This is a genomic window from Paenibacillus sp. JNUCC32, assembly GCF_014863545.1.
Lineage (GTDB): Bacteria > Bacillota > Bacilli > Paenibacillales > Paenibacillaceae > Paenibacillus_AQ > Paenibacillus_AQ lautus_A.
In genome coordinates this window covers 2,248,506-2,306,176 of sequence record NZ_CP062260.1, presented here as the reverse complement: position 1 = coordinate 2,306,176, position 57,671 = coordinate 2,248,506, and the positions used below count along the sequence as shown (strand labels likewise).

General features: G+C 42.4%; 47 protein-coding genes. 11 read left to right on the top strand and 36 right to left on the bottom strand.

The genetic code is table 11. The features are described 5' to 3' along the window. Window positions 1-74 precede the first annotated feature (74 nt). The 5 genes from JNUCC32_RS10355 (at window position 75) to JNUCC32_RS10335 (ending at window position 7,222) form a co-directional block, all read left to right on the top strand. The gene (locus JNUCC32_RS10355) at window positions 75-1,676 is read left to right on the top strand and encodes a CehA/McbA family metallohydrolase domain-containing protein (RefSeq protein ID WP_192571932.1); all 1,602 of its coding nucleotides are present in this window, start codon (window positions 75-77) and stop codon (window positions 1,674-1,676) included. A gap of 296 nt (window positions 1,677-1,972) precedes the next feature. Further along, a complete protein-coding gene (locus tag JNUCC32_RS10350; protein WP_192571931.1) occupies window positions 1,973-3,646 on the top strand; it encodes a ribonuclease J in 1,674 nt (557 codons plus the stop codon). 274 nt (window positions 3,647-3,920) lie between these two features. Further along, the gene (locus tag JNUCC32_RS10345) at window positions 3,921-4,871 is read left to right on the top strand and encodes a carbohydrate ABC transporter permease (RefSeq protein ID WP_192571930.1); all 951 of its coding nucleotides are present in this window, start codon (window positions 3,921-3,923) and stop codon (window positions 4,869-4,871) included. Window positions 4,872-4,931: 60 nt separating this feature from the next. Next, the gene (locus JNUCC32_RS10340) at window positions 4,932-5,801 is read left to right on the top strand and encodes a carbohydrate ABC transporter permease (RefSeq protein WP_036663034.1); all 870 of its coding nucleotides are present in this window, start codon (window positions 4,932-4,934) and stop codon (window positions 5,799-5,801) included. 41 nt (window positions 5,802-5,842) lie between these two features. Continuing rightward, window positions 5,843-7,222, top strand: a complete 1,380-nt coding sequence (locus tag JNUCC32_RS10335) for an extracellular solute-binding protein (RefSeq protein ID WP_192572647.1) — start codon at window positions 5,843-5,845, stop codon at window positions 7,220-7,222. A gap of 1,125 nt (window positions 7,223-8,347) precedes the next feature. Here the strand turns inward: JNUCC32_RS10335 and JNUCC32_RS10330 are convergent. The 8 genes from JNUCC32_RS10330 to JNUCC32_RS10295 form a co-directional block, all read right to left on the bottom strand. Further along, entirely contained in the window at window positions 8,348-10,399 is a 2,052-nt protein-coding gene (locus JNUCC32_RS10330; RefSeq protein ID WP_192571929.1) for a peptidoglycan D,D-transpeptidase FtsI family protein, read from the bottom strand. A gap of 501 nt (window positions 10,400-10,900) precedes the next feature. Continuing rightward, on the bottom strand, window positions 10,901-11,932 hold the full coding sequence (locus tag JNUCC32_RS10325; protein ID WP_192571928.1) for a phosphotransferase enzyme family protein: 1,032 nt from the start codon (window positions 11,930-11,932) through the stop codon (window positions 10,901-10,903). A gap of 48 nt (window positions 11,933-11,980) precedes the next feature. Next, window positions 11,981-12,433, bottom strand: a complete 453-nt coding sequence (locus JNUCC32_RS10320; RefSeq protein ID WP_192571927.1) for a chromosome partitioning protein ParB — start codon at window positions 12,431-12,433, stop codon at window positions 11,981-11,983. A 192-nt stretch (window positions 12,434-12,625) separates the two neighbouring features. Then, on the bottom strand, window positions 12,626-13,432 hold the full coding sequence (locus tag JNUCC32_RS10315) for an aminoglycoside adenylyltransferase domain-containing protein (RefSeq protein ID WP_192571926.1): 807 nt from the start codon (window positions 13,430-13,432) through the stop codon (window positions 12,626-12,628). A gap of 117 nt (window positions 13,433-13,549) precedes the next feature. After that, window positions 13,550-14,488, bottom strand: a complete 939-nt coding sequence (locus tag JNUCC32_RS10310) for a GNAT family N-acetyltransferase (RefSeq protein ID WP_192571925.1) — start codon at window positions 14,486-14,488, stop codon at window positions 13,550-13,552. Window positions 14,489-14,927: 439 nt separating this feature from the next. After that, window positions 14,928-15,125 (bottom strand): DUF6366 family protein, encoded by a 198-nt coding sequence (locus JNUCC32_RS10305; RefSeq protein ID WP_192571924.1) that lies wholly within the window; start codon window positions 15,123-15,125, stop codon window positions 14,928-14,930. 164 nt (window positions 15,126-15,289) lie between these two features. After that, on the bottom strand, window positions 15,290-15,961 hold the full coding sequence (locus tag JNUCC32_RS10300; protein ID WP_192571923.1) for a cysteine hydrolase family protein: 672 nt from the start codon (window positions 15,959-15,961) through the stop codon (window positions 15,290-15,292). A 168-nt stretch (window positions 15,962-16,129) separates the two neighbouring features. Beyond that, window positions 16,130-16,450: a ribonuclease FAU-1 family protein gene (locus tag JNUCC32_RS10295; RefSeq protein WP_267132969.1), complete on the bottom strand. Its 321-nt coding sequence runs from the start codon at window positions 16,448-16,450 to the stop codon at window positions 16,130-16,132. 105 nt (window positions 16,451-16,555) lie between these two features. Between JNUCC32_RS10295 and JNUCC32_RS10290 the strand changes: the two genes are divergently transcribed. Then, window positions 16,556-16,750 (top strand): hypothetical protein, encoded by a 195-nt coding sequence (locus JNUCC32_RS10290; protein WP_192571921.1) that lies wholly within the window; start codon window positions 16,556-16,558, stop codon window positions 16,748-16,750. Between the two features lie 418 nt (window positions 16,751-17,168). On the opposite strand, the gene JNUCC32_RS10285 is transcribed toward JNUCC32_RS10290, so the two are convergent. The 3 genes from JNUCC32_RS10285 to JNUCC32_RS10275 all read right to left on the bottom strand — a co-directional run bounded on the left by JNUCC32_RS10285 (window position 17,169) and on the right by JNUCC32_RS10275 (window position 21,701). Then, window positions 17,169-17,999, bottom strand: a complete 831-nt coding sequence (locus JNUCC32_RS10285; protein WP_192571920.1) for an NmrA family NAD(P)-binding protein — start codon at window positions 17,997-17,999, stop codon at window positions 17,169-17,171. After that, complete coding sequence (locus tag JNUCC32_RS10280) at window positions 17,996-18,388, bottom strand: MerR family transcriptional regulator (protein WP_228468927.1); 393 nt, start codon at window positions 18,386-18,388, stop codon at window positions 17,996-17,998. Before JNUCC32_RS10280 ends, JNUCC32_RS10285 begins: the two co-directional genes overlap by 4 nt. Window positions 18,389-18,806: 418 nt before the next feature. Continuing rightward, the gene (locus JNUCC32_RS10275; protein ID WP_192571918.1) at window positions 18,807-21,701 is read right to left on the bottom strand and encodes an immunoglobulin-like domain-containing protein; all 2,895 of its coding nucleotides are present in this window, start codon (window positions 21,699-21,701) and stop codon (window positions 18,807-18,809) included. A gap of 172 nt (window positions 21,702-21,873) precedes the next feature. On the opposite strand from JNUCC32_RS10275, the gene JNUCC32_RS10270 reads away from it, so the two are divergent. Beyond that, entirely contained in the window at window positions 21,874-22,245 is a 372-nt protein-coding gene (locus JNUCC32_RS10270) for a hypothetical protein (protein WP_192571917.1), read from the top strand. A gap of 779 nt (window positions 22,246-23,024) precedes the next feature. On the opposite strand, the gene JNUCC32_RS10265 is transcribed toward JNUCC32_RS10270, so the two are convergent. Next, window positions 23,025-23,891, bottom strand: coding sequence for an SDR family oxidoreductase (locus JNUCC32_RS10265; protein ID WP_192571916.1), 867 nt, complete (start codon window positions 23,889-23,891; stop codon window positions 23,025-23,027). A gap of 180 nt (window positions 23,892-24,071) precedes the next feature. Here JNUCC32_RS10265 and JNUCC32_RS10260 point away from each other — a divergent pair, with 180 nt between their 5' ends. Further along, window positions 24,072-24,686: a TetR/AcrR family transcriptional regulator gene (locus JNUCC32_RS10260; protein WP_192571915.1), complete on the top strand. Its 615-nt coding sequence runs from the start codon at window positions 24,072-24,074 to the stop codon at window positions 24,684-24,686. A 478-nt stretch (window positions 24,687-25,164) separates the two neighbouring features. Here the strand turns inward: JNUCC32_RS10260 and JNUCC32_RS10255 are convergent, their stop codons facing one another. From JNUCC32_RS10255 to JNUCC32_RS10185, 15 genes are all read right to left on the bottom strand, one after another. Next, window positions 25,165-25,737, bottom strand: a complete 573-nt coding sequence (locus JNUCC32_RS10255; RefSeq protein WP_192572646.1) for a YdcF family protein — start codon at window positions 25,735-25,737, stop codon at window positions 25,165-25,167. A 355-nt stretch (window positions 25,738-26,092) separates the two neighbouring features. Further along, on the bottom strand, window positions 26,093-26,608 hold the full coding sequence (locus tag JNUCC32_RS10250; protein WP_192571914.1) for a GrpB family protein: 516 nt from the start codon (window positions 26,606-26,608) through the stop codon (window positions 26,093-26,095). A 154-nt stretch (window positions 26,609-26,762) separates the two neighbouring features. Then, window positions 26,763-27,656, bottom strand: a complete 894-nt coding sequence (locus JNUCC32_RS10245) for a phosphotransferase (RefSeq protein ID WP_192571913.1) — start codon at window positions 27,654-27,656, stop codon at window positions 26,763-26,765. Between the two features lie 189 nt (window positions 27,657-27,845). Beyond that, a complete protein-coding gene (locus JNUCC32_RS10240) occupies window positions 27,846-28,748 on the bottom strand; it encodes a DUF3885 domain-containing protein (RefSeq protein WP_192571912.1) in 903 nt (300 codons plus the stop codon). Between the two features lie 101 nt (window positions 28,749-28,849). After that, the gene (locus tag JNUCC32_RS10235) at window positions 28,850-29,842 is read right to left on the bottom strand and encodes a phosphotransferase enzyme family protein (RefSeq protein WP_192571911.1); all 993 of its coding nucleotides are present in this window, start codon (window positions 29,840-29,842) and stop codon (window positions 28,850-28,852) included. Between the two features lie 495 nt (window positions 29,843-30,337). Continuing rightward, complete coding sequence (locus JNUCC32_RS10230; RefSeq protein ID WP_192571910.1) at window positions 30,338-30,676, bottom strand: NIPSNAP family protein; 339 nt, start codon at window positions 30,674-30,676, stop codon at window positions 30,338-30,340. A gap of 51 nt (window positions 30,677-30,727) precedes the next feature. Continuing rightward, a complete protein-coding gene (locus tag JNUCC32_RS10225; RefSeq protein WP_192572645.1) occupies window positions 30,728-31,501 on the bottom strand; it encodes a DeoR/GlpR family DNA-binding transcription regulator in 774 nt (257 codons plus the stop codon). Window positions 31,502-32,013: 512 nt separating this feature from the next. After that, a complete protein-coding gene (locus tag JNUCC32_RS10220) occupies window positions 32,014-32,649 on the bottom strand; it encodes an HAD family hydrolase (protein ID WP_192571909.1) in 636 nt (211 codons plus the stop codon). 303 nt (window positions 32,650-32,952) lie between these two features. Beyond that, complete coding sequence (locus JNUCC32_RS10215; RefSeq protein WP_192571908.1) at window positions 32,953-33,486, bottom strand: GNAT family N-acetyltransferase; 534 nt, start codon at window positions 33,484-33,486, stop codon at window positions 32,953-32,955. A 310-nt stretch (window positions 33,487-33,796) separates the two neighbouring features. Then, a complete protein-coding gene (locus JNUCC32_RS10210; protein ID WP_192571907.1) occupies window positions 33,797-34,159 on the bottom strand; it encodes a VOC family protein in 363 nt (120 codons plus the stop codon). Window positions 34,160-34,664: 505 nt separating this feature from the next. Next, window positions 34,665-35,258 carry a TetR/AcrR family transcriptional regulator gene (locus JNUCC32_RS10205; protein WP_192571906.1) on the bottom strand — a complete coding sequence of 198 codons (594 nt, stop codon included), beginning with the start codon at window positions 35,256-35,258 and terminating at the stop codon, window positions 34,665-34,667. Window positions 35,259-35,286: 28 nt separating this feature from the next. Next, complete coding sequence (locus tag JNUCC32_RS10200) at window positions 35,287-36,315, bottom strand: glycoside hydrolase family 113 protein (RefSeq protein WP_192571905.1); 1,029 nt, start codon at window positions 36,313-36,315, stop codon at window positions 35,287-35,289. 300 nt (window positions 36,316-36,615) lie between these two features. Next, window positions 36,616-37,884, bottom strand: a complete 1,269-nt coding sequence (locus JNUCC32_RS10195) for an MFS transporter (RefSeq protein WP_192571904.1) — start codon at window positions 37,882-37,884, stop codon at window positions 36,616-36,618. Window positions 37,885-37,967: 83 nt separating this feature from the next. Next, the gene (locus JNUCC32_RS10190) at window positions 37,968-40,052 is read right to left on the bottom strand and encodes a HelD family protein (protein ID WP_192571903.1); all 2,085 of its coding nucleotides are present in this window, start codon (window positions 40,050-40,052) and stop codon (window positions 37,968-37,970) included. Window positions 40,053-40,116: 64 nt separating this feature from the next. Further along, window positions 40,117-40,860: a MerR family transcriptional regulator gene (locus tag JNUCC32_RS10185; RefSeq protein ID WP_192571902.1), complete on the bottom strand. Its 744-nt coding sequence runs from the start codon at window positions 40,858-40,860 to the stop codon at window positions 40,117-40,119. A 1,574-nt stretch (window positions 40,861-42,434) separates the two neighbouring features. Here JNUCC32_RS10185 and JNUCC32_RS10180 point away from each other — a divergent pair. After that, a complete protein-coding gene (locus JNUCC32_RS10180) occupies window positions 42,435-43,307 on the top strand; it encodes an AraC family transcriptional regulator (protein ID WP_192571901.1) in 873 nt (290 codons plus the stop codon). 97 nt (window positions 43,308-43,404) lie between these two features. Here the strand turns inward: JNUCC32_RS10180 and JNUCC32_RS10175 are convergent, their stop codons facing one another. Together JNUCC32_RS10175 and JNUCC32_RS10170 are read right to left on the bottom strand one after the other, a co-directional pair. Next, window positions 43,405-44,376, bottom strand: a complete 972-nt coding sequence (locus tag JNUCC32_RS10175) for an alpha-L-fucosidase (RefSeq protein ID WP_192571900.1) — start codon at window positions 44,374-44,376, stop codon at window positions 43,405-43,407. A gap of 371 nt (window positions 44,377-44,747) precedes the next feature. Beyond that, the gene (locus tag JNUCC32_RS10170; protein WP_192571899.1) at window positions 44,748-45,635 is read right to left on the bottom strand and encodes a LysR family transcriptional regulator; all 888 of its coding nucleotides are present in this window, start codon (window positions 45,633-45,635) and stop codon (window positions 44,748-44,750) included. Window positions 45,636-45,750: 115 nt separating this feature from the next. On the opposite strand from JNUCC32_RS10170, the gene JNUCC32_RS10165 reads away from it, so the two are divergent. After that, the gene (locus JNUCC32_RS10165; RefSeq protein ID WP_192571898.1) at window positions 45,751-47,145 is read left to right on the top strand and encodes an MFS transporter; all 1,395 of its coding nucleotides are present in this window, start codon (window positions 45,751-45,753) and stop codon (window positions 47,143-47,145) included. Window positions 47,146-47,549: 404 nt separating this feature from the next. Here the strand turns inward: JNUCC32_RS10165 and JNUCC32_RS10160 are convergent, their stop codons facing one another. Together JNUCC32_RS10160 and JNUCC32_RS10155 are read right to left on the bottom strand one after the other, a co-directional pair. Further along, window positions 47,550-47,981, bottom strand: a complete 432-nt coding sequence (locus tag JNUCC32_RS10160; RefSeq protein WP_192571897.1) for an NUDIX hydrolase — start codon at window positions 47,979-47,981, stop codon at window positions 47,550-47,552. Between the two features lie 655 nt (window positions 47,982-48,636). Continuing rightward, window positions 48,637-49,323 (bottom strand): TetR/AcrR family transcriptional regulator, encoded by a 687-nt coding sequence (locus JNUCC32_RS10155; RefSeq protein ID WP_009589507.1) that lies wholly within the window; start codon window positions 49,321-49,323, stop codon window positions 48,637-48,639. 137 nt (window positions 49,324-49,460) lie between these two features. Between JNUCC32_RS10155 and JNUCC32_RS10150 the strand changes: the two genes are divergently transcribed. Further along, complete coding sequence (locus tag JNUCC32_RS10150) at window positions 49,461-50,813, top strand: MATE family efflux transporter (protein ID WP_192571896.1); 1,353 nt, start codon at window positions 49,461-49,463, stop codon at window positions 50,811-50,813. 312 nt (window positions 50,814-51,125) lie between these two features. Here the strand turns inward: JNUCC32_RS10150 and JNUCC32_RS10145 are convergent, their stop codons facing one another. The 5 genes from JNUCC32_RS10145 to JNUCC32_RS10125 all read right to left on the bottom strand — a co-directional run bounded on the left by JNUCC32_RS10145 (window position 51,126) and on the right by JNUCC32_RS10125 (window position 57,637). Beyond that, window positions 51,126-51,827, bottom strand: coding sequence for a hypothetical protein (locus JNUCC32_RS10145; RefSeq protein WP_228468926.1), 702 nt, complete (start codon window positions 51,825-51,827; stop codon window positions 51,126-51,128). A gap of 125 nt (window positions 51,828-51,952) precedes the next feature. Next, window positions 51,953-53,305: a sensor histidine kinase gene (locus tag JNUCC32_RS10140; RefSeq protein WP_228468925.1), complete on the bottom strand. Its 1,353-nt coding sequence runs from the start codon at window positions 53,303-53,305 to the stop codon at window positions 51,953-51,955. Between the two features lie 71 nt (window positions 53,306-53,376). Beyond that, window positions 53,377-54,084 carry a response regulator transcription factor gene (locus JNUCC32_RS10135; protein ID WP_192571894.1) on the bottom strand — a complete coding sequence of 236 codons (708 nt, stop codon included), beginning with the start codon at window positions 54,082-54,084 and terminating at the stop codon, window positions 53,377-53,379. 698 nt (window positions 54,085-54,782) lie between these two features. After that, window positions 54,783-56,552, bottom strand: coding sequence for a S41 family peptidase (locus JNUCC32_RS10130; protein ID WP_192571893.1), 1,770 nt, complete (start codon window positions 56,550-56,552; stop codon window positions 54,783-54,785). Window positions 56,553-57,100: 548 nt separating this feature from the next. Further along, window positions 57,101-57,637 (bottom strand): dihydrofolate reductase family protein, encoded by a 537-nt coding sequence (locus JNUCC32_RS10125; RefSeq protein ID WP_192571892.1) that lies wholly within the window; start codon window positions 57,635-57,637, stop codon window positions 57,101-57,103. Window positions 57,638-57,671: the final 34 nt, after the last annotated feature.

Genomic DNA, 57,671 nt, shown 5'->3' with positions numbered 1-57,671 from the left:
TAACATTCTCTTAATCAAGAAGGCTTACACTTAAGTAGTTTTTACGATTGATATCAACTCGGAGGTGCCATGAAATGCAGCTAAAGAAGAAAACCATCATGGTTTTGGCGCTCAGCTTGTCCATCCTTTCGCAAGGCATGGTTGTTCATGCGAACGCGGATGGGTCTAAGTTTAAGCCGGAAAGCAACGGCAAATGGATGACTGGGGAGTATCACGCGCATACGTATCAGTCCGATGATGCCAGTCAATCCTTGCAGGAATTGCTGGACAACGGGTTCGAAAAGTACGGTTTGGATTGGATCGCCGTTTCGGACCACCTTAGAGTTTCTAAACGGGATGATGAGGGGAATCCTCTTGCCGGCGGACCTGTTCCGTTCTCCCAAGGAATGGCGCTGTATCAGATCCCTAAGATCCAGCAGCTCCAGGCAGCAGGGAAATACAAGAATAACATTATCTATTCGGGTTTTGAATGGGACATGCCTACATACGAACATGTGGGAGTCGGCATTATAGCAGGCTCATTCGGTTCAGAGGCGAGCCTTAGGGCAGCCCGTCAGTTCGAGTATCTATTTACGGATCGAGATGAAGCGATGTTTGATCCCAAAGAAGTCGCCGATTGGAAAAAAACAGACAGCCGGGCCTACACGACGTCCGAAGATGCCCGAACGGCACTGGCCTGGCTCCAAAAAAACTACGCCAACAGCAGTTATGCATTGCTCAATCATCCTTCCAGAAAAACCGTATATACGATCGCTGACATACGGGATTTCAACAACATCGCGCCGAATGTCGTATTCGGGATGGAGGGAATGCCCGGGAATCAGATGGAACCGGATCGTGGCGGACTTAATTTAACTACGCCGGAAAACAGAACCTACGGCGGCGCTGATTACATGATTGCCAAAGTTGGCGGCGTATGGGATGCGCTGCTCGGCGAAGGACGCGAATTCTGGAACTTTGCGAACTCGGATTCTCATTTTGAGATTAGTGACAACCGTTTATACTCCAGCGGTTATTGGCCGGGACAATACGCCAAAAATTACACATGGGTGAACGGAAAGGATATGCAAAGCGTGCTGAACGGCATGCGTTCAGGCCAATCGTTCTCCGTGCACGGCGATTTAATCAACGCCTTGGATTTCCGCGTTCGCCATGGAAATAAGCAGGCCGAGATGGGGAGTAAACTTCAACTGAAACAAGGGAACCCTATCGAAATTACGATCCGATTCAAAAGTCCGAAACAAAATAACAACGGCGACTCCGTAGCCGTGGATCATGTCGATTTGATCTCGGGTGATGTCACCGGTAAAGCACAACCAGGTACGGCGGCATACAGCAAGAGCACCAACGATTCGACTAAAGTGGTGAAACGGTTTACGAGCAAGGATTGGACAACCGATCGGGATGGATACAACGTGATTACTTATCGGACGAAAGCAACGAAGGACCAATATTTCCGGCTAAGAGGGACGAACCTTGGCGTGAATGTTGACGGAGAAACCCGCCATGGCGATCCGCTCATGGATCCGAAAACGGACATCGAAGACAACGAGCAGCGCTTTGCGGAAATTAATAAACGGAATTACAGCGACCTGTGGTTTTATTCTAATCCGATCTTTGTCAGCGTTAACGATAAGCCGGTTAAAGCTCCTAAACAACAGGGGAAGCATTCGTAAGACGCGACTTGCGCTATATTCAGAAGACTGCCGATTATCCGGCAGTCTTTTTCATTTTTCAACTTTTAAAGAAGCCTGAGGTCTGAATTCCTATCTGGCTGCAACTGAAATCGCTAAAGACAAATGGCATACCGTTTGAGATCGGCGGGTTTTCTGTCGTTACCCTGCATCACGACTGGCGAAACCATTGTTACTCGCGGTGCATAAGTTTTGCGAGAACTTCAATAATATAGAAGGAACATCATGCCTTGAAAGATATGGATCTAGGCGAGTAGAGACAAGGAGGCAACCTAGCCATGAATATAGCTGAACAAAAATTGCTGGTCGCCGCGCTTGGCGGTGTGAATGAAATTGGAAAAAACATGTACTTCATACAGTACGATCAAGATATTGTGGTGATTGATTGCGGCTCGAAATTCCCTGACGAAAACCTGCCCGGCATCGACTTGATTGTTCCCGACTTCACCTATTTGCTGGACAACGCGGATAAGGTCAGAGCCCTTGTCGTCACTCATGGACATGAAGACCATATTGGTGGAATTCCCTATTTACTGAAGCAGCTGCCGATCCCTGTGTATGGGACGAAGCTTACGATTGAGCTGATTAAAATCAAGCTGAAAGAACATCGTATTCTGCGTAATTCCGAGCTTCACACGATCGACGCGAATTCCACTATTAAAGCGGGTTCCATCAATGCCTCTTTTTTTTCGACCAGTCACAGCATTCCGGATTGCGTGGGCATCGTTTTTCAAACTCCGGAAGGCAATGTCGTCCACACGGGAGATTTTAAATTCGACATGTCTCCCGTGAAGGGACCTTATCCTGACCTACACCGAATGGCAGAAATCGGCAAGCAGGGCGTGAAGGTGCTGCTATCGGAAAGCACAAACGCCGAAAGACCCGGGTTTACCCCTTCGGAACGCTTGGTTGGCGGTCATATCCTGGAGGCTTTCGCCCAGGCCAAACAGCAGGTATTCATCTCCACATTCGCTTCGAACGTCAACCGTGTCCAGCAGATCATCGATGCCGCGGTAGAGACGGAACGGAAATTGATTCTGCTCGGCCGGAGCATGGTTAATGTCGTTGCGGTGGCCAAGGAGCACGGGTATCTCAACATGCCCGATGATTTGCTGATCGATGCTGGAGACAGCGAGCGTTATCCGCCGGACCAAATCGCCGTGTTATGCACGGGAAGTCAAGGAGAGCCTATGGCAGCCTTATCACGGCTAGCCAACTCCAAGCATCCCCATATCGAGATTCTGCCAGGCGATACCGTCATTATTGCTGCAGGGGCGATACCGGGTAATGAGCGGAATCTGGCTCATGTCATCGATAATTTATATGTGCTGGGAGCCCAGGTCATCTATGGATCGGGTGGGACTTCAGGGATGCATGTATCCGGACATGGCAGCCAAGAAGAATTGAAATTGATGCTCACTTTGATGAAACCGGACTATTTGATCCCCGTTCACGGTGAATTCCGAATGCTCTATCAGCATCGTCAGCTGGCCGAGTCCGTGGGAATCCCGAATGAGAACGTGTTTATCGTTCAGAATGGCGACACAATACAAATCCAGCAGGGCATGGCATCGTTAGGTCCCAAAATCCCTTCAGGCAACAGCCTGGTGGACGGATTGATGATCGGCAACGTAGGCAATATCGTCTTGCGGGACCGCAGGCAGCTGTCCTCCGACGGGATGCTCATTATCGTCACCACGCTCAGCAAAACGGAAAAGCAGATGGTGGCCAAGCCCGAGCTTATATCCAGGGGGTTTATCTTCGTAAAAGATTCGGAGGAATTCATGGGTCAGATCCACGATATCGTCTCGTCTTCAATGAAGGATTTGACTGAAACCGGATCCACCCAATGGAATCTGATCAAGCAAACCTTGAAGGACCATGTCGGCAAATTCATATACAGTGAGACCAAGAGAAGGCCGATGATTCTGCCCATCATTATCGAAGTTTAAGTACTTTGAATAAAAAAAGCACAGCCTATTGGAGGCTGTGCTTTTTTTATGCGTATCGATATGGGGTTCAACCTAGGCATACACCCGGAAGCGGGCAGCTGCATACACTGCCGATAAAGAATCGCTTTAAGGTGTTGATCTTTCATTCACGTCTGTGAAAAAAAGAATAACACATATTCCGGATTCATCCACATAACCATGTACAGAATGGACATGAACGTCTTGTCCGATTGCCGGAATGGATCCGGTTACTAACGAAAGGAGGAGGATCGGTTTGTCATCCACCCCAGAAGGGAAATGGACTGCGGAACATGGAAATTGGGCAAAACGAAAGTTCAGATTTACGCGCAATGACTGGATGGGCTATCTATTCAGCGCCCCTCTGATTATCGGCGTCATCGTATTTGCCATTTATCCCATGTTTGCCGCACTGTTTATGAGTTTTCATCAGACTTCCGGGCTCAATTTATCCGGAAACTGGGTGGGCCTGAGCAACTATCGTTACGCGTTAGAGGATTCCTTATTTTGGCAAGCGCTTACAAATACGTTCGTCATGGGGATATGGTCCGTATTGCTAGGGATCGCGCTTTCGTTTGTTCTGGCAAGCCTGATTAATAATCTGAAATGGCATCTGGGACGCAACTTTTTCAAAGCGGTCTATTTTCTGCCTAACGTCGTATCCGGCGTTGCTACAAGCTTGTTGTTCTCTTTCTTGTTTTTTCCGTCCAAGGAAGGGCTGATCAACTTCGTGATTGGTTTGTTCGGCATCGATCCGGTCGGCTGGTTCACGAACCCGGAAGTCGCGCGTTACAGTATCGTGATGATGAGCTTGTGGGGTGCACTAGGATATAACACCATTATTTTTCTGGCCGGTTTGCAAAGCGTCCCGCGGGATCTCTATGAGGCTGCCGAGGTCGACGGTGCAGGCACGTACCGGAAATGGTGGTATATAACGATTCCATACTTGCGTCCGATCTTTGTGTTCATGCTCATCATGGGAACCATCGGCGGAATGAAGCGGTTTACGGATGTATGGTTAATCGGCGGAACCGCAGGTAATCCTGGGGGAAGCTTGATGACCGTGGTGCTGTATATTTACCGAAATGCATTCCTCTCTTCGCAGATGGGGCTGGCTACGGCCGTATCCTATCTGTTATTCGTCATCATACTCATCTTAACCGTGTTCCTCATGCTGCTCAACCGACGTAAAGACAGCTTGGATTAATCCCATTATCCATTTTCGGATCCGTAGGGGAACCTTATTCCAGAAGACAGGAGGGTAACTATGAGCAGTTCAGCCTTGCCCAAGGAGCCGGTGCGCCGTAAACGAATCACGCTTCCACAGCTGATGCTAACGCTGGTCCTATTGGTAGGTTCATTCATTATGATTGTGCCATTCTTATGGATGCTGGTAACGAGCTTCGATTGGGCCGCACGGTTAAATATTTCATTCCCGCCGAAAATATGGCCGGAGGAGCCTTCAATCCGAACCTATGAAGCCGCTTTCACCAACATCAATATGTTCCGATATATCGGCAATTCCACGCTTGTCAGCGCAGGGGTCATTATCATCAGCTCGTTGTCCGCATTATTATCCGGTTATGCCTTATCCAAGCTTCGCTTCAAAGGAGCTAATTTCGTACTGCTGCTGGCGCTAAGCACGATGATGATTCCGTTCGAAATGACCATGATTCCGCAGTATCTTTTGTTCAGTAAACTCGGGTTGGTCGACAATTATCTGGCATTTTATTTGCCGGCCATGAACTATGCGTTCGGTACTTTTTTAGCCAAAGCGTTCTTTGATCAATTACCCAGCAGTTTAAGGGAAGCGGCCGTACTGGATGGAGCCAAGGAAATTACGGTATTCAGCCGGGTTTATCTGCCGCTGTGTACGCCGATTATCGCCACCATGGTCATTCTGCTGTTCTTGGGCGTATGGAATGATATGCTGTGGCCGCTGCTGATCTTGAAATCGGCTGCCAAGTACACGATCCAGATCGGTTTAGCCATGTTTACGTACAACAACGGTATTAACCAACAGCCATCCATTATTATGGCGGCCACAACCACGAGCCTCATTCCGGTTATCGTCGTCTATATGTTCCTGCAGCGCTATATTATCGAAAGCATTGCGCTGTCCGGTATCAAGCAGTAATTCAGAAAGTAAAGCTAAAATTATGCGGGGGTGTTGACGTGATGAAAAAAGCTGTGCTGCTGATCCTGTCATTCGTGCTGGTGTTTACATTGGCCGCTTGTTCAGGCAGTTCAGGTAAAGATGTGACAGGCGGCGTTACAATTGAAAAAGTATCGGATATGGAAGGAACGGTTCGCGTTGCGCTGGCAGGCTGGCAGCTGGATAACGGGATCGATGCGCTGACAGGCAATCCGACGATCGGGCTCAACGAATATTTGGATAAAACGTTCAAAAAAATGTATCCGAACATCAAGCTGGAGGTTTATCAAATCCCTTGGGAGAACGTAAAAGCCAAACAAACGGCCATGCTGCTCTCCGGCGATGCGGATGTCTTGTATACCGGGGGAGCCTTTGCATCGCAATGGTACCAGGAAGGGCTGCTGCGTGACCTGGACGATTTGATTGCAAAAGATACTTCGTTTGACCCGAGCATCTATCTGGAAGGCATTATGAATAATTCCTACAGCACCAAGTCGCCGGACGGAAGCAAACAATTTGGGATACCTGCCGTGCTTGGCCGCCGGATGACGATTTATGATAAGAAGCTGTTTGAAGACTGGGGCGTTGAAACACTCTCGGCACAGCCGGGACCGGACGAAATTCTGGAGAAAGCGAAGCAAATGACCGGCAAAAACCCGAAAACCGGTGAAGACAATTTCGGTTTGTATTGGAGCGGCAACTCATTAAACGGATCTACCTTTGTTGCATTAACCCTTGCATATGGCGCCAAAGGAGCGGAAGGATCGCTGAAGGATATCAAGAACATCAAGTGGCACCTGAATACGCCGGAAATGGTCAAAGTGATGGAGTGGCTGAAGGAAGCCGCACAGCTGCCACCGGCCGGGTTCGTGAATGCCCAGGGTGCCGAGAACTTCGGACTCGAGAAAAACAATATCGCCATCGCGCTGGATTCCACCGGCGGCTCCACGATGAGTGAATACCGGTCGAAGCAGAACAAGGAGCTGCTGGACCGTTTTGAACCTGTGCTGAACATGGGTCCTAAAGGCGAAGGCTGGGTGGCGGTTGACCCGTTCATCATGGCAAAGAACGCCAAAGATGTGGATGCATCTTGGGAAGTGTTAAAGTTCTTGACCAGTTACATGACGCAAAAATACATGTATGAAAACTTCTCCAGTACCCCAACGCTCAAAAATGCCGATTTCGTAACACCGGAAGACAAATTCGTGAAAAAGGCACTTGAGATCGCGGAAGTCGGTCACTCCGAGCTCATGGATGAAGCCAATCCGTTCTATATGAGCGACATCGCTCCAGCTATAAACGGATTTATCAGCCAGGCAGCATCCGGTAATGCGCCGGATATTCAGAAGTTTCTGGATGATCTGCAGGCTCGTGCCGAGAAGTGGTCTGCGAATCTGAAGTAAAAACAGGAGGGGACTGCACAGGTGCATGGGTTTGATAAGCGTGGTTGACTTACACGTTGTCCCTGACTTTGACGAGACGGGCTAATCATGATGAGTATATGAGCCGAACAGCACAATATATTCCAATATTATGTGAATCGTGCATTGTCCCGATCATGCGGGAGAAAAACCGACCGAATATGGCCGGTTTTTTTATATTTCAAGGCGGATAAAATAACATATAATGGTAAATCATTAAGATGTAGAGGGAGGAGAGTTAATAAAAAAAATTAGGATGATGGATGATAACAAGCAAGCACAAAATAGTTCATAAGATTGAGCATTAATAAAAATCAAATCGATTAAGAACCAACGAAACATTAAAAATGTCTCAGTAGCGAAATTCCGCTAAAATGTGAAGCGAAATCGTAATAATAATGAAACAACCAAAATTCGATGATTATGATGATTTATAATGGCACATAAACAAACTTGAACAAAATGATCGATTAATGACGATATTAGACTGAATTAATTGAGAGTTTGATTAAAGCCTTTAGATTAGATGAATTGTAATCAAACGATTGAATCTAAATGAAGAAAGAATCCAATTGGAAAGTTAAAGTTGCTCGATAAAATAGAAGATGCGCAAGTAAAAAGGATTATAACGGCTTAACAAAATAGAAAGCAAAAACTAAGCAGATTCATACGAATCTAAATGAAAATCAGCTGTGGCGATTCTTTTCTCAACTTCTGTTTCACAAAACTCGTATTTTGTACATATGTATGGCAGGGTTGCATTCACATATACATTTGTATGTACCGTTAAACTTGTCCTTTTCTTTCTTGTACCATTTAAAGCTGGTAAATGCCGTTTGCAAATCCTGACTAACAAGACCATAAACGCCGAACATCTCAAACGCCCCTCTTTGTTCAATCCGGTAATTCATCTCGACATCCCCTTTTATTGAGATATGACTACTGGATCCCGCTATCCAACCAATAACTTTTCCCTCAGCGTTTACAGCCACTCTGCTTACTTATGTTTTTGTCACCCGACATCCATCGGACCCCGGAAACCCATGTATGACAAAAAAACGGCAGCCAACCCTGCAAGACTATTGGCTGCCGTTTTGCTGTTGTCGATTATTCGTTCGAACTGCCGTCCTCATTCTCACCCTCGTTTTTTTTAGGGTGAGGCGTACCGTCCAGTCCGTAAATCTCGTCATAAGTGTCAAAAATTTTACGGGCAACCGGCGCGGCGCTCTGGGAACCGAAGCCCCCTTCTGGTATTACTACAGCGACAGCGAGTTTTGGATTATCCCGAGGAGCGAAGGCAATAAATACTCCGTTTTCTCGTCTGTTTCTTTTACCGTTTGTATATACATCCTGCTCTGATGTTCCTGTCTTTCTAGCAAAATCATATCTAAAACCATCAAATGCTCGAAGTCCCTGCGTATTCATCCCTGCAATGACTTCTTTCCAGTACTGCTGCGGGAATTCCTCTTTATTCAATACTTCGCGCTTGAATTCCTTAATTACATTGCCGTCCTGATCTACAATCTTGCTAGCAAGCTGCGGACGGATGCGTTCTCCCCGATTGGCAAGCGTGCTGGCATACTGTGCCAATTGGAGCGTCGTATATTTACCGGACTGTCCGAATGAAGCGTATGCCATGGCAGCCAGATAACTTCCCGCCTGCTCGATATTGGTATATTCGATGATGCCTTTATGCTCCTTTGGCAGACCGGATTCGGTAGAAACCCCAAGCCCGAATTTCTTCATGTATTCATCCCATTTTTTAACGGACTCAGAGCCATATTTGTTCCACAGCTTTTCCCCAACCCAATCAACCATAAAAGCGTTTGAGGAGTGTTCAATTGCACTTCTTGGGTTCAAAGATCCATAAGCTCTACCACCGGAGTTTTGAACCCTTGAATTATCTTTACCAAAGAATGCAGCACCGCCATCATAATAATAATCGTTCGGACCGAACAATTTTTCATTAAGACCAATGAGTACACTTAGTGGCTTTACTGTTGAACCCAACAGCACAACCGACTCCAAATTGTTGACGGATCGGCCGGAGTTAAATGGAGAGACGGTCCCATTACCGTAATACTTCATAACGGTTTCCCAATCTTCGGTTCCATGCTCCCATACATTGGGGTCATAATCTGGCATGCTGGCCATGGCAACAATGTTGCCGGTGTCCACCTCCATCGCTACCGCATAACCTGTAAGCGCCTCAGGATGTGTTTTCCCGGAAAACGGATTGGTATGCAGCCATTTAATCTGATCGATGATCGCCTGCTGGGCAACCTTCTGTATATCCTTATGGATGGTTGTATGGATAGTATACCCCTTCTCCGGGGCGATCATGGTTGGAATTCCATCTGCCATGTTCTGCGGATTAATCGGAATACCGATATATCCGTTCTTGCCGCGGAGCTCATCCTGGAACATCATTTCGAGACCGTCTACGCCGACCTTCTCCTGCTCGGAGTAGATGAGTCCTGGATCTTTTTGCGTTTTGTTCTGCTCATCAATCTCCTTATATTTTTCCAGTGTCTTATTTCCGCGAAACTCTCTCAAATAACCAATGGTTTGAACGGCGATTTTGTCCGGGTTATATTGACGCTGGCTTTCTTCAACAACCTCTAAACCAGGATACTCGTTCTTATGCTCCATGAAATAAGCTACTTCTTTGTTTGAAAGCTTCGCTTTGATGCGCCTCGGCTCATAACCCGGCTGCTTGTTAAATTCCAGGTCCATGGCTTTAATCACATCATCTACCGTCAACTTTTCGGCTTTAAGATCACCATACTGTTCGAAGACCTTGACCATTTCCTCGGCCAGCTTTTCGATCTCCGGACGGTTCTTCTTCCCTCGTTCAGACGAACTGTAATCCTTTAACAGCGTTAAATACAGTGCTTGGGAGGGTGTTGAGTAGGCAAGAGGCGTTCCGGAAGCATCGATGATGCTACCCCGAATCGGCTGAAGCGGAAAATTTTTAACCTGCCCGCCGGTTTCGAGCTCTTTCAGCTCAGGTCCTTCAACGAACTGCAGTATGGCAAGACGTATAATAATGACACAGAATATGATAAACGTGCTGAAAAAAAATAGATTAACCCGCAAGTTAAACTGACTGCCGGCATCTCCATCCTCTAATTTACGTTTAGGCTTAAAACCTTTCACGGATGCGTCTCCCCTTTATCCACATTTCAACATTTTCATATGTTATGAATGTAATTGCTCACCGTCATTCGGTTTCAATTCATACGCGGTTCCTTTGCTATTGACGAATAATCCATTATACATCTCCTGTATTTTTAATATTGTCCATTAATTATTAATAACACCAATTATATACGGAAAGTTTGGTGTCTCTATTTTTTTTATTGAATTAGCCCGCCATGTCATTGAGTTACGATAAGAACTTATGTACTTCAAATAAAAAAAGTCGCATTTTATGCGACTCTGAAAGTACTCATGTTCTTTTCGTCTGATATATATTACTTTTCTTGGCAACGAAGCAGCCAGGCGCGATGCACTTAGTCGGAGCGGATATGTCCGGCTGATTCTGCTTCCTCGCTACTGTAATCGCCGAATCCACTTCTAACTCCAGCTGGGCCGAGAGGCGATTGCACGTGAACAACGTGTTAAATGATGCCGCCGGAATGAATTCATTTCATATTGCTACAATTCAAAATTGCATCCGTCAAACGGCATATCTCTTTCAATTAAATGAACCGCATCAATAATAGCTTTCTTTTGAAATTCTGACAGATTATCTTCATTCCCATCCCAATTGCTAAGCCACCAAAAGAAAGACCCAATATTTCTATAATCCATAAACAAAGGAATTAGTCGGATCCATTCATAATCTAACCTGTTATATTTTAAGTATCCTCCTAAAAACGCAGACAAAAAGTGCTTAGCAAATTCATTTTTTGATTCCCATTCTTGATAATGCGAACCCCACCATACAGCATGGGTTGCAGCAATTCCTATATCAAGTGCAAACCAACCGTAAACAGAATCATCAAAATCAAATACCGTGATTTCTCCTTGATCAATAAGAAAATTATAAGGATGGAAATCATTATGAATTAATCCGTAAGAATCTTTGTTCTTGGGCATAATTTTCAATTGTTTTTCAATTGCTCTCAGCTTCCCAAGAAGTAAAGAGTAATTTCCCCTTTGTAAATAAGGATTATTTATTTCTGTTGGTTTCCATTCCTTCCTTATGAACCTTTGATCACCTGGATCATATGATCTAGATAAACTATGAATGGCCCCCATAGTCGCGCCCCATTTACTAAACAAACCCGAACCCCATAACTCTGGTTCACTATCAAAGAACTTTCCAGGAACTCCTTCAAAAACAACGGCAATAAAACATTCTTCACGATCTATGCATACTTTCGTCATGTTGCCTTCTATTGTTTGAATTGGCAATGAGGTGCGAACACCGTTTTCAACTAAGTAACGAACCCATTGAACTTCAGCCTGAATCGTCATTTCATATTCAACTGGTTTTGGTGACAACCGTAGAAAATAGGCCTTACTGTCTTTAATGTATTTGTAGACTTCGTTAGTGGAGTTACTTACAAACTTTATTGAATGAATATCAAAATCGAAAGCTCTACTTGCTTGCGAAAGGATTTCGTTACTAACCAAAGCGCTTTCACATCCTTCCCCATTGAGATCAGTTTTTCGGTGATTCATCGCACGATCCCTTGTCTCTCGACATCAATAGCATTCAAATATTGTCTATCATTTCATATCAATACCACAATTCTTTAAATGATTTATTATGTTTCCATATGAATGATCGTCCCAAATAATAAGATAATATTTTTCCTTGTTTAATTTCTGTAATGCACCGAGTCGATGATTACCATCATGTAATCTAAAATTTCCATTTTCAATTTTTGCAATTAATGGAGGCATGTCCCAACCAGATTCAAATCTACTGCAAATTTGATCAATGTTATAGTTCCACCATTTAATATCCTCTACATATTCTAAATGTTCTTCTGGACCAACTATTCTTTCCAGATATTTCATGTCAATCTCAATAGGTCCTAGCCAATATCGTTTTTTCTTTTTTAAGTCTTCTGACATGACTATATTATCGCCTTCTCCATTTAAAAAAAGATGGACCCAAGTTTCAATATCATTGGCCAGAGCATATTCATTTGCAGCGCTTAATGTAAAAGCATTCATCTGCTAACCCCTTTTTTTGTATTGATGAATTTCACGAGTTTCTTATAACGTCTTATTCAAGTACTTCGTAAATCAAGTGCATACTTAGGCTATTCTCTGAATTTTTGGATTATCCTGCCCGTTAGTTGAACATAAGCAGCCGATCAACGCGGACGGGTCTCCTTTTTGTTCTTATTGAGCTATCGTTTTCCGTTAGTTTAATGATGGCTCCTTGATTTGATTTATTACATAGTGCCTTAAATTATCTAGATCTGACGCTAAAAAGTCTTTTAGCTTAGCTTCATTGTTATAAGAATCAACAACATTTTTAATGATGTGACGATATCGTATGGGGACTAATCCAATAGCCCAGTCACCAGCTTGTGCTTTTGAATATATCGCTTTGTTTTCTTTATATGACCAAATTCTAAGAAGTGTGAGGATTCCTGTAACGAGAAGCTCTCCATCTAATTTGCTAAAATAATCAATGCCCCAGACTATAGAGTCCCAAAAATCTTTTTCAGGTACTAAAGGGAATGTCTCACTTATGGCTCGGCCGTAGATACAAATACCGCTTTGGTTTATCAAAGTTACGTGACATGCTATATCTCCGTCTGTATATATATCCTTAAAATCCCAGAATGCCAAATCATTCTCGCTGGCTATTACCTCGAATTTGGGCCTCCAGTAGTCACTAAAGTGAAACTCATATGGAGTAGGGTGTCTCCATGGATTAAGGTCTGAGTAGCACAGAATACTTAACTCGATTGGTGAAGGCTTTTTATGTAATCTCAGGAACCCATTCATTAAATCTAACCGTTGAGAAGCAGTTAATGGTTGTTGGGTGATCACTATCATGTCTAAATCGCTATGAGAAGGCTGAAAGCTACCTAAACACATTGAGCCGTGAAGATAAGTTCCAATCAAGTTTTCGTCCAAGGTGTGATGTAAAAAATCCGTTATATTTGTAATCTGTGCCTTTATTTCTAGAGGGCAATTATCCCAGTTATATCCACTCAAGAGAAATCACTTCCTTGTTCTATAAACTAAACATTTAATCTGATCTAATTGTTAATAACACGGAGACACTGATTATGGTAATAATACATATAAACACCTATGTTTTTGACAACTTTACTACTGATTCAAAGGAATATACATACTCTGTATCTCCAGTACTCCAGGAATAAACCCGAGGTTAAGATAGACTGATTCTGCGTCATTTCCTTCCATTACGTATAACCTTAGAACTGGATATTTATCTTTTAGGACACTCAGGGCTCTTTTCAACATACGTGTAGCCAACCCTCTTCCCCTGTAAGTTGGCATAACGCCAATACTGTATACTGCTGCTTGATTGTCTTGTAAACATAGGCGACAATTTGCAATAAGCTGACCTGTGTCCTTTTCATAAATAAGTGTAGAAGCTTGAACTAAAGTCTCGTTTGTAAAATTAGGATCTTCCTTAGGTATAAAATCTTCAAGAGAAGATTTTTTTCTCCGTACTGCTTCAAAACCTCCTGTGAAGCTATTAAAATCACACCAAGCAATTTCATCTTCGTTAATGAATCTCTTTGCACCCGTCTCATCTTCCTTAATCTGAGGGCATTTAACTGTAAGATTACTATCCCAAATAACCTGAAAATGATCTGTAGGCCGCTGCATCCAACGACATCTAAATTCATCTGGCCAAAATCCTGCTCTCGTAAATAAATTAACTTGATCTGGAAGAATCTCAAAGGTTCTTATGTGTTTAGTTCTATCAGACCAGTGTATTAACATTTTTTTAAGAAGCTTCAGTACCTCATATGAATTATTAAATGGGGGGATATAAAATAAATGATAAATAGTATTTGGTGCCATCCTTACTCCACCTATTCTTGACTCTCCTTTATAGATCCAAAAAGAATTTCTTCGTGGAGTATTGAAACCTTCTTCCCTGAAAAAACCGTTATAACGCATATTATAATAAACCGAACAATACAGTCCCCACTCTTCATGATCGGCCCTACGAATTGAATATTCATTTGATAAATCAAAAAAATTTATGTCTTCAGACCAATTAACTAATTGCACACGTTATCCCCCTAATAAATGAGTTCGTGATTTGCAGTGATTGTAAATTAAGTAGAGTTCTCACAATTAAAATAATAACAGAACGTAAAATGTGGTTTCTTGTACAAATTAATTATATTTAAACTAATCTGCTCGTTAGCTTAATGAAATTGGAAAAACAGTTAGATATTTATCTAATCGGTAATCGGAACATGTTTTTGTCCTTTATGGTAATCGGTACAAGTTCTTGTCCTCGGCTCGGGACAAGAACTTGTACCGATAAAACAAAAAAGCCGCTATTTTAGCGACTTTCTATGGGACCATGTTCTTGTCCCTCGACATCATTAAAGTATTAAAAACATCTAATCGGTAATCGGTTTATGTTCTCCTTTACGGCAATCGGTAATAAAATAAAAATCTTGTATCTCGACAATTTTGGTTTTCTCAAATATTAAAACCATTAATAAAAATATTGAACAACTATAAGACCGACAATAATAACAATAGTTAATACTAAAGTGCCTTTCCAACCTAAATCGACTATACTATACCGAGCCCTACTATTTCCTTGATTCATATGACCAAATGGATTATTTTCCAATTCTTCTTGTCTTAGTCTTTCTCTTGTTCTTTCAGGAGTTTCATAATCTTTGCTCATTGTTTACGTACCCCCTAGGTTAATAATTTTAATTAGATATCCAATACCAATTTATTGATGCAGTAGTATAATAATAACATTTTTATGTTATTTAATGGGATTTAATTGAACATTGAATAGATCTTAAACTATCCTGCCTCCTGTTGCGATGCGTGAATATGTTGTTATTTGCTGTTGGAGCCTTCTTCGGATCTGCTTGCAAATTCTCTTATGAGTTCCTCTGTACTAGTTACTTTAACACCTATATTTCTCATTTCATGAATTCCCTTATCATAAACGCCTGATATTGCATCCTCGATCATAACCACCTTAAAGTCTCTTTCACTTGCTTGATATATACTTGTTCTTGGACAGTTCGGAAAATTGCACCCAATAAAAATCAGTGTATCTATATTCTTCACTCTCAAAAATGCTTCTAAGTTCGTTTGATAAAATGCGCCCCATCTTGGTTTATACATTACCCATTCATTATCTGCGATCAATTGTATTGTTCCTTGAAGGAGCTCCTTGTCGTCTAACTGAACTGAATTCTTCGGGCTAATCATTTCAACTAAGTCTGCTCCCGTTGATCCTGGTGTTACAATTCGAACGCCTGTTTCAATTAATTCTCTGCGGCAGATATCAACATTCGATCCATCTTCCTTATATAATCGAATCACGTGGAATATCGGAATGTCTCTACTTCTGCATGCATCTAATATTAACTTCATTTGAGGCAGTACATTAACAGTACCTGCAATTTCTGCAACAGCCCCTGGCAAACTAAAATCATTCTGTGTATCAATTGTAACAACCGCACAATTGTTATAATCAGGGTTTGTATATTTACTCATCATTGACCATCCTTCTAAAATCGTATTTGCCCCAATTGCATATAACGTTCTCAGTATTCACGACGCTCGACGAAGTCGAGTGTGTCCGGCTGCATCAACTTCCATGCCAATTGCATCTGTCCGGACCAAGGGGCCGTAAGGCCCGAAGTGTGAATATAATGTTATCGGATGTTAATGCCTTCCTTGTGATGCCTCCAATATAAATTTAAAATGTTCTAAACCATTCTTAATAATTTTGTTTTCCATAGATTCTATTTCTTTAATTAAGTCTTTCATATTACTCTTTGCCAGGTTATAGTCCTCTAACTCAATGTCATTACTATTTAAAGCCTCTTCAAGTTCATCTTCATCCTTAATATATAAATTACCATTAGGAAAAACAATCTCATCTAAATAAAGATCATCCCCAAAAGGCACTCCTTGATCACTAATCCCAATATTCTTAGATATATCGAAATACCATTGAATTATTTCTTTTTTCTCATTAAGCATCGTTGTAACACAGTAATTTGATTCCGAGGGGAAGTGCTGCATCCAATAATAACCATTATCGGCTATACAGAAAAGATGTTTTGGAAGTTATCTCGGGGGTGTGAAATGAAAAGAAAACATGCAGACCGATTAGACTTAAATAAAGATTTTGTATGTAGGTTTTTCGATGAAGTCGAATTTAAAGGACATATTACCTTAATTACTATTCATCAAGTCAAAGAACCATTAAAAACAAGTATTGAAGATAAAGAAATAGCATTAATTTCCGATAACGTCTTATCTACGAACTTCGTAAATTAATCCATATGTAGAGTATTCGTGAATTTAATAAACTATCCTGCCCGTTAGCTTAATGAAATTGCATGGAAACATAGTTAGATATTTATCTAATCGGTAATCGGCTCATGTTCCTTTACGGCAATCGGTACAAGTTCTTGTTCTCGACTCGGGACATGAACTTGCACCGATGAAATAAAAAAGCCGCTATAATAGCGACTATCAATGGGACCATGTTCTTGTCCCCAGACAATTTGGTGGCGTCGTCATGATCCGCAAATCTGCCCTTTAGCGCAACGCGGCTGCCGATCATACGGCAGCTTCTCCCTGGTCGTTTATTCAACTATCGTTTCCCGTTAGCTTAACAATTCAGAACGAATTGTTGAACATATCGCTACCAGCGATGTGTGATCTGACACGTCTGTCTAATAAAATAATAGATTCAAGCGTTATCCGAATTGATAAAAAATCCTGCATTCTCCTTAACCCACTCTGCGAACGTATACGGTTTGTGTCCTGTTACTTCCTCCACTGTCGACAAAACGGTATAAGCAGATTTAGGCGGATTAAGGTGCCAACTAATCACGTAATCTATCGCATCCTCCTGAACACCCATTTTCCTCATCTGTTCACGTTCTTCTTCTTCAGAGCTTTCGATAAATTGAATTTCACGTCCAATAACCTCACTGATTATCCGAACTTTATCTTGAACCGACAAACTCTCAGGCCCTGTTATTGTATATATTTGACTTGCATGACCTTCCCCAGTTAGTGCAACCGCTGCGACTCTTCCAATATCGGCTTCATGAACAGGAGCAATCAGTGATCCTCCGAACAGGTCTCGAACAACCCCCTCGGAGCGTATAGAGTTCGCCCATTTCCGTGCGTTTGACATAAATTCAAAAGCTTGAAGCTGAGTCCACTCCAGACTGCTTGACTCAACCGCCTTCTCAAAAGGGCCATTCTCTCCGTTCCACAAAACTGTAACCCTTCGCACCCCGGCCTTCTCAGCAAGCTCAACGATTTCTGGTCCTGTTTGTAATGGGGCATATTCGGCACCTGTTGTAATTAAATGCATGCCGCTGATGCCAACCAACGCAGAAACTAGCGTACTTGGATCACTTAAATCTCCCGCGACAACCTCTACACCATGAGGAAGATTGGCTTGCTGCGGATTACGTGTCAATGCACGTACCTTTTGCCCCCTTTGAAGAAGTTGGTCCACGACATGCCGCCCTACGGTTCCCGTTGCCCCAGCAACTAATATAGTCATTTATTATCCTCCTCCCGTTTTTGTACCATCCGATTGATTTTTTCAGCCAAATTGAACTTCGCTTTGTTTAAAGCAACTAATTGTTGGTTAATCTCGTGCATTTTCGACTGATACATTAGCAGTAATTCCTCACAATAGACGTCTTTATCTTTATGCTCCTGTTGCTCAGGAAATCTACAGAAGAGAATGTCCCGAATTTGGTCAGTTGTCAGCCCTAAACCTAAATAAAGTTGAATTGCGTTAATGGATTCGATCGCCTTTTCGTCATATTCTCTATAATTATTTTCTTGACGAGATGTTTTGATCAATCCTTTCTCCTCATAATAACGAATCGAACGGGCACTAACGCCAGTTATTTTTCTTACCTTTCCGATCTTCAAAACGATCACCTCATCGATTAGGAACGTTAGCTTTATTATAAAGCTTCACATTAATGTAAAGGTCAAGAAAAAAGATTAAATAAAAAAGAGCCCCTTAGGGGATGGCAATTAGTCTAGTCATAACTCGCAGGATGTTGTTCGGTTTCGTAATATTTGCTGTGTTAAACTGCCCGTGAGCTTAATCAATTGCATGGAAACATAGCTAGATACTTATCTAATCGGTAATCGGATCATGTTTTTGTCCTTTACGGCAAAAGGTACAAGTTCTTGTCCTCGACTCGGGACAAGAACTTGTACCGATAAAACAAAAAAGCCGCTTAATTAGCGGCTTCTATTGTTACTATGTTTTTGTCACCCACAAAGTGATCAGCTGTCTATTTTAAGATTGTTCCATTGTTGTAAACTTAATTACCGATCCTTTAATTGATTAACTAATATTTCCCCTTGATCGCATACGGAGCAGAATAATTGCCGCTTCGGCACGTGTCATTAATTCGTTAGGTACAAATGTACTCCCACCTCGGCCGTTGATTAAACCTTGCTTCGCAGCAGCTGACACATAAGGTTTGGCCCAGAATGGTATCTCAATTGCATCCAAAAAAATCACTGTCTCATCCTCAATGATTGGCAAATTCATCGCTCTGGCGGCCATAACTGCCATTTCTGCTCTTGTAATGGAAGCGTTCGGTCGAAATGAACCGTCTGGATATCCACCGGCAATACCCGCTTCGAGTGCAGCCCCTGTTGCCTCTAAGGCCCAGACCGGAATTAAATCCACATCTCTATATGATGCGCTGTTTCCTGAACCTTTCATGTCCAATGCTCTTACTAACATTGTGACAAACTGACTTCGCGTCACCGGCTGATTTGGACGAAAACTTTTATCTTCAAAGCCAGTAATGAAGCCTGCTTTCACCGCTTCAACAATGTCATGCTCTGCCCAATGACCTGCCACGTCCGCAAAATTAACCGGTTTTTCTGCTTCGTTGAATGGATTATTAACTGACGGTTCACTTTCTTCACCCTTTTTATCGACAGCAAGTGTATATGTACTGGTGTGACCGTCATATGAATTCACTGTAATCGTGATATCCGTGCTGCTTTCATTCCCCAACTGTATAAGCTTCGACCAGCCTTCTTCTATTGTTTCACCGTTAACCGTAATTTTACTAGGGCCATATGCTGCAGGACGAATACGAAGAGCATTTACCTCAGCATCTACTGTTACGGTGTATTTTTTAATCCATGGAGAAAATGAAGGGCTCATCGTTCCCGCCGAAAGCTCGATACTTCGAAGTGAGGATGCATTCAATAATGTATGGGTCGTATCTTGATCTGGGGATGAAGCGGGTCCGCCGGTAGAAGGTTTGCTCTTAACGGTAACCGTCCTGCTCACTTCGGCCGCTACATTACCTGAAGAATCCTGTACATTATAAGTCATTGTATAGGTTCCCGGAACATCAATATCGACGCCGCCGCTCACCAAGATTTCCTCCGTCAAGTCTCCTTCAAAAGAATCAAATGCTGTTGCACCCGTATCAGTGAATGCCTCGCCCTCATATATGCTAACTTGGCTATCACCCCTTAGAGTAATGACAGGCGCATTTGTATCCTTGACATATACACTACGTACTACAGATGCCGTGTTTCCAGCATGATCAGAAACTTTGTATTCAAGGCTATAGTCAGCAATTTGGTCGGTGTACACGCTACCCGTGACGGTAATGCTGTCTGTCAAATCCCCATCCTGTGCGTCTTGAGCCACAGCTCCTGGATCGGTAAAGGAACTTCCTGCTTCTATCCGCATAGGATTGGCACCTAAAAGTGTAATGACCGGTCTCTCTTGATCAAGTACTACGGAGAGGTTATATGTATCCAGAGCCCCTTGAAGATCGACCAATCCTTGTTCGACATCAGCTTCTAAAGCTAAGCGGTCACTCACTAGCGCCTCCATTGCGATAATTTCCTGGCTTAAAGCAGTTCTGGCACTAGATGGATATTGTCCCGGAGAATTCCCCTCCACAGTAGTTTCCAAACGATCTTGAGCTTGTTCAATCAAGCTGATTAGGTCTGTTTTGTCCGCTTCGCGCACAACGTTAATGTTATACATCTGATTCGCCAGCAAGTATGGAGCATGTTCTACTGAGATATGTGCTGTTTGACCGATAATCGGGACAACGGTCCCTTGTTCGGAGGTTTGTTTGATCCCATTAATGTAAATGTCAGCATACCCGGCTTCCTCTGGTATTCCACGCACCTCAACGGATGTGATATCCGAATCTATAGCAATCGTGTATGCATATTGATCGGAGTCGAAAACGAAAGGTATTTTATTCCCATCAGGACCTGTCATTTCCAAACTCTGCAGCAAGCCTCCAGGAACCTCAGTTTGACCATCATCATTCCATCCCCAGGCAACTACGGTGCCATCCGATTTCAAAGCTAGAGTATGATCGCCAGCAGTATCTATAGCAACCACACCTTGCAGACCGAAAGGTATCCTAATTTGTCCATTTTGATTCATTCCCCAACCAACTACCGTACCATCGGACTTCAAAGCAAGTGAGAAATAGCTTCCAGCAGTAACAGCAACTACATCTGTCAGACCTGAAGGAGGATTAATTTGACCAAAATAATTATATCCCCAACCGACTACGGTTCCATCTGATTTTAAAGCCAGAGAATGGTTTGACCCTGCTGCAATGGCAACAACATCTGTTAGATCCGTCGGTACATTGGTTTGGCCATAATTATTATTTCCCCAGGCGACTACGGTGCCATTCGACCTTAAGGCAAGGGAATGTGTGCCTGCGGTTGCAATAGCAACCACGTCTGTCAGACCCGAAGGAGGATTAAGTTGCCCCAAATCATTATTTCCCCAGCCGACCACAGTCCCATTCGATTTTAAAGCCAGAGAGTGGGAGCCATAAGTATCAATTGCAATAACATCCGTAAGATCCGCTGGGACATCGGTTTGACCCCAATCCGCCCCTGCATAACCTCCCCAAGCGACCACTGTTCCATCTGACTTCAATGCCAAAGAGTGGTACGACCCTACTGCTATATCAACAACACCACTTAACCCTGCCGGAATATTAGTTTGTCCATAATAATCTGCTCCCCAAGCTGCAAACGTACCATCCGTTTTCAAGGCTAGGGATACCCGACCTCCAGCTGCGATTTGTTTTGCTTTTACAAATTCGCCTGCCTCAACTGCGGATACTGTTGTTGGCAAAAAAGGCGTAAAGATCATGATCGGAACAAGTAAAACCGCGATGATGAAGCAATACAAACTTTGCTTAGGTAAATTCCTTTTCAACATCTAACCTCCCTTCAATTTCATATTAGTTCAATAATAAAATATCATAATACCTTGTGTGTGAGTTACAATTATTTTGCATATAGGATATGAATTATGATTTCAAATACCTATAAGTAAATACAAGTAACACTTACTATTTGCTCAGAAGGCACGGTGAACTGGATTGTACACGATGTCCCAACCAAAAATCGAACAGATTGATAGTAAGTTATATGCAAAAATCAATGGTTTAACCAACAGTACCCACTCCTTAGTGTGGCATCCATTAGCATTCTCTGAAATGGCCACCCATTCGGCTAAAGAGGCTGTTAACGACACAGCCAATGCCGCACCCACCGCTAACAAAGTACCGAATTCAACTGCAGACTCAGTTCAATTTGTTGACAAAACAAAAAGTAAGATTCACGATACTGATAATATTTCTTCTGTTATAGAGACAAGTTGGAGCTCTGTTTATTATGATTTTTATGGGGAGCCGGGACATAATTTTCCTGTAATATGGAAAAAACTTGTTAATGGTAAGTATGAAACCCGACAAGTTTGAGAGAATCAATTTTATGAAAAAGGCCAGAGGCCAGGATCTTGGGACAGGGAGCCAACACTTCGTGGATAATTATATTAGAAGATTCTGACAATGGATCCTCTGCAATATATACCTATACTATTGGTAACATTATAAGAGCTTTTTATTTATCTAAATATCCAAAAATAAGCTAACACAATATTTCAACACTTTATAATAAGAATGTGTTCAATAGCTATCTTTATTTCTTTCTTAAACTAACCTGCCCGTTAGCTTAATGAAAAAGTTGTGATATTTAATTAGATATCTATCTAATCGGTAATAGGAAAATGTTCTTGTCCATTCCGGCAATCGGTACAAGTTCTTGTCCTTGACTCGGGACACGAACTTGTACCGATAACATAATAAAGCCGCTAAAATAACGACTTCAATGGGAATATGTTCTTGTCCTCCGACAGCTTTTCATAGAAACGACCCCAGCACACTATCATCAGCTTCTAGATCTTCTGCACTTCAACCAATACTAGTACCCTTATTTACTATAAGCATTTTCAACACCCCTTAGGTTCGTACTCAAGTTTTTCGCCGTCACTTATGGTACGGTTCCACCGTGCTGTCTTCAACGACAGGATTAAGGCCATCCTACTTTTGTCAATGGATGGCCCTCATCGCTTTGGCCGGCTCCTTTGACGATAATATTGAACTCATGATTGAACTAATATTATCCGTCGTAACAACCGAATAATCTTCTGTGAAAACGTCGCTGAAGCACACCGGAGGTTCCGGTGTTGTCCGTTACCCTATTTTAAAGAACTCGACAGATTGACCATTTCGGCACTTACTTCCCAAAGACGAGCGGCCAATTTTCGATCATAGGTGGTTGACTTGGATTTAACTGTTTTTCGGTTACTGAAATATTTACCGGTAACCCCTTCCATTTCATGAGACATTGCTAGATAAACTGAAGTATCCGCATGCTTATCGGGGGTTTTTAGGAACGGGGTGAACAGCGAAGTTAGAAATTGAGCAAATCCCCCTTCTGTATAAACGCTGATATTGGTCTTTGCTTCTCCAGGGTTAAGACAATTTGCAGTTACCCCCGTTCCCTCCAAACGCCGGGAAAGCTCATAGGTGAACAAGATGTTAGCAAGTTTTGTCTGCGCATAGGCCTTAAAATAGCGATAACGCTTAGAGAAGTGTAAGTCGTCAAAGTGAATCTTTCCATAAAAATGTCCAAGAGAAGAGACTGTTACGATTCGCCCCGCCTTACTCATCTTAAGCTGTTCTAATAACAGGTTGGTTAATAAAAAGGGAGCGAGGTGGTTGACGCCAAATTGCATTTCGTAGCCGTCCAGAGTAAGCGTCCGCTCTCGCGTTATAATGCCCGCATTATTGATTAATACATCCAGACGATCATAGTTATTACTGTATTCAATCGCTAATCTTCTAACGTTGGACAGTGCGGAGAAGTCACAAATCAACAAATCGATCTTCGGATTGCCGCTTTCTTTCACGATTTCCTCTTTTGCAAGTTCTCCACGATGTGGATCTCTACAGACCATAACAACTCTAGCATTTTGCTTTGCTAAAGAAATTGCCGTCGCTTTGCCCAGCCCGGAGTTTGCTCCTGTCACCATAACGATGCGCTGTTGTTTCAAGTCACTCATGAATCCACTATCCTTCCGATTTTATTCAACACAAATGTTGATTATCATGATTTACAAGTTATATAGTATGGAAGAGTCGAGGAAAACTCAATCATTAGATAATCCGGGATATGTACACTAATGAATAAATAAGAATAAATCTGTTGATTACTCACTAAAATATTGGAGGACTTGCACGGGATGAAGATGGATCGGAGAAAACTGAAGACAAGACGGCTATTGCAAAAAGCTTTACTTGAAGTAATTGAGGAAAAGGGGGCAGGACGTGTTACGGTCAGTGATGTTACCAAGAAAGCAGACGTAAATCGTGGCACCTTTTATCTACACTATACGGATTCCATGGATATGCTCCAAAAAGTAAAGGAAGAAGTATGGGAAGGTTTGAGAGAACGTATAGACAAACTAGATCCATTCGACTACCTGCATTTTGCAAATAACAAAGCGCCTTACCCCTCATTAGTGGATGTGGTTGAGTATTGTGGGGAAAATGCAGATTTTTTCCGAGTTATTCTCGGACCTAAAGGCGACCCATCCTACAGGATTCGAATTAAGGATTATTTAATAAAGCAACATTTATCCAACATACTGAATTCTGAACATCCTAAAGTATCAAATTCTTTACTGCCCTTCGATTTTCTCATTGCTAGTATCGCATCGGCGAATTTAAGCATCCTTCAGCACTGGATTGATACAGATAGACGACAATCGCCTGGAGAGATCGCATTAATGATTACGCATCTGATAGGAAACGGCGCCTTTCAACTACTTGATACGAACCACTTGCCGAGAAGGTAAAATTACTGATCTCCCTATCCAATATTTTCCGCCGTCACTTATGGTACGGTTCATCGTAACGGTCTATAGGCAAACAAAAAGGAGCCATCTTTGATAGTTTTTCACAAGTCATAATGTACTCCGGTTAACTTCTCAACCAAAGTTTTTCCGCAAGCTGCACATACAATGCCTTTTTGGGGAAATCTACAAACTTCGGTTTCTTAGCCTTTAGAGGATTCATTCCTAGCCCTACGTAAACATCTCCGGTGATTGTCGAATCCGTCGCCGCAATAAGTAATGGCCAAGATGATTGATCAGGAAGAGTTCCGAATATTTTCATTAATAGCAGTCCGAATGCTTTGGTTCCCTTCGGTGCGTTTCTTCCGAGAGGAGATGAAATTTAAGAACCCTCTCATGCCTCTTCTGCAGAAATCTATATCATTGGCCTCTTATTATGCATGTTGCTCTAAAATGAATTTATCCCAATAATATAGATGGCCTACAATTTCCCTAACTGACCATTTACCCAATTTGGGATATGGTGTTTGAAATATTGCCCTACCTTCGTCAGTTCATTCATTACATAAGTTATTTTTTGCTCATCTAAATACCAATTATCTTTTGTGGTACCTGTCTTGTCTGTAACCGAGCTTACATAAAATTCAACCTCATTAGGAAATTCAACCTGGTATGTAAGTAAAGCTCGTCTAGCAAAATAAGACTTGCAAACTAATATTGCCTTTCTTGGGTTAATCCTATGATGTTGAAGAGACTTCCAAGAATATCTTGCATTCTCAAATGTATTTGTGGCTTTATCCTCACATAAAATTGAACTTTCTGGTACACCCAAACTCAATCCAACATCTCGAAGAAATTCCCATTCAGTAGAGGACACATTTGGAGTTGGCCCGCCTGAAGGGAGTATATAAGGAGCCAGACCCTTATGGTATAACTCAGCAGCTCTCTCCATTAGTTGAGGATGACTACCACCAGGTATTAGTATTACATCAGATGGTTCAATAGCAGTTTCGAAAAACATAAACTCAGTAATACAGTCAAATGGATAGGGCATGTCGTTCATCCTCTCTAATATTTTCATGATTTGCACCTATTTCTTATAACGTCTTATCTACGATCTTAGTAAATAATTCCATATGTAGAGTATTCGTGAATTTATTAAACTATCCTGCCCGTGAGCTTAATCAATTGCATGGAAACATAGCTAGATACTTATCTAATCGGTAATCGGAACATGTTCTTGTCCTTTTCGGCAATCGGTACAAGTTCTTGTCCTTGGCTCGAGACAAGAACTTGTACCGATAAAATAAAAAAGCCGCTAAATTAGCGACTTTCAATGGGAATATGTTCTTGTCCCCCGACAAGAACTCTCATCAAGAACTACTGCCCTAGTTGAATAACACTGCTCGTTAATTAAGATCATTCCACCCAGCACGTTTTAGTATGTCTCTTACAAAATCGCTTTTTGCATTTGTATAACCGGAACGGTCACCTTTAAATTGTTTAACAAGCATTTGTTTCAACTGACTGTATCTTTTTGCGTCTACCGGATGATTTCTCAAGTAGTCTCGAAAAAGAATATGACGCTTATACTCAGCATTGTCAACAGTACATAAATAAAGGTGATGCCAATCTACATCTCTTGGCGGAATAAAAGCTTCTCTTCCTGGTATCCCTAGATCTCCTTCATGAACATATCCTAGCTTTGCAAGTCTTGTAACAGCAACAAGAACATCTGATTGTGTAGGGATTACCACATCTATATCAACAATTGGCTTTGCTGCTATTCTTGGGATTGCCGTGCTTCCAACGTGCTCTATAGTGACCTCAAGATCACTTAATACTGGGAACACAAAATCCCTTAACTCTTCAAATTTGTTAACCCAATTAGGATTGTACTCAACAACGATTAGCTTGGTGCCCATCAAACATCCTCCTAATCCATGATAACTACCTCTTCTATGATTATTAGAATCATTGATGGCGTTAAATCTTTACGAAAATTGAACATTGCCTGCCCGGCAAACTATTCCATGCTATTTTCAACTAACCTTTCTCGGTAGTTGAATGGCAGGGCTATCAGAATATTGCCCGCTTCGCGAACCATTGATTCAAATCGACAGACCCTTGAACTCCTAACAAACGGTAGAAGTAGCGGTACACCTTGCGATATTTAGATAAATCGGGGGGATCAAGGATTGTCGAATAACCATTAAGGAAAGAAACTGCAGATATCTCATCCAGCACATACTCTAGTCCGACAAAATCAAATTCACGTGGGCCTATCGCATAGGCTTCAACATCGACGACAGCAGACAACATCCCGTCTTGAATTAAGAACTGGGACGGATCCAGATCAATAAACACAGGACAGAAGTGATCCGGTAATGGTAGTATAAAAAGCTCACTGATAATAGCATCGACCTGCATCATGATATTGCTATCATTCTTATAATCGCGCTCGACAAGCTGCCGAATGGTTTGGGACATACGAGCATGAAAGGATTCTTTTCGATCAATTTGGCCGGAGGAAAGGTTCCCGAAGTAATCGTAACGATTTAAATGCACTTGGGCCATCCAGACACCTAACTGATGAAGAAGCGCATCAGATTGCCCGATGAATGACCGAAGTGCCTCTCCATTCATTTTCTCGACAATAAGATATTCCTTGTTTTCGATAACTGCACGCGCATGCACCCGAGGTGCGGGAAATCCCGAAATAGCACCGAGCATGGCAACGTTTGCTTCGAAATGTCGCATTCGTCTGGGATCGATCCCGAATAGATCGAGGCACCCCCACCAAAACTCATGTGTCGGTGCTTCGGTCCATCTGGACGAACGCACGACACGCTCCTCCCGAGCTGTTTTGACCAACCACACATCGCTGGCATGCCCGGAGTAACCAGGATCAAGATATGTAATCCGTTCGATCGGTTCGCGAAAGAGTTGCTGGAGTTTAGACTCGATAGCCATGGATGGAACTCCCCTCGTTAAAATATTGTTGTACCTTCATTCTTTGTACCCACTTAAATTCCGTAGCAATTAATGTATTCTACAAATTTCCATTTTAACCTGCCCTTTAGTTAAACAAAAGCAGCCGATCCACGTGGATCGGCTAACTTCTTGTTCTTATTGAGCTATCGTGTCCCGTTAGCGAAATAGTTAAGCTTTATCAAAGCTCCATCCTTTATAGGCTCCATACTTTTTACCGAACATACTCATGAGATGCGTCTGATAATTAATAAGAGCTATGGCTTGTGTTTTGGTAGCTATAAACGTAAACTGATCATCCGTAATAGATAAGCGCCGAATCGCGAATGACGTGAATGAGATTTCTTTTTCAAACTTATCGGCGTTTTCGGACGGAATCTCAAAATGATGCAATATATGACAGGTATTAACTCGCCTTAGATTTATTCCAGAATCAGAAACCTTTTTGTTATCAAGTATCCACCGAAGTTTTTTTTCTTCGTCCGTTTCTACGATACCGGCGAGTCCCTCATCGAATATGCTGTCGATTTCGTAGCGGTTATAATCCAGGATCCATTTTCGGTGTAGATGGTAGAGTGGCAGAAGAGCGCTTTTGTCGGAACTGAAAACATCACAGCCCCGATCGTCATACATGTGAAACAAAATGTCATTTGATTTGTTGTATAGGTAAATCCGCCCACCGGATGTTGGTTTACGTATGAAGTCGCCATTTTCAATGGATTCAAGTACATAAGGCATACGTAATTCTTTAGTCTTAACTTCAACGATCCATTCTCTTGTGTAAAGCTCGTCATCCGATTCATCGAACTCATATGGCAAAGTGCGCGATTGCAATAGCCTTAATCGCGTTGTGAAAAAGCGTTTTAAGTGGATCTTTTGAACTCGTTTTTCACTCTTACTATGGCTGGTGCGATGAATAAAAATCACATCGTCTTCAGAACCAAAAATTGAACGATAAATGGCTAGTGCACGACGAAGACTCTCCCTTCGATATGCTTCATCCATCAAGCTGTCGAGTCCTAGTTCAAAACGAATGTAAGGACCATGCGCTTTCATTTCTTTTATAATATTCACCACGTATATCCCTTCGCTTTAAAGTCTTACTAAGTAGCTGCCTACATGTCTTAATTGAGCTATCGTCTCCCGTTATTCAGCGCTATCCATTTATTTGAATATTATAGAAAATCGTCGATCAACGATAATCCTTTGATGATCCGCATCCGACTGTCTTTCAGAAAATCGCGAGTCCAATTATCCGGCTGACGTAAATCCCAGCTCCGGTTCATACCAACGAATACAATTATTTCGCGAAGCTTAAGGAAGAGTAACAACTGATCCTTCCAGCCTTCTGGCAGCCGTCGGCCATTTTCTGTATAGCCTCGTGCGAAATGCTCAATGAAGAGTTCGTACTGCACTTTCCGTTCGGTCTTCGAATCTTCCCCGAATACATAAAGCAAATAATAGAGTTGATTGGCAATGTCCTCTGTATACCAACTGTATTGGCATTCGTCAAAATCGAAGAGTGTGATTTCACCTGTTTCGTCGACCATAAAATTGCCTACATTGATATCCCCGTGAATTAGACCGAAATTATCCGGAGTAACAGGCAGACTAGTCAAACGCTCTTTAAGTTCAACAAGGATACGAAGGATTGGTGCATGCTCGGGCGGTAAATACTTCCGGGCGAGTAAAAGGTAATCGTTGCGCTCCCACGAGTGTCTTCTGGTCAAAGGTTCATAACGTTTGGCCAGATCATGAAGATGGCCGGTCATGCGTCCGCATTGCTCATAGAGCATGGGATTATTTAGACATTCCGGGTATCCAATTTTACGACCGGGAGCATGTCTGAAGGAGGTCGCGTAGAAATCGATTATCTTTCCAGAGACACGTTCGACGTCTATCCCTTGAACTGAAGGGATCGGCTCTGAGACTGACATTCCATTCTCCGCCAGATAACGGATCCATTCTAATTCTGCTTCAAGTCCTTTCTGAGCACGCAGAGTACTAGGTGTGAAACGGAGAATATATTTGCATCCTTCGCGATTATAGGAATAGACAAAATTTTGAAAGCCCCCAATGAATGACAGCTCTTCCAGGCTCAAACCGAATCGCGCGGCACCTTCTGTGGCGTGTTCATCCAGAAACAGTAGTTTAATATGTGGGTCCATGGGTTCTCCTTGGGTAAATCGAGTCGTGATTGAACTATTCATCTCTCGATAGAGCTTATTTTCTGCTGGCCTTCTGTTACCTCAATTTAATAAAATGTATACCTGGTGACATACGTAAGCCTCACTTCCAAGAAGCATTTTTTACACTGTAATCATAACCATCCAAGTTTTAACAGTCAATGGAAAGATTACTTATAATAAATGGTTTAACCAGCCCGTTAGTTAAAGGGTATCCGCCGCCGTCGATGAAATCATATCGGGAATGTAACCATGTTCTTGTCATCAGTCGGGAATGTTATCAAGTTCTTGCCATTGTGTTTTGACAAGAACTTGATAACATAAAAAATAAAAAGCCGCTTAATTAGCGGCTTCTAATGTTACTATGTTTTTGTCCCCCGACAAATAGCGACTTTAATGGGATTATGTTCTTGTCCCCCGACATTCTTTGAATACTGTGGCTAACTGCTCCAAATTAATCTATATTGAACATCCTTACTATAATATTGTTGATATTAACTGCTCATTCCTCACTTCTAAAATATACTCCTTGTATACATAATCTCTACCGCCATTTTTTTCATACCAATTACTTATACGTTTAAGGTGCTCACTATCACTCCTGACATTTGCTTCTATTTCTTCGTACTTCTCAAAGCTGTCATATTCCCAAATAGCAAAAATTTCTGTAGTCGAATTATTCGTAGGTGTCATCCACCTTCCTAACAATCGAGCTCCATGCTTAATCTGATTAGGTAAATTAGTTTCATTAAAATGTGTGTTTAAGATTTCAACAAAATCATTTTTTACAATGTAAAACTTTCTTCTATAGAACAAAGTCGTCACACCCTTCAATTAGTTTGAAAGTGAATAATCTGATTTGTTCAGTCATTTACCCTCTACCTGAGCCACGATGACCTTAATGCCTAACGCTTGAATCCGTTGGATAGTTACTGGATCAGCATCCTCATCTGTAACCAACAGATCTAAATCTTCAATCTGTCCAGCCTTTGCAAATCCTTCGTTGCCAAGGGTATGGTGTGTTGCGATCCCAATTCGGCGGCGTGATGCAGCCGATACTGCCCGTCCGAATGCCCCTACTTCAGGCGTGGCCACAAAAATACCTTCTTCCGAGATACCGCCCCCCGTAACGAAGCTGATATCAAACTTAAATTGGCGGATGAATTCGTTTGCGAGTACGTCGGTAATATTTCCTGATGGCTTTACCCGACCACCAATCAGATAGGTTTCAACCCCCTGACGTTCCTTTAAAACATCGGCTACTCGCATGCTGTTTGTAACGATTGTAAGCGGTATTTGATCGGGCAGATGCTTCAATAACACATAGGACAATGAACCGCTACCAATAAATACAGTGTCGTTTTCTCGAATATATGACACAGCCAGTTTGGCAATCGCATTTCCTTGCGGTGTTCCTTCACTGTATCGTTTTTCTGGTAATGGAGGGGCATGTCGTACCTTTACGGACGGAATTGCACCACCGTGAGTTTTCTTAAGCAATCCTTGCTCTTCCATAATGGAGAAGTCACGTCTGATCGAATCAATTGAAACCTGGAACTTCTCCGCCAAGTCTTTGGCCATAACACGCTTCTCTTCATTCAGCAATGCTAGGATCTTTTCCCGTCGTTCTTCAGCAAACATCACGGTGTCTTCCTTAGTCAAGCTTTATTCCTCCCGTTTATTCATTTTTATACCATGAATAGTTCAATTATATTCCGTTTTATTCATTTATGCTAGTATATTTAACCAAAAAAATCGTTTATGTTCAGTTTCATGCAACTCTCTAAGTGTCGATTTAAGAAAGCCAAAGACGGAATTTATTAATATACTATCGCAATGAACATGGAAATATAGTTAGATACTTATCTAATCGGTAATCGGCTTATGTTCTTGTCCTTTTCGGCAATCGGTACAAATTCTTGTCCTCGACTCGGGACAAGAGCTTGTACCGATAAAGCAAAAAAGCCGCTAATATAGCGACTTTCTATGAGACCATGTTCTTGTCTCTCGACATTTTTTGAAAGCATCGGACAGTGCAGGGTTGTCCGCCTGCCTCCTCTTCCTCGAAAATCCTCGGGCGGACCAAGGGACGCGCCAGCGAATAGCAGTGTGAATGCAGTGTTATATGATACCACCCGACTTCCACGAATAACTCACAATAGAATAATGTCCTTTAGTTCAATCAAAGTCTTGATTCGATAGCTGGCCTGTGAAAAGTCATGCGTTTTTGTAAACTCGTTATGGACAATAGCACAATCGATACCGGCTGCAACGGCTGAGTTCAAACCTCTGTTTGAATCCTCTACAACCAAGGTCTCTTGTTTGGTAGCGCCGAACCGCCTTAGAGCGGTCAAGTAAGGTTCAGGGTGCGGCTTAGTGAGCTCATAGTCTTCACGAACAAGAATGAACTCCATGAATTGTCTGATCAGGCGTTTTTCATGAATAATTTCAAAATCCGCACGTTTTGCAGTCGTCACGATGGCCATGCGAACGTACTTTGACAGTTCGGCTAGAGTTTCAACTACGCCTTCAATCTCTATGGTTTCTGTTCTTAGATATTCCTGATAATAGGCGTTGCGTACCTCACGCTGCTTGCTGATTGTCTGTTCATTTATACCTGCCGCTCTAGCTTGTGACCAAGTACCTAACGACTGAGTCATGTCGCGAAGGTATTGATCCTTATCCAAGGTAAATCCAATGTCAGCCAGAGCGCGTTCTCCCGCTTTAAAATACCAATATTCAGTATCAACCAGTACACCATCATGATCAAAGAGTATGAATTTTTTCATTGTTTTGTTCTCCTTTGTTATCAGCCAACCATGCATGCAATAACGCACCGTTGATTACCATTAAGGTAGTCTGGCCTCTCCTCATTTAGCTCTTTGGGTTTTTCGGGTGGTTTCATATAACGTTCCCGTATTCACGACGTCCCACCGACTTAAGGCCCCCCAGGGTCTGCGGCCGCGATGCGGTTAATCGGTGCGGATGTGTCCGCTGAATCTACTCTTCTGCCGATCAAATCTAACTGACCGAGGAGCCGCCAGGCTCCGATGCGTGAATATTATGTTACATGATGTCAGTGCCCTCTCGAATTAGCCCACAAAATTATCTTTAATTAATTTCATTTCGATATTATTCCATGTGCGTCCTGCTTTATCTTGATATACATTCTCCTTACGATTCATCTTCTCAAAACCAATATTCTCGTAACATCTAATTGCCGATATATTAAAATCAAATACGTTTAAATTTATTGCCTTTAATCTGAATTGTTCAAATCCAATCTTTACAATTTCCTTTAATGCCTTGCTTCCAATTCCTCTTCCTCGATTTTGCGTTTCACCAATTAAAAATCTTCCAATTACAGCTTCTTCAAGATCTTTATTAAACCTGCAAAGTTGTATTGTGCCAACAAATTGCTTTGCCTCTTTGATCCTATATATAAAAACATCCGATTCAATCGTATTTATTCCTTTACTGTAATGTGCTTTCAATTGTTCTATGGTTAATGGATAGGAATAAGTTAAACCTGCCCATTGTACGATGAAATCTTCATCTTTTTGATTTATCCATTCTATGATCGTTGTAAAATCTTGTTCTGATAATGCTTCTAAATAAACCTCCATTGAATGATCCTCCAAAATAAACAGCATTGATTTCATGTAACGTTTCCGTGTTCACGACGCCTCACTGCCTTAAGGTTCCGAAGGAACCGCCCGCGACGCGGTTAGGCAGTGCAGGTGTGTCCGCTGAATCTGCTTCCTTGCGCAGAAATTCCTCTTCGTTATCACTTCTTACTTCTTGCGGACCTAGGGGGCTTGCCCCCGATGCATGAACATAATGTTAGACGAAGGAATCTTGAGTTGCCCCAGAAAATATCTTTATACAGCTTTTATATAGTTTTTATATAGTCTTTAATTAAGTCTTTATTAGTTTTTATACTGGTTTTATACACTCTACTCGGTTGCCAAATGGATCCCTGAATTCAAATCTTTCATATCCTGGTATAGGTACGGATTTCAGAATTTCAATCCCATTGTCTGTTAGTAGTTTTTCAATAGCTTTTATGTCATTCACTTCATAAGCTAAATGAGCTTTTGTTAATAATCGGTTTACACCATCTTCAGTTCCAATGTGTAACTGTTGATCTCCAACCTGAACCCAAAAACCACCTCTGCCAACTAAGGATTCTGGTTTTAATATTTCCTTCAGTTGCAAGATCCCACAATAGAAGTTTCTCGCCTCATCTTCTTTGCCGTTTGGAATTGTAATTTGAGCGTGATGGAATCGACTAATCATTTCGATGCTCCTTTGGTTGGTTTTTATCAAGACAGCTTCGTTCTTTCGTATAACATCTTATTTACTAACTTCGTAAATAATTCGATATGTAGAGTATTCGTGAATTTATTTAACTATCCTGCCCGTTAGCTTAATGCGTTTGCATGGAAACATAGTTAGATACTTATCTAATCGGTAATCGGCTCATGTTCTTGTCCATTACGGCAATCGGTACAAGTTCTTGTCCATGGCTCGGTGCCGACTTGTCATTGTGTTTTGACAAACTTGATAACATAAATATAAAAAGCCGCATTATCAGCGGCTTCTAATGTTAATATGTTTTTGTCACCCGACAACTCCACCCCGCCTGAACATCTCAATGTTATCGGAATGGTCTTATTGGTCAACCGATCCCTCCACCCAATAGCGGGTGGAAACCGTATGCAGGTCAGCAGGTTTGATCACCTTGAGCCATCTTTTCATCCATTGCCAACAATCGGCAATATTTCACTGTTTGTAACTGTACTTACTGATTGGATGCTATCATTCGCAAGATCAAATCAGCATCCGGTTGTTGAAAATGACCATCTTCTGGTATACCCAACAGCATAAGGCCGGAGATGACAGACAAGTATCCAGCTATAAGTTTTCTTGGTTCTATATCAATAATTTCGCCTGCTTGCTGCCCTTCTAGGAATATCGGAAGCAATTCATCAACGTAGGTATCCATAGAGTATTGTTTTAGGAGCTCTTTCACCTTCTCAGGTGTCTCATCAGATGTTCGTGCCTGGTGTATAAGCATAAAATAGGTTCCGTCGCCTTCAGCGAGAATCATTTCCGTAAGGATTCTAATTTTTTCGATCGGTTTTCCGGGCAACTTATAAGCGTAAGTCATTGTTCTATGTGATTCGCTTAACGCCCATTCAACGAGAGTCGTGAAAAGTTCGTCTTTGGATGTAAAATAATTGTATAAAAGACCCTTACTGATTCTTGCCTTTTCAGCAACCATACTCATTTTGGTTTCGATGATACCCTTTCGCGAGAAGACTTGTAGCGCTGCACGAAGTATTTGTTCTCTTCGATCATTGCGAATCGGGTTACTCCCTTCTTGTGATGCCATGGTACTCTCCCTCTCCTTTTATTTGAATTTAATTATTTTTATAAAATTCCGAAATCTCTTGAAAAGCTTTTTTAGGTTCCCAATAGCCACTTGAGTAAGGCTGATCGGAGTCTTCTGGATAGACCTTAATTATACCATAGCTCCCCATATCCAAATCATAACGAGGGTCTGGAGAATGAGGTTTATTGGGCATAATAAAATCATAAACGAATGCGCCGTATATATGTTCTAGTTTATAGATTTGAAGAAGCTCCAAAATGTAATTTGCTTGGGCTTTCTCACTCCTCACTGCATTGCCTCTTATTTCAGGGACAGTCCCAGTAGTATCTACAATTTCATGCCCCGAAGGCCCCTTCTTATCTGCTCCCTCGAAGGTGCAGCACCCAAATTCAAATATGGTAACGGGCTTATTGTAACGATGGAACTTCCGTAAATTCTTCACGTATTTAGATTCGTTATAGGACATCTTATAGAGATTCAAACCAACGATATCGAACTCTTTCCAGTCAACCTGTTCCCAAAGTGCCGCTGCATAGCTAAGCTTCCCATTAAAGCTTGCTCTGGCAGTTGCGCACGCTTTTCTAAGATAATCGTTCAATTTTTTGTTATACCAGGGCAGCAACCACCATTTACTGAACAATTTTGAGGCTCTTTGTTCAAAATTGCTTCCCGGCATAATACCGGAAGAAAAGATAGAAAGTTCACAGCCTATATTTAGGTCAATGTTCTGGTATTGCTTCCGAAGTTCCTCAGCTGCTTGTGCAACCATCGATAAATGTGCCAGTGTTTCTTCTTGGTTGCCTTCAACTAAACGTGGTTGAAGCCAGACGTGAAGTCCATTTTTTAAGGCAACTATTGCACTCTCCATCAATCTGTTAATATCTGTACCGTAAATTTGAATTGAATTGCAATGCAACTGCTCGCTGATGATTCGAATTTCTTGCTCCAATAAATCTTTGCGCCAAATTTTGCGTGTAAGAGAACCGGGATTAAAGTTGGTTCCCGCATCATAGTTAATTCCTTTTTGATATAGACTATTATGGATTTGATTTTTCAATGTAATCCCCCTTTTTACAGTACTGACCCGGTCAGTCATTTTATATATTACTTGATATCTCTATCCATGTAAATATCGCAAAATGCAATGTCTGATGAACAATTGGAGGAGTGGATGGTACTGTCTGACGTTATGAGTCAAAGCCCTTCCTGCGTAGGTGTGAGTAATCATGCGTTACTTATTTGCCAAAATAGCTAACTTATAATCAGTTCATCTCCTTGTGCTTTCTGCAAGCCAAAAAGGCTTCCCCTATTACAATAATTGGAGAAGCCTTTTAAGTGTGTGTACAGGGGTACGCTATTACACTTGATTATCCCCTGTCCCTACAGCTTCCGGAGTATGGATTCCCTCTCGATAGAAGCTTCGAGACAGGCGGAGATTCATAGCAAGAAGGATAATCGGGACAGCACACACGATGACCATGGTCTGTATTCGAACAACATCGGCTAAGGGACCAAAGATGGCCATGCCGAGGGGCATGAAGCCGCTAAACATGACCTTCAGCAAGCTGAAGACCCTGCCCATCATCGAAGGTTCGACCTTTTCCTGCACCAGGGTGTAAACCGATGTTTGAGCGAACGGTATCGTAAAGCCGATAAAGAACATGAGTGCTACAAAGAGCCAAAATACGTTTGTGAATCCAATTGCAAGTGATGTTACACCATAAACCAGCATCCCCAAGAATAGGGTCTTAACTCTGTTCTTAAATCCGCCGGTCGCACCGAGCAGTAGGCCAGCAAGCACGGATCCAGCAAAACCAACCACTTCACTCACAGTAAGGAACATGATATTGTCGCCGAAGGTTCGTTTTATCATGAGGGCCGCGAGGAACCCCGAAGGAACACACAGGAAAATGTACAGACCGTAAGTCGCGAACAGTTTTCTTAAAAATCTGTTATTCCATGTGAAGCGGAACCCTTCTCTCATCTCTTCCAATGCAGATGTTTTCTCTGCCTTGGGAACGGGCTGATGCTTTGGTATTTTTAGAGTTGAAAGAATACTGATTCCGATCATGGCAGTCGCAACGTCAATAAAAAGGATGTTATAGATCGGACCGATAGCCATAATCGCACCTGCCGCTATAGGGGAAACAAATTGCACGATGGACTGAATCGTCCCATTGAATCCGTTTATTCGAGAAAGCTTGTCCTCGGGTACGATTTGCGGAAGGGCAGAGTTTATTGCTGGGGAGTGAATCCCTGCACCAAAAGAACGGATGGCCGACACGATAATGATTACTGGCAGAACCGCATTGCCGGTGTTACCCGACATCATAAACAGAGCGAGCAGCAGAGTTGTGATGGCAATAACCCCATCGGATAGAATCATGATTAATTTGCGGTTGTATCTATCCGCCCATACTCCCGCAAGGGGTGAGATCAGCATTTGGGGCAAGAATGAAGCCAATGTCAGAATCGTAACCCAAATCCCTGACGACGTTTCCAGCGTCACATGCCAGATGATTGCCATCTGTACAAGTTGGGAGCCGAATAGTGAGATGCCCTGCCCGAACAGAAAAGCCGCAGTTCTACCCTTCCAGCTTTGAGATTGTTTTTTATCAAGATTCATGTTGTCCCTCCTACCAAACACCAAAAAAATAATTGCTTAAAAAAGTATACATCCAGCATTTCAAGTGGTGGCGTAATGGAGACTTATTCACGTTCACCGTTGATTCCGTTTGTGTTTCGCTGAATGGAACTAAGGATGCTAGTAAGTTCTCCGTGATAGGTCAGTGTAAGCCTATGCATAGCTCTTGTGCATGCAATGTACAGTAAGCTCCGATCATATTCCGATTGATAAACATCAGAGTTTACGGTAGGAACAATGACTTCATCAAACTCAAGACCTTTGGCCATATATATCGTGGTGATGATTATCCCGTTTTCAAATTTTGAGCTGTCGGAATTTAGGAGGGAAACTTCATGTTTCTTTTTCAATTCTCGGTAAAAATCTTCTGCTTGACCGATTGATCGGCAGACAATACCAACTGTTGCTAAACCACTGTTTTTAAATTCCTCAAGCCTATCGTCTATCACAGACAGTTCAGAATTCCAATCCTCACATTGGATAATCTCCGGTTCTTTTCCATGTCTTTCTATAGGCTCAATGCTGTTGTTTTGTATATGCTGAGCAAATTTGATGATTTCATAAGTGGATCTGTAGCTTTTCGTGAGTGTTACGTACTCTGTATTTTCGTAGAGATTAACAAAATCCTCTCGTGAAATGGAGTTATAAGGATTAATGGACTGACCGAAATCACCCAAAATCGTTTTCCTGCATCGAAACAGCTTGTTAATGACCGCATACTGCACCGGCGTGTAATCCTGCATCTCATCAATCACGGCATGTTTAATGTCATCATATCCCTGTATCCCTTCAAAAAATATTTTTAAATAGAGATAAGGGTATACATCCGACGCTTCTAATTTATTTTTGCCTTTAAGCGAGAATAAATCCGGTCTTTTGATATATTCAAAAAAGCCATTATAGAATGACAACGTACTATCATAATGCAACATTGAAACTAACTTTTTTATGACCTCCTTTTTTCCAGGGATGTTTCGCTTCGTTCTAGTTTCCGATTTTATTTTCTCAAGAATGTTTCCAGCGATTTCTTCCATCCTTTGAAGAATTGGCCTTGCTTTCAGAGCATGATATCTCGTTTGGATAAAATCCTTTGAAATGGCGATTTTGCCAAAAGAACAATCACAGGGGAAGAAAAGATGATCATCCGCATACTCAAGGTACTCATCCAAAAGGGATAGAAACTCCATGGAGGACTTGAATTGAATTCGTTCCGCTAGCTTTTTGTCATTCCCTTCAAGGGTCAGTTCAATCTGCTCGGCAAATCTCTCGAAATGGATGGAGTTATTCAGCATCTCCGCCGCAATATTCTCAAACCCCGTTTCTGTCACAGGCTCTTCACCCAACTCCGGCAATACGTTGGAAATATAGTCGGCAAATACCCTGTTAGGGGAAATGATCATAATATTCTGAGCGGCTAATCGGTCTTTGTACTTGTATAAAAAGTAAGCTATCCGGTGCAGGGCAATGGATGTCTTCCCCGATCCCGCGACGCCCTGAATGACCAAGACATTGGCCTTTTCATTTCTGATAATCTGATTTTGCTCTTTTTGGATGGTCGCAATTATATTTTTCATTTTTTGATCCGAGGTATGGCTTAATTCTTTTTGAAGCACCTCGTCACTTATACCGATTGAGCTCTCAAGAGCATACTCCATAATGCTGTTCTTAATCTTAAACTGCCTTTTCAGGGTCATTTCACCTTCGATCTTGCCCACTGGAGCATCATAAAAGGCAGGCCCAAGCTCAAAGTCATAGTACATCCCGGATATCGGTGCTCGCCAGTCACAAATCAGCATATTGCCATTTTGATCAACATAAGAAAACCGCCCAATATAAAACGGCTCTGCTCCGCCCTCATCGTTAGGCCTGAAATCAATTCTGGCGAAATACGGCGAATCCATTAACTTTTCGATCATTTCTCGCCTTTTTACGGTGAATTCACCTAAGTTTACGTTTCGGCCAATCGACTGCTCGTTTGAAAAAATCTCCATGGAATCCATATCACTTCTATTTTTCCAAAGATCTTTCATGGATTCCTTAAATTCATCTTCATATCTGGAGACTGTTTGATTCAATTCCTCTAGAGAATCCTCCAATTTTCCCATGATCATTTTCAGATGCTTTATTTCATCAGATAATATAACTGTCATTGTTTTACTCCTAATTTTGATAATTAATGTGCATTGCGATTTACCCTACTATATAGATATTTATTCAAGAATTGCCTTTCCTCATGGCATCAAGCATTTTCAGCATTTCCAGTGCATCTGCTTCTGCCATGTCGAGTGCTGTAATATACCGATCAGTAGCATAAACAATGTCTTCCTCTTCACCGGGCGTATTAATAACTTCCCGTATATTCCCTTCTCCACGATCCAGACGATTCAGCATACGAAGAATGGACATCATGGAATAATGGGCACTCCGAAGGATGCAGATGATTTTCAGTCGACTCATTTCCTTTGAGCCGTATCTTCTGTATCCGTTGGCATTCCGCGGCACCTCAATCAAGCCGTTTCTCTCCCAATCACGAAGAACGTCTTTTGTAATGCCAAGAGCTTCGGCAGCTTCAACTCTGCCATTGAACATAACCTTTTCTTCTTTGTTTTTGCTGTTCTCAATGATATTTAACGTAATGCTGATTGCTTCCTCAGCTCTAGCTTTTTCTATCCGCAAATGCTCTAAATAGTTCAACGTGCTTTGATACGCCCCCTGAATATCATCCGTTGCTGCAATCTTCACGATTTCATAGACTTCCTGCCTGAGCCTGTCACTGATAATTTCCGCACGGAAGGCAGTACGCAACAGTCTAAGCTGTTCAAGATGTCTCTCATTAAAGATTCGGTATTTGCTTTCTGTCCTTGGTATCGGAGGAAGCAGATTCAGCTTTTCGTATAGCCGTATGGTATTAGGATGGACTCCTACTAATTTGGCTATTTGAGCGGTTTTATATGTCATAATGAGATTTCCTCCTTTACTTCAGATATTTGCGCAAAATAACCGCTGCTTGGTTCAAACGCCAGCGTTATTTCCCGCTGACGAACTGTCCCGTGAATGCAATTAGCTTTTATTTAGGAATCTGTAGGTTTAAATTTCAGATTATTTTCTTTTGCTCCTTTGATCGTGACGAACATTTATTCTTCTCCTCCTTACAGGGTTCGTTTTTATGCTACAAAGTTAGCATAAAAAAACATACCACCAAATTATACAGTGGTGGTTAAGTGGAGAGTTTGAAATTGTTGTTTTGCCCATACAGTTGTCAAACTATACTGCCCGTTAGCTTAATGAATTTGAAACCCAGTTATATGCTTATCTAATCTGTAATCGGCTCATGTTCTTGTCCAGTACGGCAATCGGTACAAGTTCTTGTCCTCGGCTCGGGACAAGAACTTGTACCGATAAAACAAAAAAAGCCGCTAATAGCGACTTTCAATCGGAATATGTTCTTGTCCTCCGACACAATCTGACTCAAACCGCCCCTCGCGATCCGCAATCCATACAAAACCTGTGTCACGTCTTCGCCCCAATGCTGTGTACCCGGGCTGAAAAATTTCACGGCCATCGTTAGCAGCCTGACATCGTTATATTCGCGGAAACCGCTATTGTCAGCGTGGTCATGCGGTACCAGTAAAATCCCACCCCTGTCAGCAGTATGCATAGAATGACAAACATAACGATAATCTTTTTGCTTATCGAAAAGGATCTCATGGTTCCACCCACTTGTCGGTTGTTCACAACCTCACTGTATTGGCTTCCCTGCCGGTTAGCAATAACTCTCGTGAACCATTTATTCGTTTTAGATTGTAGGGCTCCTATCGCGTTCTAAAATATTAAACATTCATTTGTCTATCGCATTACCGATCTTGCATGCATAAGCTAAGTATTATTAATAGAGGAGGTGAAGACGCTATGTCTAAGTTTCTTAGCTATCTCAGCGGAGTCATTGGTGGTTTCGGCCTAATTTACGTCCCAGTATCGGAATTACTGCCAAGCCTGGAACCTGTACTTGACACAGTAGGCATCATATCTGTGATTGTGTTCTCCATCGCCTTAATCGTCAATGGTGTGCGTTCCTTGATAAGCAAAGCGTAACGGATTAGCTCGCTACTAAGATAGAGATATATTGACATTTGGGAATAGGGTGCCCAGAGAATTTATGAAAACAGGGAGCAGCCTGCCGCGCGGCGTTCTGCTCCCTAGTTATTGCACTTTCGTTTCCCGATAGCTTATATATCGTGCATCACACTTATGTCCATTACAGCAACATGACAGAATATTGTAAGTTCCACATAATTGGTAAATTATACTTATTGGGAGGGCTATTAGATTTACAAATTGTTCATATCAATCAATCGGTTAAGATTCATAATCATAGTCTCCTTTATACAATAATTAGGCTTCCAATTGCCTCATTAAAATCTTTAATTGGTGCAATGACTGACTATTATATGGATGACCTTGATGATGCTGACAATGCGCCTTTATTATAGTACAATCTCTACATCCAATTTTGTAGGTGATTGATATTGCTAGTGCTTGAGTTGAAAGTTCCCCCATTCCCCCTGCTAGCCACGGTCGGCCATACCTTATGGTCGCCGGGAATTGTCCATGCAAGGCGTCAATTTGATGTTTTTGACATTATTATTTGCGTCAGTGGCACACTCTATATGGAGGAAAACGGGATTCAATATGAAATCAAAAAAGGGATGGTATTGGTGCTTGAGCCTGGAAAAATGCATCGCGGCTATCGCCCAACTGATACAAATACGGAGGTGTATTGGATTCATTTTGAATATCCGCTATTGTCGAAGCCTGTGCTAGTCGATAAAAACAATTGGCAGCAGCCTCTGCTGAACAGGACGGACCAGGATACCGAGGCTCCTCCAGGCATGGTGGACATCCCCAAATTTACCGGGATAGATTTGCGTACGGTCGTCCCCCTTCTGAAGGAAATGATAAAAGTACACAGCATCCTTTCAGCATACCGCTCCTACGAGCTGCAAATTTTATTTGGCCGATTCCTCATTGAAATTCAAAGCAGCATGAAAAAAAGCAGCCCTCAGGCCCGATCCCTTTTTCTTGGGGAGAAATTTGCCTCCTATTTGGCAGATTGCTTAGAAGATCCTTTTGATTCCGTACAGATGGAGAACGACCTGCATTACCACTTCGATTATTTGGCGCGCTGTCTGAAACAGTATTCGGGAATGAGTCCTCTGCAATACAGGCATCATCTCCAGATCGAACGTGCTAAACAGCTCCTAGCGAATTCAGAACTACCTTTAATCCAAGTCGGTGAACAATGCGGATTCCATGACAACAATTATTTTACGCGCCTATTCAAACGCCAAACCTCGTTTACACCTGGAGAGTATCGGAAGCGTTATCAGGTATTTCGAGTGGATTAACACAAGAATAAACGTCCTCCCAATTGAAAAAAGCGCTGTTACCATTCAATGGTCAAGCGCTTTATTTAAGCTGTGTGCTTCGTTAATAATGATCAAGTTATTTTCTAATCAGCCAGTTTGCTGGAATAGTTTGGAGTTCCACCGGATGACGATATCGTTTTCCGATTTCTTTAAAACGTTCTAACACATTCGCATCCAACAAGCCGCGCTGATCTGGAGCTCCATTTAATAAAAATGTCACGTTATGGTTGTTCGTATCCTGTACTTTATCCAATACCCAATCAGTGGTTTTGAGTTCCATTTTCGTATCCGAAGCTCTCCAAAACCACGTTTCAGTTAAGATATTGCAGCTCGCACCAGGACCTACAAAGGATTCTTCAATTTCTTGCCCAGCAGCATTTTCATAAAAAACGATATCTGTATGATCCAAAGTCGATTCACAGCTAATATTCATCAATAAGCACTGAGGCTGCAAACTTTTCACGAGTTCATTAATTTCTTCAAACGGAAGGTCCTCATAATTAGGGCCTCCCCAATGGGCGTTCCATCCGTCAATGATCAAAAACGGAAGTTCGCCATAGTTTGTCAGCAATTCTTCGATTTGATTTTTAATGAACCGCTTATCTTCCGCTGTGCATTTTTTTCGACCGATTTGATGATGCAAGTCTAGCATAGAGAAATAAAGACCCGCATTAATACCTTCCTCCCTAAATGCATCAAGATATTCTTTGACGACATCCCTTTTGTCGGGTGCATTACGGATGCAATGCTCCGTATATCGGGTAGGCCACAAGCTGAATCCTTCATGATGCTTTGCTGTCAGTGCAGCGAAATTCATCCCCGCGGATCTAGCCGCTTTCGCCCATTGCGCACAGTCCAGCTGCTCAGGATTCCAGAGTTTTGGATCAAATGGGAATCTGCGAGGTTCATCATGATTCTCATGTCCGTATTCCCAATCCTTAATTTCCGTTTCAGCAAACTGAAATGTAGCACTATTAAAGTGAATAAACATCCCGAGTCTCTGATTCACAAACCATAGTTGTCGTTGTACCAAATCATGATTATCCAAATGATAACCTCCTCTATTTCCGTTGAATACTCACCATCATATGATATCTACCACTTTAATGGATTATCATCCTTGATACATCTATCAAAAACGACATTTCACCATACAATTTCTACTTTTCTTTAGGATTTTAACGATTTATTTATTCTCGCGGCGAGGTAACGAACCCACTGAAACTCAGCAGTAATTTGATGCTTATCTAGTCGGAAATCGGCTCATGTTTTTGTCCATTATGGCAATCGGTACAAGTTCTTATCCTTGGCACTGGACAAGAACTTGTACCGATACAACAAAAAAAGCCGCTAAAATAGCGACTTTCAATGGGACTATGTTTTTGTCGCCCAACATTCTCTGGGTTTTATGAAGGATAATTAATTTGTCTGTTTGGATATCGTCCCGAAATATTCCACAACTACCTCACGGAATTCGAGAGCAGCCCGCGAAAGGTACCGACTCCTGTGCCATAACAAAGCGATCTCCCGTACCAATTCATGATTCTCTACTTTGAGATATTTGATATGTTCCCCAGAATGCCTTGCCGTACTTGGTATAAAGGCTATGCCAATTTCCGCTTCTACTAGAGAACTTAGCCTTGCAGGTTCGTCACCCTCATACACATATGTAGGTACAAATCCAACCGATTTGCATATAGAATCCACCAGATCACGAGTACCGTAGCCTCTTTTTACACCAACAAAACATTCATCCCTTAGCTCAGTCAAAGATATGCTGTTTCGGTTAGCAAGCCGATGCCCTGTGGGAACAGCTACAAGAATCGGGTCGATGAACATGATTTGACATTCAATGTCTTCCCCATGTATAGGAGGTGAGGACAAGCAAAAATCAACCTCTCCTCTATGTAGAAGCGTAACCATTTCCTGCGTGGTGAGCATTTGCACATGAAATTGGATATCGGGACGCTTGTTCCGAAACTCTCGAAGGATCTGAGGCAATGTGCTTGCGGTGGTCACCGCCAATTCGAGTGTGCCATGTTCTGGGCTGGACACATCGCTAATCTCCTGCTTCCCTTGTTCCAATTCAAACAACGCCCTTTCAGCACGGCGATAGAATCTGCTTCCAAACTCATTCAATCGCAGTTTCCTCCCTATTCGATCGAATAACGGGACCCCCAAATCCTCCTCCAAGCGCCCAATCGTTTTGCTTAGTGATGACTGAGTGACATGCAGACTTCTTGCTGCTTCAGTCATATGTTCCAAACGAGCTACCTCGAGAAAATATTTCAGTTGAAGAAGTTCCATTTTACACCCTCCTCTCATTCCCTTGAGTCAATGAAATCATAACATAAAATGCATTGGAATAAATAAATGATTTCAAGTACGATGATGACACAAATATACAGAGTGGGGGATTGAAATGAGTATTCGCAGTAGGTGGTTGATGATCTCCGTTGGACTAGGGATTCTATTGAACCCATTAAATTCTTCAATGATTTCAGTTGCTATTCCAAGGCTACAACATGTGTTCCAACTCGACTTTACAGTGGTATCCTGGATCATTTTTTCTTTCTACATTGCGAGTGCTATCGCTCAACCGATCATGGGAAAAGCCAGCGATTTATTCGGTAGGAGGAGGATATTTCTTAGCGGGCTTGTTGTATCCTTCGTTGCATCATTATTAGCTCCACTATCGCCAAACTTTGGTTGGCTCATCGTGTTCCGCATTGTGCAATCCATCGGAACAAGCATGATGGTTGCGGTTGGAATGGCCATTGTGCGAATTCATATTACGGAGAAACAAGCAACTGCACTGTCAGTCTTGTCCATATTCCTATCCGGAGCGGCAGCGATTGGCCCCTTCATTGGCGGGGTCATCATTCACTGGTGGGGCTGGCCTGCTATCTTTTTGGTTAATATCCCCTTCGTAGTGACAAGCTTTTTATTAGCTTGGAGGCATATTCCTAAGGATGATCCGTCTACGACATCCGTTGCTCGCAACATGTCCTTTCGCAAATGGTCAGATTTGATTGATGCGCCAGGAGTTCTGCTATTCACCGTGGGTCTGGTTGCTCTGCTCGTTGGAGTATTGTCCGCAAAATCATCTGGTCAAATTTCATTTAGTAACGTTATTGTCGGGCTGATTGGCTTCGTTGGACTGGGAGCTTTCGTGCGACATGAGTTAAAAGCGAAGGCTCCCTTTATTCCTTTACGCACATTCGCTAAATATCCTGCAATGACTTGGGTCAATGTCGAATTCATGGTCGTTAACTTGCTTTTTTACTCTCTCTTTTTCGGGCTTCCGTCCTACTTGCAAATCGTACGTCATGTCAGCGAGTTCCATACCGGAATGCTCATGCTAAGCTTAGGCTTGTGCTCGCTCGTTGCTTCTCCAATGGCAGGACGATGGATCGATAAATCAGGACCCGGGCCAGCATTGCTTATGTCCGGAATGCTGATGACATTTGGGTCCGTATGGATCGTGATCATGACACTGGATCAGACTTCACCGGTTATCAGTGTGTGTCTGGCTTTAGCTGCATTCGGTATTAGCAACGGGTTAAACAGTGTCGCTATGCAAGCGGCCTTATTCAAAAGTTCACCAAAAGAAATTATAGGCGTAGCATCTGGAATATTTAATACCTCAAGATACCTGGGAACCATTCTCTCTTCATTACTCATTAGCAGCGTAATGGGAGATAACTTCAGCTTTGAGGGATTTCGAGTACTTGGGATTATCCTCACGTTAATTGCATTGTCCTTGTTATTCGTAAATTGGCGTCACAAGGAGTCCGGGCAGTTGCATGAGTCCTAGTTAGCTGACAGATGTAGCTTACCCTTCGTTACCTCAACAGAAAGCGGTAGCTGATCGTGAGAATCGGCTAAGCAGAATGCTAATTAGATATATACCTAATCATAAATGAGAACATGTTCTTGTCCATTTCGGCAATCGGTACAAGTTCTTGTCCTTGGCTTGGGACAAGAACTTGTACCGATAAAATAAAAAAGCCGCTAAAATAGCGACTTTCTATGGGACCATGTTCTTGTCCCTCGACAGTCGCCCAACAATTCTCCTTGTTTATAGTTCTGATCCCGTTTATGGATTGTATGTACATTTTCCTTTATAAACTGAACAAAAGCAGCCGATCCACGTTGATCGGCTGCTTGTTCTTATTGAGCTATCGTTTCCCGTTAGTTTAATGATTTATGTAAAAAACATTATTCAAACCTCTGCCTAGGTCCGATGATGTGGAATAAATGATCACTACTTGTATTAAAAGCATCCTTTATACGTGAAATAGTAAAATCACTAATCGGCCTAGGCAAATCCTCTAAATTGAAAAAAATACATTCAGTAACTTCTTCCGCATCTGGCTGTGGTTGTTGATTGTCGACCACCTTACAAGTGAAAACAAAGTGATGCATATCGTGATTGGGTTCATAATACACGCCAGTCAAGCGCTCTACAGTAACTTCAAGACCAGTTTCTTCAAACACTTCCCTCTTTGCTGTATTCTCTGCAGACTCATTTTGCTCAGATAACCCACCAGGTAGTTCCCAATTGTATTTTCCGTAGTTATGTTTTACTAGAAGAATTCGCCCTTCCGAATTCTTAATAACCGCAGCTGCTCCTACTGGCTTTTTTGACATCCACACAAGCCCTCCCGAATGATTTAATTTGTAAATTAATCCCATAATATAAACGATAATTTTCTTGAATTAGTTTCGTTCTTATTAAAGTAAACTGCCCGTTAGCTTAATGAAATTTCTTATCTCATCGGTAATCGGACTATGTTCATGTCCATTACGGCAATCGGTACAAGTTCTTGTCCTGATTCGAGGGCAAGAATTTGTGCCGATAAAACAAAAAAGCCGCTATTTTAGCGACTTTCTATGGGACCATGTTCTTGTCCCCGAAAAGAAATCCTCCACAACCCGCAAACTTCAACGGATCGCCGTTCCCCTCCTTTGGTGCTGTCAATCAGTGCTTCACTTTTTCCGCCTACGAGGATAACGGTTTAACCGGACATCAAGGATTGGAACAATGCATCCCAGTCATTGACGGTTTTCACATTACCAAATACAACACCTATACGATAACCCTATGTACCTTTTCAAACGTTACCATAGTCCGGAACCTGCAAACCTATATACAAAAATCCGTAACTTACAAGAAATTCCGCAAAAACTTGCCCTTACTTATGATACGGTTCAACGTATCATCTATAGCGCGAATTTTGGTGCGACTAAACGGTAAACCTATTCAAAACCGCCCATCCGATCACCGGATGGGCGGTCTTACTTCCTACTTCTCCTGCTCCTTGATCACCTGCTCAATCCCGAGCAGAATCAGCTTCAAGCCGAATTCGAACGCCTTGTCGGTACCCATTAGTTCGAACAGCCCGTTCGTGAACATTCTCCGGAATAGTCCCGCATCCGTCTCGCTCATGGAATCCAGAAGGCGAGTCATTTCCTCACCCGGAAGCGCTCCCGCTCCATGGTCCTTAAGAATCGCGGAGACATTGCGCTGGTGCTCATAATCATCCAGAACGAAGTTGAAGACATAATTCATGATCGTAAGAACCGTTTGTATTTTTTGCTCTTGCTCAAGCGGCGTCGATTCCACGCAGAGCAGCATACGGTTGGTGAACCGGATGATGTCCGGTTCGTGGGGCAGCGTCGACATCATGAGCTGCGTGGAGCAAGGATACCGGCTGAGCACGCTTCGGACCGTTACCGCAAGTCCCTTCAGCTGCTCCTTCCAGTCCCCCTCGGAGTGGTACTCCTCCAGAATGATTTTCGATACCTGGTTGGCCAGACGCTGGTAGAGATTCTGCTTGCTCTTAAAGTACCAGTATATAGAGGGAGCCTGAATCCCTAGCCTAACGGCCAATCGTCTCATGCTGAATTTCTCGATCCCCTCCTCACCGAGTAACTCCCACGAGGCTTCCAAAATCCTATCCTCCGAAATCTGAGGTTGCTGTTTTTTCATCGTTATCCGCCCTTTTATCTAACAGTGTAAGTTTATTCTTTACAGGTTCATAGGTTCATGATATCATCTAACACTGTAAGGTTCAATCTAACACTGTAAGATTGAATCCAAAATAAATAAAGAAAGTAGTGACCCGCATGGATGCAGAAAACCTCCATTACTTTGAAAAAGCCCCGGTCGCAAAAGCCGTAGCTCACTTCGCTGTACCTATGATGCTAGGCACGTCAATGAGTGTCATCTATTCCATCTTGAATGCCTATTTCCTTGGTACACTTCACAATACCGCCATGTTAACCGCACTCGCATTAACCTTGCCGTTATTCGCAATTATTATGGCGCTAGGCAACTTGATTGGCATGGGTAGCGGTACATTCATCTCCCGTTTGCTGGGTGAGAAAAAATATGATGATGCAAAGCAAGTATCTTCATTCGCTTTTTACAGCAGTTTGGTTCTCGGTCTGATTGTGATGGCCGTCGGTCTTCCGTTGATCGATCCCATCGTTTATGGCCTGGGGGCAACGCCTGACTCCTTCGGATTCACGAAGGACTATGTCACGATTATGCTTATCGGTTCACCAATCGTCGTATTATTCTTCACGCTGGAGAATATCGTGCGCTCGGAGGGTGCAGCCATCACATCGATGATCGGTATGATTCTCAGTGTGGTCGTCAATATTATTCTCGATTCGTTCGTCATCTTCGTGTTTCATTGGGATGTGATTGGCGTTGCGTCTGCTACGGTCATTTCCAACTTGGTTGCGAGTGCATTCTACGCCTTCCATATTGGATACAAGAGCCAATTCTTAACCGTCTCCGTAAAATGGTTCAAGGCATCCAAGGAGATTCTGAGCAATGTATTCAAAATCGGAGTTCCCGTCTTTATTATGAGTATCTTTTTGGGTGCTATGTCGCTCATCTTAAATCGTTTTCTTATTGAATATGGAGATCCGGCCGTAGCGGCTTACGGAATTTCATCACGTTTATTGCAATTTCCTGAGTTTATTCTGATGGGCTTATGCGAGGGAGTCGTGCCGCTCATTGCCTTTTCCTTTACAGCGAATAAATTACGGATGAAGCAAACCATTGGATTTACGATCAAAACGATTGTGGCGTTAGCCATCGTATTCGGTGTCATCGTCTATCTGATTTCCGATCACTTAATCGGTTTATTTACGAATGACCCGCAATTAATTGAAATGGGCAGCTACATTTTGCATGTGACATTCTTATCCTTGTTCATTACAGGAATGACCACGTTGTTTACGGGGATTTTCCAAGCAACAGCGCAAGGAACGGCCGCGTTTATTATGTCCGTTATTCAAGGAGCTACTCTGATTCCTGTGCTCTATATCGCCAATTGGATGAACGGCTTCCACGGGGTGATCTGGTCGCTCGTCATTGCGGATGCCGTCGCATTCCTTGTCGGTGCCATCATGCTGTATGTTTTGCGGAACAAATTGCAGCCGGATTTTGATAGTTTAGTACAGTAGAAACCAAAATCTAAAACACGCAAGAAGGGCAGGATAAGGGCACCTCCTGCCTTTTTATACACGGTGAAGCCCAAAATTTCACCGTCACTTGTGTAAGGCTCAATGTGTTTGATCTTCAATTATCCTGCCAGTTAGTTTATGAAATTGCTTCGAAACATAGTTAGATACTTATCTAATCGGTAATCGGCACAAGTTCTTGTCCTCCGACACATTCTATAAAACGAGTCTATAAACCAGAAAATACCTGCCCCTCTCCCGGGCAGGTATTAAAGGTGAATCGTATGAATGCTTACCAACATCGATCACTAAATATTAGTCCAGAAGGCTGTAGATCTGAATGCTCTCCACCTTGGCATCCTTGATATGAAACGACATCACATCCACATAATTGGATGGCTCGTAACGGAAGTCATCCTCCTCATTAGGGGCTCCATCACCAAGCAGTTTCCCCTCAGGGTAGGCGTTTTTGAGTGTATCCAGGCTATCTCCTGCTTTAATGTTTCGCACTGTCGCGTACTTAGGATCTGTAATTTCGATATGAAAGATGGAGTCTTGTTTCCCCTCCGGTATACTGATTGTTTTAATCTCCAGACCAGGATACGTATAAACCTTTTCTGTAAAACCGATTAACGTATCCATGTTTGTTCCATCGCCGGCACTGTACGTATGAGATTTCAGGTTATCCGGTTTGCCCAGCATCTGTTCCATCTGATCTTCATTCGCTGTATCCGAAATCGCAATGGTGTGCTCATTATAGACAAAGGCAAGCTCCTTCAGCACTACATTGCCTTCCTTCTCCATCGAACCTTCCTTAATAGCTTCAGCACTTTGTCCTTCCGAATTTTCTGAAGCAGGCGCAGTAGAATTTGATGCTCCTTCGCCTTTGGCCTGTTCGTTCTGCGTCGCCTCTGGCGACTTGGCACCACTAGACTGACAGCCCGTCATTGCTAATGCTACCGTTAGTAAAATACTCAGCAGGGTAACAGCTCCAGCTTTGTTTATCCGTTTCATCATGATCCCTCCATAAATGTGTGATTTGTTCTTATGAAGTGATTATAAAAAAAGCATTTGTTAGTCTCATAACAGAAATGTACCAATCTTGTAACGTTACCTATTTAGGCTTGGGTTTAGATGCAGGTCTACACACGAGGCAAAACAATCGTAACGGTCGTTCCTTCCCCGATCTGACTTTCCATGTCGATATATCCATTAAACCGCTCTACAATCTCCTTGCAAATCGAAAGTCCAAGACCTGAACCGTTCGCTGTGCTTGCATTTTTTGCTCGGTAAAAGCGTTCCTGCACTCTCTCCAGTTCATCGCTCGCGATCCCGATACCTTGATCACGTATCCGAATAACGATCTCGTTTGGCGTATGTTCCATCTCTACATTAATCTGTGAGTGATTGCCTGAGTATTTGATAGCGTTGTCCACAAGGTTGGCAATCGCATGGGACATTAACATTGGATTGATGTTGGCGTAAACTCTTGTGGTATCCTCATCATCCGGTTCTCCCTGTGCTTTACTAACCATAATCTTGATCCCTTTATCCTGGGCCTTCGCTTCCATATTCATTGCGACATGCTGAATCAGTTCGTTCATTTCCGTTTTCTCGGCTTCCAGTTCGTTAGAACCAGCCTTGTCGAAGCGGGATAGCAGCAACAGTTCATTAATCAAGCGTGTAAGTCGATCCGACTCCTGCAGCAGATGACCATAGATTTTTTGCAGTTCCTTGTTCTCATTCTCCCCTTCAACCAAGTATTGAGAGAAACCACGAATGGCTGCCAAGGGTGTTTTTAACTCGTGAGATACGTTGGAGACAAATTGTTTCTGGTACTGAATGTAATCATTTAGCTGACGCCCCATGGAATCCAGCCCATCTGCCAGCATGCCCAGCTCATCCTTCCGGTTAAGATGAACCCTTCGAAACTCTTGTCTAGAGAAACTTTGCACTGCGCCAAGCAGCAGCTTAATCGGCTTGGTTGTGTTGCGGGCAATCCACAGACTCGCTAACGTAATCAGCACAATGAATCCGCCTGCACCCGCAAACAAGATATAACGGATTTGATCCATAATCGCATAAAAGTACGAAATGTCGTCCACGAACTCATACACATAAGCATTTTCGTAAAATTGATTCTGAATGGGAGTTGCAAAATAAAGCAGATGATCTTCCGTTACGGTGTAGGCATAACTGCCGCTCAGGGCTTTCTCAATATTTTTGTCAAAAATAAGCGGTTTGCCTTCATTGATGATGATGCCATCCACTGCCAAGCCCAGCAACTGCTTGGAGCTATCATAGATACGTACTTCCTTGCCTGAAGCTTTCAGCTTCTCCAGAGCAAGTCTGACGATTTCTTCTGTCTGCGGTTCTCCTGTCGATGATCTATGCTGTGCCAACACTTCACGGAAAGACAACTCGGACAGATCCGCCTTCTCCATCATCTGTTTTTCGATGGTAATGAAGCTGTAATAATCGATGGCTTTATTCACCGCAAAAATGATGATGCCAAAGGACAGCACGGAGAAAAATAAATAATTCAGCAGTAACCGGGTTGCATACTTCAGGCCTCGCCACCTCCAAGTTGATAGCCAAATCCATAGATCGTCCTGACATACTTCGGTTCGTCCGCGTTATCCTCCAGCTTCTTTCGTAATCGCATGATGGTCATATCCACACTGCGACTGTCTCCCATAAAGTCATATCCCCATCCGATCTGCAGCAGCTCATCCCGGGTAAAGATTTTGTCCGGCCTTTTGAGTAACGTTTCCAGAATTTTAAACTCTTTGGCCGTTAAAGACACGGGTACACCGTTTTTCAGCACCCTTCGGCTTTCCAGATCAAATGTCAGCTCTTCATGAATGATGCGTGTAGATTTCACTTCTGCTCCTTCACTTGATTCCTCATTGCTCTCGTTTCTTCTCAGAATCACCTTGATCCGAGCGAGCAATTCACGATTGTCAAAGGGTTTGGTCATGTAATCTTCCGCCCCTAGCTCTAGTCCCAACACCTTGTCGATTACCTCATTTTTGGCAGAGAGCATGATCACAGGAACGGCACGTTTCCCGGTGATCTCCTTGCACAGGTCATATCCGGAGCAGTCAGGCAGCATCAAGTCAAGCACCACCAAGTCCGGCCCAAAAACATCCAGCAGCTGCAGGGCTATTTTTCCGTTTTCAGCCGTTTGAACGACGTAGTTTTCTCTTCTCAGTACGAGCTCAATTAAATCTCTGATTGCGACTTCATCGTCAATGACAAGTATTTTCTTCAATGTGCACCCCTTCTAGCCTTGTTCCCCAGCTTGAATCATAATTTACCCTCATCTTAGCACAGACACTGTAGATTCCTCCACCAACTGGAAGATGAGGTATATTCCACTGAGTCCAACTTAACTAGTAATAAACCCGAAGAATGGAGAACAATCCATGGATCTGCTCTGGGTACTCATTGTTGGTGTGGACTTATTAGCTGGTTAAGCGGCAACTTGTTTGGGCGGATCGTACCGAGCGGTGTACTTGGGAACATTATTGCGGGTTGTATCGGTTCCTGGTTAGGAACAGAATTGCTGGGACCAAGGGGCCGGCGATTAGCGGATTCTATATTATTCCAGCCATCGTTGGCTCGATCATTGCCTCCCTGCTCATCTTCTTCGCTCTGGCACGCGGCGGAGCATTTATGAAATGCGGAAACTGTCCCACATAATGCTACTTCATGAGGTTTTAATCGCTTTTCATTTAGATACTCATCTAATCGGTAATCGGACTATGTTCTTGTCCATTCCGGCAATCGGTACAAGTTCTTGTCATCGCCTTGGGTCCCCGACATCTTAGGCTAGCTTGTACCGATAAAACAAAAAAGCCGCTAAATTAGCGACTTTCAATGGGTCCATCAAACGGGTTTTAAAAAGAATTCAATTATTAAATTTATAGTTCAACCGATGAAGTTCTTGTCTATGTAGGAGGAAATAGTTTAATAACCATTTTTAATTATTTCAACAGCTTTCTCAACATACTCGTCCCTACCTTCCATAATTCCTTCAATCGTTGGATCAAGACGAATATCAGGCTGCACTCCTATTCTTTGCGTTGGTTTTTTATCTGGATAAAATACACCAATTCCACTTATGCCAGTTTTTATATTTCCTGGAAGAGTAATATTAAATACATTGCCATCCGCTCCAGCAGTTGGCCTCCCAAGAACTATTGAATTTTCTGTTTTTCTAAGCAACATCGTTGTAAACTCACCGTTACTAATCGTATGTTCATTGATTAGAATCACAATTTTCCCTTTAAAAACCTCGTCATCTGTCCGTTGAGGCTTCCCTGAGGTAAGAGGTTCAAAATAATATTCACCTGGTACTGCACGATTAGGAAGTGATACTTTGGCAAACTCTTCCTCAGAAGGGATCAGATATTGGGCCAATTTATAGTCAACTGAGCTAGAAGGATAGTTTCTAAGATCAACAATCAGACCTTTAGTGTCCCACCATTTTTTCATGATGCTATCAATCTCGCCATCTTCCAACAGACCGGCATTAATATAGTAGATCTCTCCGTTCTCCATTGCTTGTGATTTCGTATAAACAAAGTAATTATTCTCTTCTAGGCTGCTCGTCGCACTTATGTTCATTGTTTTTCCCTGTCGAATGACAGTAACGTCCATATTCTTTTGATGAGTTCGGAATAATGCATTATAGACATGTCCTGACGTGTCTTCTCGTGATTGTGAGATGTATTTTCTTCTATCTCCTAATAATTCATCAATATTATTATCACCTACTTTTAGTACAATGTCTCCGACCTCAAGTCCACATTTGTTATGGACTGTACTTATAACAATCTGATTGTTAATTTCAACAAAGTTTACGGGAAGCCGATACGTTCCAAAATACTCAGTAATGGACTCTCTATTTTTGCCACTCAAATAAACATGAGAATCGTGTACTCTAGTTGTTAGTTCTGCTAATGTCATGAAATAGGAATGATAATCAGATCCATCTATCATTTTAGGAATAAAATCTATAAGTACTTGATCCCAATCCTCTTCGATGACATCTTTATAAGGAAAATAGTATTCGATAATATTCCAATAGCGGAATAAGCCAAGCAACCTGTAGCCCGTGTCATCAAATTTCATATTAGTATAAGCGTTTTCATTATGCATAATCCCTAAGGGTGATTCATCATTAAAGCTAACGTATGCATTTTTTCGTTCTGAAATGTTAGAATCTAAAATCTTAGATAATTCAAGACTCAGATCTGTTCCAAGATATTCCTCATCCTCGGACCAATCTGTGGTTGGACTGAGTTGTATGGAATCTTCGGAAAACTGGTATTGCTGTTCAAGATCCCCGGAAATGCTCTCATTACCCAGCGTATGAACCCAATCATAGAGAATTGAATTCACATCCGAATTTTCTTCTAAAATAGAAGGCATCACCCGAAATAGCTCATAATCCCAATTTATATCCCCAGATACAACCTTAGGATGGTAATATTTTACCATTCCCCATACCTTACTGAGCTTAGCAAAATCCTCGATCTTCTGTTCAGAAAGGCTGGAAAATTTCATTCCACTTCCTTGGTCATACTCCTGCTTCTGCTTCTGCTTCTGCTCCTGCTCTTTCACTTGCTCAAGCTGATGAGTCTCTTGTGATGCAAAACATCCTGCAGTCATGAGGATAAACAATACACTGATAAATACAAAGAACATCCGGTTTCTTCGTTTTTTTAGTTTCACCGTTTTCCACCTTTCAGCTCAATAATTTATCTTTTTTCTTGTAAATCTTTTAGAATACATTCTCACTTTTCACTCTGTAACCGTTCGTCTACTCCTTTTTATTTCATATATTACACCAAATAAAGGAATATGTAAAATTCTTCCTGCTACTACAACAAAAGCAGCTGATCTAGGTGATCAGCTGCTTTCTTATTTTGATCGTGCTTTCGTTTCCCGTTACTTTAATGGAAAATTCAATTTGCCTTCACTGCTTTGTCTTAATTAAGCATTTCTTAATAGGGCATTATACTAAAATAAATACTTGGGATTCTGCTCAGCTCTTACTTCCACAAGCTGGTATAAACTTATTATAAGCATTTAATGAATGAGATTCCGTTGTTACGGATAACTTTGCTTCCAACGAAGGTCAATCGTCAATTCCATTAATAACTATGTCATTTCACATAACTGAACAAATTTCAAAGAATAAGAGATCCTCTGACTGCCGCTACAGAAGGAGAATCCCTATTAAAGTAACGTGCCCTTTAGGCCGTTGGGTCAACCGCACACTAAGCTGGAACGTAGGTCAACCTTATCACCTTCTCGCCAATTCGATCGCTTGCCACGAGGCGCAGCGGCGGCCGCGGACCGGCGAAGAACGGCTTGCCGTGACCCAGCACGACTGGATGGAGATAGAGTCGATACTCATCAACGAGACCGAGCTCCGTTAGACTGTGGGCCAACTCCGGTCCGGCAACTTCAATCTTTCCTTCATGCTGAGCCTTCAGCCCACGTATGGCCGCTGCGAGGTCGCCCTCGATCAGAGAAGCGTTTGGACCGACGGACTTTAACGTCCTCGACACCACCCACTTCGGTTTGCTTTGCCACGCCGCTGCGTATTCCCGTTCCGGCGCATCCCATTCTAAATGGTCTCCGTCCCAATACCGCATGGTCTCGTACATACGGCGCCCGTACAGGATGCCTGGGAGGCCGCGCACGTCGTCGATGAAATGACGGAATAGCACGGGGTCGGGCTGAAATGCCGTGTGGTCGTGGTCAACGAATCCGTCCAGAGACTGGTTCAATGCGAAAACGATCTTTGCCATGCAACTGACTCTCCTCCCTGGTTTTCTCGCACAT

Bases quoted from the DNA above. Each gene is read 5' to 3' on its own strand.
- JNUCC32_RS10165 (WP_192571898.1), top strand. From the start codon at position 45,751: ATGAGTATTCGCAGTAGGTGGTTGATGATCTCCGTTGGACTAGGGATT.
- JNUCC32_RS10155 (WP_009589507.1), bottom strand. From the start codon at position 49,323: ATGAAAAAACAGCAACCTCAGATTTCGGAGGATAGGATTTTGGAAGCC.
- JNUCC32_RS10275 (WP_192571918.1), bottom strand. From the start codon at position 21,701: ATGTTGAAAAGGAATTTACCTAAGCAAAGTTTGTATTGCTTCATCATC.
- JNUCC32_RS10205 (WP_192571906.1), bottom strand. From the start codon at position 35,258: ATGGCATCACAAGAAGGGAGTAACCCGATTCGCAATGATCGAAGAGAA.
- JNUCC32_RS10270 (WP_192571917.1), top strand. From the start codon at position 21,874: ATGTCCCAACCAAAAATCGAACAGATTGATAGTAAGTTATATGCAAAA.
- JNUCC32_RS10350 (WP_192571931.1), top strand. From the start codon at position 1,973: ATGAATATAGCTGAACAAAAATTGCTGGTCGCCGCGCTTGGCGGTGTG.
- JNUCC32_RS10195 (WP_192571904.1), bottom strand. From the start codon at position 37,884: ATGAATCTTGATAAAAAACAATCTCAAAGCTGGAAGGGTAGAACTGCG.
- JNUCC32_RS10265 (WP_192571916.1), bottom strand. From the start codon at position 23,891: ATGAGTGACTTGAAACAACAGCGCATCGTTATGGTGACAGGAGCAAAC.
- JNUCC32_RS10220 (WP_192571909.1), bottom strand. From the start codon at position 32,649: ATGAAAAAATTCATACTCTTTGATCATGATGGTGTACTGGTTGATACT.
- JNUCC32_RS10250 (WP_192571914.1), bottom strand. From the start codon at position 26,608: ATGGGCACCAAGCTAATCGTTGTTGAGTACAATCCTAATTGGGTTAAC.
- JNUCC32_RS10290 (WP_192571921.1), top strand. From the start codon at position 16,556: ATGAAAAGAAAACATGCAGACCGATTAGACTTAAATAAAGATTTTGTA.
- JNUCC32_RS10125 (WP_192571892.1), bottom strand. From the start codon at position 57,637: ATGGCAAAGATCGTTTTCGCATTGAACCAGTCTCTGGACGGATTCGTT.
- JNUCC32_RS10235 (WP_192571911.1), bottom strand. From the start codon at position 29,842: ATGGACCCACATATTAAACTACTGTTTCTGGATGAACACGCCACAGAA.
- JNUCC32_RS10190 (WP_192571903.1), bottom strand. From the start codon at position 40,052: ATGACAGTTATATTATCTGATGAAATAAAGCATCTGAAAATGATCATG.
- JNUCC32_RS10300 (WP_192571923.1), bottom strand. From the start codon at position 15,961: ATGATGAGTAAATATACAAACCCTGATTATAACAATTGTGCGGTTGTT.
- JNUCC32_RS10170 (WP_192571899.1), bottom strand. From the start codon at position 45,635: ATGGAACTTCTTCAACTGAAATATTTTCTCGAGGTAGCTCGTTTGGAA.
- JNUCC32_RS10260 (WP_192571915.1), top strand. From the start codon at position 24,072: ATGAAGATGGATCGGAGAAAACTGAAGACAAGACGGCTATTGCAAAAA.
- JNUCC32_RS10210 (WP_192571907.1), bottom strand. From the start codon at position 34,159: ATGATTAGTCGATTCCATCACGCTCAAATTACAATTCCAAACGGCAAA.
- JNUCC32_RS10340 (WP_036663034.1), top strand. From the start codon at position 4,932: ATGAGCAGTTCAGCCTTGCCCAAGGAGCCGGTGCGCCGTAAACGAATC.
- JNUCC32_RS10295 (WP_267132969.1), bottom strand. From the start codon at position 16,450: ATGCTTAATGAGAAAAAAGAAATAATTCAATGGTATTTCGATATATCT.
- JNUCC32_RS10245 (WP_192571913.1), bottom strand. From the start codon at position 27,656: ATGGCTATCGAGTCTAAACTCCAGCAACTCTTTCGCGAACCGATCGAA.
- JNUCC32_RS10225 (WP_192572645.1), bottom strand. From the start codon at position 31,501: ATGTTTGCTGAAGAACGACGGGAAAAGATCCTAGCATTGCTGAATGAA.
- JNUCC32_RS10150 (WP_192571896.1), top strand. From the start codon at position 49,461: ATGGATGCAGAAAACCTCCATTACTTTGAAAAAGCCCCGGTCGCAAAA.
- JNUCC32_RS10305 (WP_192571924.1), bottom strand. From the start codon at position 15,125: ATGAGCAAAGATTATGAAACTCCTGAAAGAACAAGAGAAAGACTAAGA.
- JNUCC32_RS10320 (WP_192571927.1), bottom strand. From the start codon at position 12,433: ATGAATGCTTTTACATTAAGCGCTGCAAATGAATATGCTCTGGCCAAT.
- JNUCC32_RS10185 (WP_192571902.1), bottom strand. From the start codon at position 40,860: ATGACATATAAAACCGCTCAAATAGCCAAATTAGTAGGAGTCCATCCT.
- JNUCC32_RS10145 (WP_228468926.1), bottom strand. From the start codon at position 51,827: ATGATGAAACGGATAAACAAAGCTGGAGCTGTTACCCTGCTGAGTATT.
- JNUCC32_RS10255 (WP_192572646.1), bottom strand. From the start codon at position 25,737: ATGCCCTATCCATTTGACTGTATTACTGAGTTTATGTTTTTCGAAACT.
- JNUCC32_RS10335 (WP_192572647.1), top strand. From the start codon at position 5,843: ATGAAAAAAGCTGTGCTGCTGATCCTGTCATTCGTGCTGGTGTTTACA.
- JNUCC32_RS10355 (WP_192571932.1), top strand. From the start codon at position 75: ATGCAGCTAAAGAAGAAAACCATCATGGTTTTGGCGCTCAGCTTGTCC.
- JNUCC32_RS10285 (WP_192571920.1), bottom strand. From the start codon at position 17,999: ATGACTATATTAGTTGCTGGGGCAACGGGAACCGTAGGGCGGCATGTC.
- JNUCC32_RS10215 (WP_192571908.1), bottom strand. From the start codon at position 33,486: ATGGAGGTTTATTTAGAAGCATTATCAGAACAAGATTTTACAACGATC.
- JNUCC32_RS10325 (WP_192571928.1), bottom strand. From the start codon at position 11,932: ATGAATCACCGAAAAACTGATCTCAATGGGGAAGGATGTGAAAGCGCT.
- JNUCC32_RS10160 (WP_192571897.1), bottom strand. From the start codon at position 47,981: ATGTCAAAAAAGCCAGTAGGAGCAGCTGCGGTTATTAAGAATTCGGAA.